The sequence below is a fragment of the Acinetobacter sp. TY2 genome (assembly GCF_046269225.1).
GTDB lineage: Bacteria > Pseudomonadota > Gammaproteobacteria > Pseudomonadales > Moraxellaceae > Acinetobacter.
Map to the genome: position 1 here is coordinate 1 of NZ_JBJZOR010000024.1, position 50337 is coordinate 50337.

The following is a 50337-nucleotide window of genomic DNA, read 5'->3' on the forward strand; positions in this document are numbered from 1 at the left end:
CCAGAAGCCATTGTTGATCAAAAAACTGATGATGGTGTGGCAACCGTACATCATCCAAGTAAAGCGCAAGAAGTGAAGCGTTTGGAAAATCCAAATAATTTCTAAGAATTAAAATCATTGAAAGATAAAAAAGCCAAATTGTAACCAGATTTTAATTTGGCTTTTTTATAAATAATTATAATTATATTTCATTTAAGATAATGTATTGAAATAAACTTCGTTAGCAGCTTTGAAAGTGTTGACGTGTAAAGGTACGAGCGTTTCCAATTTTTGATAACCACCAGCAAGCACAAACATAATGGGAATATTGTATTTTTTCGCAAGTTTAAACACCATTAAATCTCGTTCATAGAGCATTTCAGTTGTAAACCATTTAGAGCCACAACGGTCATTTTGATGACAATCCATTCCTGCTTGGTAAATAATGAGATCAGCTTGCCAATCAATGGCATGTTCAAAACCTTCCACAATCGCTTCTGAGTATTGATCGAAATTGCCTTTTTGATTGTGAATCGGACGGGTTGTGCTACGTTCATTGGTCGTACAACCAAAAGCTAAACCATAAATACTAAAATTATAGAGGTTTTTCATGGTCAGTGAATATTCGGCTGTACCATTACCGCCATGTTGATCGCAATCGAGAATAAAGATTTTTTTATGCGGGAATTGTTTAGCGATTAAAGCTAAACCATTAAACGTACAATAGGCATTGCCGTGGGCATAGACGGCATGATGAAATCCTTGAGCGATATTCGCTGAAATACCATTTTTGAGTGCCAAACTCGTTGCCAATAATTGACCTGCTTGAATGGATAAAATGGCTTCCCGAAATTGTGGTGACCAATTTTTAAAACCTTGCATAGTCGCAAGTGGGCGTTTTCCTGTTAAAAATGCGCGAACATAAGCTGGATCATGAATTGAGTATAAAATACGTGGATCAATACTTTCAGGGTCGACCAAATCAGCTAGTTGATCTTGTTCAAGTACTTCGGCAACAGCAGTGAGCTTTTCCATGCTATTTGTGTGCGTAGTCGCATAATACCGTGAGGAATAACATGCTTTCAGCATAAGAGGGCACCTACATTAAATTTGTTCTTCAGCAATTTTCGTTAACTGTTCTAGCAGCGTTGTACCTGGGCTAAAAAGCCCATTATCAACTTGTTGTTTATAATGTGCATTGAATGCTCTTGCACGATTTTCTGGAGAAATAGACAGAGTAGTTAATCTTAAGAACCAAAAACCATCGACTTCAGAAATGGGTATAATATAACCTTTATAATGTTTATTTGCATTTTTGTGAAGTAGTTCCTTATTGTATTGTACTGAAAAAAGGCTACCAGATGGAATTCGAATCCCATTCATCATGACAGGAACGAGATTAATGCATGAATGATCATCACCCATTTTGAGTTTTTCCATCAAAATAGGTCGATTATTATCATCAGTAAAAATATTGATTAACCCTTGACGTAATAGACGACCATGTGCAATTTTTAAGAAAAAATTTTCCGCCATTGGGCAGGAACCAACTTTGGGTTTTTCATTTAAATTCTTAAGTTCAAGTAAACCAGTTTCTTTTTGTGTTTTTCTTAAAATAATATCTTCTAAAAAGTTACACAGTAATTTGCTTTCTTCAAACTCAACACATTGATGAATATTATTCAAATCTTGTTGAAACTTAAACTCTTTTTGCAGAGCGTCAGTGAAAAAATCTTGCTTCGGATATGTATTTAGAAAATTGATCACATTGGCTTGTAAATGTAGATTGCGCCAACCATTTAATTCTAAGTCATATGATTTTGCTGAGGATGTTATCGTTCTTAGTGCACGAGTATCATAATCTTGAAACATACGAAAATCTTTAAAATCAGTTTCTTCACGTTCCTGATTGATAAATTCAGCAATCACACGAGTTGCTTGTGTGAAACCACATCCGCGCCTTTCAGTTTGATGACTGAAGTGTTCGTTGAGCATTTCTGTTAAATTATTAGAAAGTGGAATAAGTTTATTTTTAAAACACGTTAAAATTTCATGATTTGTGATTTGTTGTGACATCCCTTTATCCCCATAATTTTTTAGATTTTTATTGTTCATCTTTGAAAAATAATTATAGTGAATTAACATCAAAAATAAAGTATTTTTCAATAATATCAAAGGATATATTGAATTTGCATAAATATATGTGAAATAAGAAAAGCGATAAAAATTAAAGATGTAAGGATATTCTTGTGTTAAGCCGAATGAGCAAATTGGATGAGTGTATTGGCGTAGGTTTTAAAGGTAAGACGTATAATTTTGCGAATTTTTTAATATCAGAAATGATGAAGGCAACATTAAAAAAGTTTTAAACGATAAGAAATTGTTTTTTATGATGAAAAATATATAAGAGAATATGATTTGTTAAATCATTTTTATATATGAAAAAATATATAAATGAAAAATGTGATATATTTAACATTATTTAATAAAACCATGTGAAATGGCGAAAACAATGACACTGAAATATTTAGAACAAATTGAATTTAAAAGAAAACTAGTTGAGTGGATTGAACAGAGATTCACAAACAATAATACGTTTAAAACATTATTTATTTCACTCGGCAATGCTGAAACTCGTTGCAAGGTTTGGTCAACAACTGATGTGGATTTAACCAAAGTAATAAAAAGAGCAATGGTTTATATTGATAAATCATTTTCAAAAAGTAATGCGAGTATTGAATACATTAAACTTGATCTTGTTCAAAATATAAAAGAAAAGGAATGGGGGGATGTTGTTACAGAAATTGAAAATCAAGTACATAATAATCATTTTCGTAAAGGGATTAGCTTTGATGCGCAGTTTGGAATTTGCTTACTTGAACAAGAAATATATGGAAGATCCGTAATTCGTGGAGTTATTTATAATGAGCCTAATTTTATTGACGAAAAAAATTTAAAAACGACTCTAGATAAAAAATATGGAAAATTAACTGAAAAATTTGATTTTAAAAAAATAAAAAAAGTTTACTTATTTGATACTCAATCTGCTATTTACGAAAAGCAGCAGTTTATTGAGCTTCAAACAGGTGGTTGCCAAAATGGTGTACGTTATATTGATGAAAATAATAATAAAGATCATATTATCCAAATGATTGAAAAAAATGCAGCATTTCTACATGATCAAATTAAGGATAATGGTCGCTTTATTTATGGGTACTTTCCTGCATATAACCGTGAAATTAAAAGTTATAATACAGTACGCCATTGTACTTCTTTATATGCACTTATTGAGACATTTGAGATAAATAAGCAAGAACAATACTGGTTTAAAATTCATCAATCGATAGATTATGCTTTAACGCATTTTTATAAAGAGCCACAATTGGGTACAGCATACATGATCGATGGGTTAGATGATGAACCTGAGATTAAGTTGGGTTCTAATGCTGCCGCTATTTTAATGCTGACAAAATATCAAGAAATTACACAAGATAATCGTTATCAAAAATATGCTGAATCACTTGCAAAAGGTATTCAGACGATGATTGATGAGCAAGGTGAAACGACTCATATTTTGAATTATCCATCATTAGAAATAAAAGATAAATTTCGAATCGTGTATTACGATGGTGAAGCAGCATTAGCATTGTTACGACTGTATCAAATCAATAAGAATACAGTTTTATTGGATACGGTTAAATTGATGTTTGAACATTTTATTTTGAAAAATTATGATAAATATCATGATCATTGGTTAAGTTATTGTACCAATGAGCTGACAAAAATATGTCCTGAAGAAAAATATTTTCAATTTGGTTTAAACAATTATTTAAAACATATGGATTTTATACGTAATCGTCAAACTGTATATGCGACACTCTTAGAAATGATGATGTCTGCTTATAAAATGCTAGTACGTATGGAAGAGCAGGGTTTTACTGAGTTATTGAAGTCAGCAAAATTTGAAGAATTAAAAGAGTTAATTCAATTACGCGTTGAATTTCAGAGAAATGGTTTCTTCTATCCAGAAGTTGCAATGTATATGCAAAAACCTAAAAATATATTACATGGCTTTTATGTTCGGCATGATCGTTTACGTACACGTATAGATGATCAAGAGCATAACTTGTCGGGTTATGTGGCGTATATTAATTATTTTGATATTTAAAATAAAATTAATTAAGGAAATGAAAATGATTTTTGGTATTTTAAAGCCGAATAGAGCTGTAACAGAAGTTGAACGTATATTTATTAATGTTGCACATGAACATGGACATGAAGCTTATATTTTTACGGCCGCTGATGTTGACTTTGAAAATAAAAAAATAAAAGGTATTACTTTAGAAAAAAATGAAATAATCAAAGGTTTTTTTGACTTTCCTGTAGTTATTCAAAATAGGCTTGCTGTAAAAAAAGAAGATGTAGCTATATATAATAAACTTTCTGAAATAATACCATTTACAAATCACCGTATAGGAACAAAGCAGCAAGTTTATGACAGAATGAAACGAGTAGATAATTTTAAAAAATATTTACTACAAGTAATTAATATCACAACATTAGAACATTTTATTGAATTTATTACATTACATAAAAAAATTATTGCTAAGCCAGGAGCAAGTAATCAGGGCAAAGGAATATATACTATTGAATTACAAGAACAAGGGTATTTAGTTAAACATTTGTCTGAAGAAAAAAATATTAAAAATGAAGGTATTGAGAGTTTTTTTAATGATATCTTGAAAAAAGGTAAAAGTTTTAATTTTAGTCCATATTTTTTAAGTGAAACAAATTTAGGACATGGGACAGTCTTTAGAATGCATATAACTCGTGGTCAAAATGGGCAATGGCAGTTAATTAAAATATTTCCGTATGTTAATTTAAGCAAAGCATCAGATATTACAAATGGTATGCAAGGTGCATTAATTACGACAAGAGAACAACTTTTTTTAGAGCAGTTTTATCCTAAATGTTTTAAGGAAATTAATGAAGAATTAAAAAACTTATTCAAAGTATTTACTAACCAATTTCAAAAACTTTATGCATGGCGTCTTGATTCGCTTGGTTTAGATTTAGGGATTTCACAAGATGGTGAAGTTATGATCTATGAAGTGAATTCTGGCCCTGGTATTGGTTTTATGGCTTATCCGGTGGCTTGTGCTCAAGTGAAATACTATGAATGGTTAGCTGTTAATGCAAAATTACCATTCTTGAATAATTTTCTTCCTCTTAATTTGAAAGATGAAAAGTCCTTATGAGCAGATCATGGGCTGTGATATGCGGCAATATTCGTGATGAATTAAATTTTAAACTTACGTTTCAAAAATTATTACCGTTACTAAAAGATAAAAAAATGATCATATTTTATTGTCTATTTGGAAAATGCAACGTTACAAGGTACTAGTTTTTATTATCATATGGATAGAATCCAGCAAAATCCCGTTGGCTAAAAATCAACGGGATTTTTCATAATATTATTTAACCGTACTCAAAAAATCTAAATACGGTTTAACCAACAATTGTTCTTGTTCCAATAATGGCATATGACCTACACCTTTTAAGATAATTGGGTCTTTTGCATTTTTGAGTAAGCCTTTTAGTTCTGTAGCAGCTTCAACGTTAATAATTTGATCCTTTTCACCCCATGCAATTAGTACAGGTTGATCAATACTACGTGCAGCTAAAGCAAAGGTATCCGGCGTATAGACTTTTGACATCAAAATTAATTGTTCAACCAATTTACTGGTATTGGCAGATTGAGAAATCATTAATTTTTCCTGAGAGTCTTTCAATTCTTTAGGAATAAATGGGGGTATATTGGTGGCAATTTTAAGTAAACGATCTAAATCGCCTGGCTTTGAAACAATCATATTACGTAAAGACGTTGGGTCTTTTAAATAAGGTGTATTTGCTGATTTAAAAACACCAGCACTATCGATTAAAAACAAAGACTTACTATCAACGGGGTATTGTGCGGCATACAGAAGAGCAATTGAGCCGCCCATTGAATGACCTGCAACATGTAAGCCATTTTCAATTTTAGCGGCTTCTGCAAAACGGCGCAGTTTTTCAGTCATATTCGGAATAGAATAATCAAAGTCTGCAGTAACTTTACTGTCACCTTGTCCAGGTAAATCTGGAATAATGACATGATAATAAGGCGTTAAATAGCGTGCTAAACGATTCCAATTGTCTCGACTACCAGCAAGACCATGTACAAGCATAAGCGTTGGTTTACCAACTTGACCACCTTCACTATAAGCCCAATCAATGTCAGCTACTTTTAAGCGTTTACTTTGTAAACCAGCCCAAGTACGCTCTTGTTGTAAAACACTTTGGATATCAATAGTCGCAGAAGCTGCGTGTGTTTGGTTGATTAGGCTGATGCTACCTACAGTTCCCATGCTTAAAGCAATGGAAAGAATAAGTTTTTTGAATGTCCGTTTCATGCTAATTACTCTTGTTGTTTTTAATATGTGTTTTATTAAGTTAGTAGAAAATGATTCTAATTGCATTCGCTTGAATTTAATTTTAACCTAAATATTATGCCAATGCAGATGAGATTCAAAGATGTCGAATGAACTTGCACAAATGATTTTAGCTGTAGTTAGCCAAATTCCAAAAGGTAAAGTTGCAAGTTATGGACAAATTGCAAAATTGGCAGGCTTGCCAAAACATGCACGATTGGTTGGACGAGTTTTAGGACAGATTGAGGATAGGACAGCTATTCCTTGGCATCGTGTGATCAATTCACAAGGGAAAATGAGTACAACTCAACTAACTGAACATGGTGATCATCTTCAACAGATCTTATTGCTCAGCGAGGGTGTTGTTGTAATCAATGGTCGAGTAAATTTAAAGCAGTTTGCTTGGTTACCTTAAATACTTTTTATTTATGCTCAGAATTTAGTAAAAATAATACGTGATCCAAATAGAATGAAAATACTTAAGATCACGTTTTGATTAAGCTGATTTTTTGATGATCATGACAGGCACTGTTAATTCTGTTACAAGTTTTTGTGCAACACTACCTAAAATAAACTTTTGAAAGCCTGAACGACCATTCGAGCTTAAAATCACTAAATCAATATTGAGTGTATCAATGGCTTTAGTGATAGTTTTATGAATGCTTTCACCTTCAAGAATCTGTGTCTGAACATCCACACCAGCATCTACAAACTTTTGTTTGGCTGTATTGAGATTATCTTCAATAAATTTACGGGCACGTTCAATCAGCATATTACTTTGCTGACCTGATAGGTACTCGGCAGCAATATAGGGATCAAGTGTCATGACTTCTGCAACAATCACTTTACTGTTAAATGCTTTTGCAAATTCAACAACATGAGGAATAACGGATAGTGAAGTTTCGGAGCCATCAATCGGTACAAGAATTGTTTGATAAGTCATGGATATTCTCCTAATTTGAATGTAAATAATTTTTATACAGTTCTGTTCTAAAACTGTTTATACATTCATCATAACTTGAATATGATAAGAATAAAACCACGTAAATTTATCGGGATTTATTTATTTTATTAATAGAAATAACAAATAAAATTAGTTACTTGAATTTATTTGTAGAATGATTATTTAAATTTTTAATTCAATTTGTGATGAGTAATACATTTTTATGATGTGTTAAATTATATGGCGTGTATGTTGGTTCGAAAAGTCGAAAAGCTCTAATCTAAATTTTTTAGAAGATTGGTACGAGTATTTAAATATATAAATAAATTATTTATATCCTCCGTTTGCAACACATCCCGCATCTTCAAAAACTGCTTTTCATCCATCTCATAAAGTTTGAGAGAAAGCAGTTTTTCTATATCTTCATCAGAAAAACGATACTTAATCACTTTGGCAGGAACGCCACCAACGACAGCATAAGGCGGAACATTTTGTGTGACTACTGCACCTGTAGCAACTACAGCACCTTCACCTAGTGTTACACCTTGCATGATCATGGCGCGGCTGCCAATCCAACAGCCATCAGCAATGATTGTATCGCCTGCGGGGACAAAACTACGCGTATCAAAAGGAAAAGTAGAAATCCAGTCTGGGCGATGTAACTGATTACCGCCCATCATAATTACACATTCAGCACCGAAACAGACGAAATTTCCAATATAAAGCTGATCAATCGGTTTCTCTGTGGTTGCAGGTTTATCATGCAGATAGCGCACAACACAACGCTCAAATCCTTGATCCCAATAAGCAGAATAATAAGAATAATTTCCTTTAATGTGAATATTTGGATTTTTCACTGTTTTGGAAATAAACTCAAATTCACACCAATGTTTCACTGGTGAATTAATTGAATCAGTCATATAAAGCGCGATAGGAGGAGAGTATGCTTATTTTATATGACTGTGCTCAAAAGTCTAAACAATCTGTAAATGAATTAAATGAGTTGCTTGCGTATGACGAATCTGATCAGCACGTTGATGAAAATAACGTTTAGTAATCTCTGTCCCAGATAAATCTTCCAAAACGACATAACCCATTTTTTCAACGGTTTGGTGTAAATGTTCCGATGTAAAAGTACCGATTAAAGGCTCTTTTAAAAAACGTGTAAATTGTGCAATTGCAAAACTACCGATTCGTTCAATCCCCTGCAACTGCTTATAATCAATCGAATAATCCATCACAACTTCACTGTTTGAGTGTGCGATAGAGGCAATATTTTGTAAAGTTGCCAATGTCGTTTCGGGTTTTAAATAGTGTGTAGTGCCTAACCACGAGAAGAATGCGGGCATTTTGCTGTCATATGAGCTACGCAGAAGGGCATCAGATAATTTTTCTTTTTCAAAATCAATACTGACAAATTCAACATTACTTGGAATTGTGCCTAGTTTTTTTAATTTATGAATTTTGATTTTTTGTGTGTCAGGATGATCAACTTCAAATATCTTTAATTCAGGATATTGTTCAGCCATGCGTAATACAAAAGAATCCAATCCTGCGCCGACTAAAATATATTGTAAAATTTCTCTTCTATCCAATGCTTCCAATAGCCAATCTTCTGCATATATTGAGCGCCCAACGACCTGAGCCGTGAGTCTACCTAGAGATTGGTTGAGTGGGGCAGAATTTAAAAATTTACAAAAAATAGGATTAGACAATAATTTGCGCCAACGGCCATTGGTCATTTCAAAAGCATAAGGGTCTGAAAAAACAGGATTTGAGCTATTTTGATGATGATTAGCACGTAATGCGGCTGCGGCTTCTGCTGTGCGGCTGATTCGTCCTGCTTTCATATTCGTCCTAGATTGTTGTTATTGGTAAAGACTTTAATGCAATGTAGAAATTTAACAATGACTGATATGATATAAAAAAATGCATTTTATGGTCATATAAAAAACAAAACCCCTCAAAAGAGGGGCTGAAATTGGAATTTTTATGCTTAAATATTAAAGATATTCAACTTTCACAATTTCGTATTCGACTTCACCATTTGGTGTTTGAATTTTTGCTTCATCGCCTTCACTTTTGCTTAAAAGACCACGCGCAATGGGTGAATTCACTGAGATTTTATTGATTTTAAAATCTGCCTCATCATCACCAACAATCTTATAAGTCTTTTGTTCTTCGGTGTCTAAGTTTTCGATCGTCACAGTCACACCAAAAACCACACGGCCATTTTGCTCAAGTGTTTTCACATCAATTTCTTGAACTGCACCGAGTTTGCCTTCAATGTCTTGGATGCGACCTTCACAGAAACCTTGTTGCTCACGAGCAGCATGGTATTCAGCATTTTCTTTCAAATCCCCATGTTCACGTGCTTCTGCAATGGCAGCAATAATACGTGGACGATCAACACTTTTAAGTTGCTGTAATTCTTTCTCTAGGGCAATTTTGCCTTCAGGAGTCATAGGATAACGTTTCATAGTTGTCCCTCAAGTTTTGGTATTTTAAAAAATACAGGTTTATAAATGAAAAAAAGCCCGCCACCGAGAGGTAGCGGGACTTCTCGGTAAACGAATTAACCTACAGTTTGTAAATCTTGCAAACGATAAACATCCATTGGTAATTTAATCGCTAAAGCTTGGCAAACTGCATCGGCACCATTCAAAGTCGTTGTATGGTAAACCTTGCCTTGAAGTGCAGAACGGCGGATTGAGAATGAATCCTGTTGCGCTTGTTTGCCTTCAGTTGTATTGATAATGAGGTGAATTTCGCCATTTTTCAAGCGGTCCACGATGTTTGGACGACCTTCAGTGACTTTATTTACACGTTCACATTCAATACCAGCTTCTTGGATAATATCAAAAGTACCACCAGTCGCAAGAATTTTAAAGCCAAAACCTGCAAGTTGTTTCGCAATACCTACAGCACGAGGCTTATCTGAATCACGAACAGAAATAAATGCGTGTTTTACTTCACCTTCTGTTGGAAGACCTGGTAAACGCTCGTTTGCACCTAAAACAGCTTTGTAGAATGCTTCACCAAAAGTTTTACCCACACCCATCACTTCGCCTGTAGATTTCATCTCAGGGCCAAGAATTGGGTCAACACCAGGGAACTTATTGAAAGGGAATACTGCTTCTTTTACTGAGAAATATGTCGGGATAATTTCTTTCGTGAATCCTTGAGATTCTAAAGATTGACCCGCCATACAACGTGCAGCAACTTTCGCTAATGATTCACCGATACATTTAGAAACGAACGGTACAGTACGTGATGCACGTGGATTCACTTCTAAGATGTAAACGTCAGTGCCTTTTACAGCAAACTGTACGTTCATCAAACCAATTACGCCAAGCTCTTTCGCCATAGCAATGGTTTGACGACGCATATCATCCTGTACTTCTTGAGATAAAGAGTACGGAGGAATAGAACATGCTGAGTCACCTGAGTGAATGCCTGCTTGTTCGATATGCTGCATGATGCCGCCGATCACAACGTCTTTACCGTCAGATACGCAGTCTACGTCAACTTCAATTGCATCATCTAAGAAACGGTCAAGAAGAACAGGTGCTTCATTTGATGCTTGAACCGCATCACGTAAGTAGCGTTTAAGTTCATCATCGTTGTATACGATTTCCATCGCACGACCACCAAGAACGTATGATGGACGTACCACAAGTGGATAGCCAACTTTCGCTGCTTCAGCCATACCTTCTTCAGCAGATTTAACAATGCTGTTGTTTGGTTGACGAAGTTGCAGACGTTGAATCATTTGTTGGAAACGTTCACGATCTTCTGCACGGTCAATTGCATCAGGTGATGTACCGATAATTGGAGCACCAGCTTCTTCTAAAGCACGAGCCAATTTTAAAGGTGTTTGACCGCCGTACTGCACGATAATGCCTTTAGGCTTCTCGATGCGTACAATTTCCAATACATCTTCAAGTGTAATCGGTTCGAAGTACAAACGATCAGAAGTGTCATAATCGGTAGAAACAGTTTCAGGGTTACAGTTCACCATGATTGTTTCGTAGCCGTCTTCACGCATTGCAAGTGCCGCGTGTACACAACAGTAATCGAACTCGATACCTTGACCAATACGGTTAGGACCGCCACCGATCACCATGATCTTGTCTTTAGTCGATGGATTTGCTTCACATTCATCATCGTAAGTTGAATACATATACGCTGTGTCAGATTCGAATTCAGCAGCACACGTATCAACACGTTTGTAAACAGGGGTAACACCCAAGTTCCAACGATGTTTACGGAATTGTTTTTGTGAAATACCCATCAAGTCTGCAATACGAAGATCAGACAAACCTTTACGTTTGAACGAACGGATGTTGTCCGCATTCAAATCACCAAAACCTAGAGTTTTGATTTGTTCTTCAGATTTAATGATGTCTTCGATTTGAATCAAGAACCAACGGTCAATGTTTGTTGCAGTAAACACTTCATCTAGAGTGAAACCGTGACGGAATGCATCTGCAACGTACCAAATACGCTCAGCACCCGGAACACGGAGTTCTTGAAGAATTTTTTCGCGTGCTCCTTCAGTACCCACAGCGATCTTTTCGTCAAAACCAGATACACCGACTTCAAGACCACGAAGTGCTTTTTGTACAGATTCTTGGAAGTTACGACCAATCGCCATTACTTCACCGACAGATTTCATCTGAGTCGTCAAAGTTGCGTCAGCTTGCGGGAATTTCTCGAAGTTAAAACGAGGAATTTTCGTTACAACATAGTCAATTGCAGGTTCGAATGACGCAGGTGTTGTACCGCCAGTGATGTCATTTTTCAATTCATCAAGGGTATAACCAACAGCCAATTTCGCAGCAATTTTCGCAATTGGGAAACCCGTTGCTTTAGATGCAAGTGCAGATGAACGTGATACACGTGGGTTCATCTCGATCACAACCATACGACCGGTATTTGGACAAATACCGAACTGTACGTTTGAACCGCCTGTTTCTACACCAATTTCACGAAGTACTGCTAAAGATGCATTACGAAGTAATTGGAATTCTTTATCTGTCAATGTTTGTGCAGGAGCAACAGTGATTGAATCACCTGTATGCACGCCCATTGGGTCAAAGTTTTCAATGGTACATACAATGATGCAGTTGTCGTTTTTGTCACGAACAACTTCCATTTCGTACTCTTTCCAACCAATTAAAGATTCATCAATCAATAACTGTTTAGTCGGAGAAAGATCGAATCCACGTTCACAGATTTCAATGAATTCTTCTTTATTGTAAGCAATACCGCCACCTGAACCACCCATGGTGAATGATGGACGGATAATCACAGGGAAGCCGAAACGTGCTTGAATTTCTAAAGCTTCTTCCATTGATTCTGCAATATCAGCTTTTGGACATTCAAGACCAATTTTACGCATTGCGATATCGAACAGTTTGCGATCTTCAGCTTTTTCAATCGCTTCTTTGCTCGCACCGATCAATTCAACATTGAATTTTTCTAAAATGCCGTTTGCATCAAGTGCAAGCGCACAGTTCAATGCTGTTTGACCACCCATTGTTGGAAGAACAGCATCAGGGCGTTCTTTCTCAATGATGGCTGCAACAGTCTGCCACGTAATCGGTTCGATATACGTTGCATCAGCCATTGTAGGGTCGGTCATAATGGTCGCTGGGTTAGAGTTCACCAAAATAACACGATAGCCTTCTTCACGAAGGGCTTTACATGCTTGAGCACCTGAGTAATCGAACTCACATGCCTGACCGATGACAATCGGACCTGCACCTATAATTAAGATGCTTTTAATATCTGTACGTTTAGCCATGATCGCTTCCTTAATTACTTCTTAGATGCTTCGATAAGTTCGATGAAATGATCGAACAACGGTGCGCAGTCATGTGGACCAGGGCTTGCTTCAGGGTGACCTTGGAAGCTGAACGCAGGTTTGTCTGTACGATGAATCCCTTGAAGAGTTTGATCGAACAATGATTTGTGCGTAGCTTTCAAGTTTGCAGGTAATGTTTCTGCATCCACTGCGAAGCCATGGTTTTGAGAAGTAATCATCACTGTACCAGTTTCAATATTCTGTACAGGATGGTTTGCACCGTGGTGACCGTGAGGCATTTTCACAGTTTTAGCACCAGATGCTAGGGCAAGAATTTGGTGACCCAAGCAAATACCAAATACAGGTACATTGCGAGCATCTTCAACGATTGTTTTCACCGCTTCAATTGCATAGTCACATGCTGCTGGATCGCCAGGGCCATTAGACAAGAACACGCCATCTGGATTGAGTGCCAATACATCAGCAGCAGGGGTTTGTGCAGGTACAACAGTCAACTTACAACCGCGGTCTGCAAGCATACGTAAGATGTTGGTTTTGACACCATAATCGTATGCAACAACATGGAACTTCACTTCAGGTTGGGAGAAACCTTGACCTAAAGTCCAAGAGCCTTCAGTCCATTCAAAACCGTCAGGATCACAACATTCTTTAGCAAGGTCTAAACCATTTAAGCCACCGAATGCACGTGCTTTTGCAATTGCTTCTTCTTCAGTGATATTTTCACCTGCCAAGATGCAACCATTTTGAGCACCTTTATCACGTAAAATACGCGTTAATTTACGTGTATCAATATCAGCAATCGCAACGACATTATGTTGTTGTAAATATTCGCCTAAAGATTGCGTGGCACGGAAATTACTATGAAGGAGGGGGAGGTCACGAATGATTAAACCATTCGCCCATACTTTATGAATGCGACCAGACTCAACGTCTTCGTCATTACAACCAGTATTACCAATATGAGGATAAGTTAAAGTTACAAGTTGCTGTGCATAACTCGGATCAGTCAAGATTTCTTGATAACCAGTCATGGCAGTATTAAAAACGACTTCACCAGTCGTACTTCCCGTAGCGCCGATCGATGTACCTTTAAAAACGGTACCGTCAGCTAGGGCTAAAATTGCTGGGGTGCTCAAACCAAAGCTCCTGAACTAAAACCACAAAAATAGGGCTGTAAAAAAGCGAGTAGACGAAAAAAAAGGAAGGTTCATTAAATCCTACCCTCCTCATGTCTGCTCGCTTGTAACTTAACACGGCATTATACGCAGTAAACCTTAATAAGTCCATTGTATTTCTATTGAAAATACGAGATAAAACCCTTGCTATTTATCTTTAACTGTTTTCTATAACTAAGTGTATAAAATGTAAGAATTTAAGAATTGTTAGACAAATCAAAATCTAAAATTTATCTAATCGGGATATGCTAAAGGCTCATATCACAGGGGAAATAATATGAGTATCTCAAAAGAAAAGGTCGGTCAGGCTGTTGTCGAAGCAAAAGAAGTCGTGGCTGAAAAAGTAACAAAAGACGTTGTTGCAATCAAAGAAGTTGTGCTTGAAACTGCGGAAAATTTAGAAAAACTTGGTAAAGAAACACAACAAAAAGTAGTGGGTGTTGTGAACGAAACTCAAGCGAATTTAAAAGTTGAAGCAGAACAACTAAGTGAACAAGTGCAAAATGTGGTTCAGGAAGTGATTCAAGAGCCAGTGCAAGAGATTAAACGAGATGCATCACAGCGTTTAGAGATCATCAAAAAGCAATTTTCAACATCAAAAAGTGATTTGTTTGAGTTCGCTCAATTTTTGAAAGCAGAATGTGGTGTGTTGGTCAAAGAATTGACTGAGGTGACTCAAGAAATTCGTGAAGATGTTGTACAAATTTCTTTAAAACATAAAGAAAATTTAGTTGAAACATTAAAGCGTTCTAAAGCCAATACATTAGATGTTTGGAATAAAGTAACTGCAAAATAATGATTGACGAATACAAAATAAAAAAGTGGGGTCAATGACCTCACTTTTTTATTTCTAAGTATGCACAAAACAAATTGTATATTAGAAGGTATGTAACCAATCACGCTTGTTATGAAAATCGGCTTGTTGACCACTATGCTGCATCGCATAAAATTGATCACCTTGTGTGGTTTTTAACACAGCAGACAAACCAATATACACATCAGTCCATTTTAACTTATGTGTCAGCATAAACTCAGTTAAATCTACGCTGACATTTAAACCGTAATGCGTTCTTTTTAGTTGATTCAGCTCAATGTCGTAGGCAGGTTTAGGCGGCATGTCTTCAGGGTAGCGATACTCTTCAAACTGATAAGCCTGCCATGCTTGGGAAGGGGAGAGATTAACTTCCCGATAAGCGTCATCGCCCTGAATACCAATAAAGATTTCATAGCAGGTTTGTTCCCATAAAAAATCTTGTCGAGGGTTGGACGCAACCATTTCAGGATAAATCATAAATTGATTTGGATCGCGTAACCAAAAACCGACATTTAATGTAAATGGGGTTGCCTGCTCAATTGCACCGACTAAGGAAATGCTTTGAAAGCGGCGGTCAAATGCATTGAGTTCATAACTTGCCATAATCGATCGTCAGCTCAGCAATTAGTTAGAAAGATTTGCGTGACGAACAAGATTAGACAATTTCGCATTTTGTTTTGCTGCTTTTTTATAAAGCAATGCAATTTTACCAATAGTTTGCACAACTTCAGCCGTTGTTTTGTTGGCAATCTCAGCAATCATTGCTGTACGTGCTTCACGATCTTCAGCTGAAATTTTAACTTTAATCAGTTCGTGATCTGCAAGAGCACGGTTAATTTCTTCAACGACATTTTCAGTCAAGCCTTGTCCACCTGTCATTACAACAGGATTAAGCGCATGACCAATTTGACGTAAACGTTTGCGTTCTTGTATAGATAGAGCCGCCATATTAAAGATAACCTAATTTTAAAAACGACTTAGTATAACAAAAGCCATATCACTGCGCTGTAAATTCTGTATAAATAATCGATTAAGATGATTTGGAAAAACGTATAGATTAGGATGCATTTATATACATATGCATACTGCAATGCGTATATTTTTCACGTACAATCAAGCGTTGACATCAATTATATTTTAGAGAGATATGGCTACACGCATTACCAACCAGAAGTTATCCAAAAGTAGTCGTGTGTGGATGAGAGAACACCTCGATGACCACTTTGTAAAGAAAGCACAAAAGGAAGGTTACCGTGCTCGGGCAGCTTATAAACTGTTAGAAATGCAGGAAAAATATAAAATCATTAAGCCTGGAATGACCGTTGTGGATTTGGGTGCTGCACCTGGAAGTTGGTCGCAAATTGCTGGTAAATTGGTCGGTGATAAAGGTTTAGTGGTTGCTTCTGATATTTTAGAGATGGATGCATTACCCGATGTAACTTTCCTTCAAGGTGATTTTCGTGATGAAGAAGTCTTCGAAAAATTGTTAAATATTTTAGATGGACGGGTTGTAGACGTTGTAATTTCAGATATGGCCCCCAATACATCAGGTAATAAGGCTGTTGATCAACCACGTCAGATCTACCTTTGTGAGTTAGCACTCGATTTTGCAAATAAAGTGTTATCACCAAAAGGTCAGTTTGTCGTTAAAGTCTTTCAGGGCACAGGTTTTGATGAGTTCCGAAAACAGGTTGTCGATAGTTTTACTGTGTTGAAGACAGCAAAACCTGCAGCTTCACGCGCACGTTCTAAAGAAGTTTTTTTAATTGGACAAGGCCGTAAGAAGATTTCTCCATAAAGTTTACTTGCCAAGTAGCTAAAAATTGTGCATTTTGTACCTTTTTATACTTTATTGCGAAATTCATTACTCGCTTTTTGTTAAGGATCTTTCGCTTCTGAAAGATCAAATTAGATTGATATGGGAATAAAGCTTTGAGCGATCTCTTCAAAAATGCCGTACTGTGGCTTGTTATTCTTGGTGTGCTGATATTAATTTTCAGCAACATTAGCGACCGTAACAAACCTGATGCTATGAATTATTCACAATTTGTAGCAGAGGTAAATGCGGGTCAAGTTAAGCAAGTAACAATTGACGGTCTGCAAATCAGCGGTGAAAAAACCAATGGTACTAAGTTTGAAAGTGTTCGCCCTGCGGTAGAAGACCCTCAGCTTATGCCAAGTCTACAAAAAAATAATGTGGTTATTGAGGGTACAGCACCTCAACGTCAAAGCGTGTTGATGCAATTATTAATTGCAAGTTTCCCTGTACTTTTAATTATTTTATTGTTCATGTTCTTTATGCGTAACATGGGCGGTGGTGCAGGCGGTAAAAATGGGCCAATGAGCTTTGGTAAATCAAAAGCAAAATTGCTTTCTGATGATCAAATCAAAATTACCTTTGCTGATGTTGCTGGTGCTGACGAAGCGAAACAAGAAGTTGTTGAAATTGTCGATTTCTTGAAAGATCCTTCTCGCTTTAAACGTTTAGGTGCAACGATTCCTCGTGGTGTCTTGATGGTTGGTCCTCCTGGTACGGGTAAAACGTTGCTTGCTAAAGCCATTGCAGGCGAAGCGAAAGTTCCGTTCTTTAGTATTTCTGGTTCTGACTTTGTTGAAATGTTTGTGGGTGTGGGTGCGTCCCGTGTTCGTGATATGTTTGAGCAAGCGAAACGTCATGCGCCATGTATCATTTTTATCGATGAGATTGATGCAGTCGGTCGTCACCGTGGTTCAGGTACAGGTGGTGGTCACGATGAGCGTGAGCAAACCCTAAACCAAATGCTTGTAGAGATGGATGGTTTTGAGGGTAATGAAGGTATTATCGTTATTGCTGCAACAAACCGTGCAGATGTACTCGATAAAGCATTACTTCGTCCAGGTCGTTTTGACCGTCAAGTGATGGTGGGTTTACCTGATATTAAGGGCCGTGAGCAAATTTTAAATGTGCATCTTAAAAAGTTACCTTCGGTAACGGGTGTGGATGTAAAAGTGCTTGCACGTGGTACACCTGGCTTCTCGGGTGCGCAGTTGGCAAATCTTGTAAACGAAGCGGCATTGTTTGCTGCACGTCGTAATAAGAACACTGTCGATATGCATGACTTTGAAGATGCGAAAGATAAAATTTACATGGGGCCTGAGCGTAAGTCGATGGTTATTCGTGAAGAAGAGCGTCGTAATACGGCTTACCATGAGTCTGGACATGCGATTGTTGCAGAAGTGCTTCCGGGTACAGACCCTGTGCATAAAGTAACGATCATGCCACGTGGTTGGGCATTGGGTGTGACTTGGCAGCTACCTGAACAAGATCAGATCAGCAACTATCGTGACAAAATGTTGAATGAAATTTCAATCTTGTTTGGTGGTCGTATTGCTGAAGAAATCTTTATGGGACAAATGTCTACAGGTGCATCAAACGACTTTGAGCGTGCGACTAAACTTGCTCGTGCAATGGTGACAAAATACGGTATGTCTGAAAAGATGGGCGTCATGGTTTACGAAGAAGAAAACCAAAATGGTTTCTTTGGTAACATGGGTAACCGTACAATTTCTGAAGCAACGCAACAACAAGTTGATCAGGAAGTGCGTCGCATTTTAGATGAGCAGTATAAAGTCGCTTGGAATATTCTTGAAAGTCACAAAGATATTGCTCATACCATGGTGAAAGCCTTGATGGAATGGGAAACGATTGATCGTGATCAAATTCGTGACATTATGGAAGGTCGTGAACCACAACCACCAAAAGTTTATATTGCTGAAAATCCAGTGGCAGATGTGATTCCTACCGATGGTCCATCTACACCACCACCATTACCAGCAAGCTAATGAGTAAAAAGTAGATAAAGTAAAAAGAGTCCTGTAAAGGGCTCTTTTTTTTTTGCCAATTTTTTGCTAAAAATTTATTGTTTTGAAAAAGATCTAATATGTCAAAAGCAGAATTGGGTAAAATACGATAATTGATGAATGCTGGATGAATGATGCAACTTAAGCCATTAGCTCAAAAAACGTTGAAATGTGGGCAACTTACGCTTGATTTATCACAACCCCATATTATGGGGATTTTGAATGTTACTCCTGATTCATTTAGTGATGGGGGGCAGTATAACGAGGTGGCACAAGCTATTGCTCATGCTAAGCAAATGATTGCAGATGGTGCAACAGTGATTGATGTGGGTGGCGAGTCTACACGTCCAGGAGCATCCGCTGTGGCTATTGAGGAAGAAATTCGCCGTGTTGTACCTGTGGTTACGGAGGTTGCAAAATTAAATGTTGTGATTTCGATTGATACCTCAGCCCCTGAGGTGATGCGTGCAGCGGTTCAAGCGGGTGCCCACATTTGGAATGATGTTCGAGCATTGTCTAGACCTAATGCACTGCAAACAGCGGCAGAATTGGATATTCCTGTGATAATTATGCATATGCGCGGTGAGCCGACCACTATGAATAATTTGGATCAATATGACAACGTTACACAAGATGTAATAATTGAATTGCAGCAGCGTGTAAATGATGCTTTACACGCAGGTGTGCGTTCAGAAAATATCATGATTGATCCGGGCTTTGGTTTTGCGAAGAATGCACAACAAAATTTACAGTTGTTAAATGAATTTTATCGTTTAACGGAACTGGGCTATCCGATTCTTTCAGCATTGTCACGGAAACGTTTTATTGGTGAAGCATTGGGTGGAGTTGATGCAGGAGAGCGTGCTGTGGGCTCTGTTACCGCACATTTACTGACTATTCAGCAGGGTGCGTGTATGGTGCGAGCGCATGATGTAAAAGCTATGCATGATGCCGTTTTGGTTTGGAAAGCTATGCAGAATGCAGTCTAAGGGTAAGTGGTATCTAGGAAAAGCTTAAAAAAAAAGTTTAAATTCATCTCTGTGGTTTTTTTGTATACACAGAGATGATTGGATACGAGAATAATATACAACTATGTGGTTTATTACAGAAAAACCATAAATCTATGTCAACCAAATAAAGTGTTTTATTCTAATCGTTATAATATAACAAAATGCTAAAATGTGCTTCAACGTGGATATATCTGAAATCTACATCTGAGAAATCACACTCGAAGCATCTAATAATTTAAATTTTCATGCATTTTTCTGTATAAAGTCTTAATAGTAACCTATAGGTGTCAAAATGAAAAATCAACAATTAAAAAATACCCCATCCTGTAAAGCGGTACTGGCATTGTCAATTACAGCAGTATTGCTGACTGCATGTAGCAAAGAACTAATGGTATCAAGTGATATGGCTGAAAGCTCTGCTAATGTTGCAAGTGTAGAAGCTATTACAGTGAATTCGACAGCTAAAATGGTTTCGCCTGCTCCATCACCGAGTATCTACGGGACTGAGGGGAATACTGAAAAGTATCAAAAAACTGAAACAAATTCGGTGAAAAGTGTAGGGCAAGCACCTATTTCTACTTTTAGTATTGATGTAGATACTGGAAGTTATACAAATGTGCGACGTTTCTTAAATGAAGGAAATTTACCGCCTAAAGATGCTGTGCGTATTGAGGAAATGGTAAATTATTTTGATTACCAATATCCAAATCCAATAGGGATACATCCATTTTCAGTCAATATTGAAACTGTAGATTCTCCTTGGCAAGCCAATGCAAAAGTCATTCGTATTGGTATTAAAGCAAAAGATATTGATTCAAAACAATTACCACCTGCCAATTTGGTTTTTTTGGTTGATGTTTCGGGCAGTATGAGTGACAACAATAAATTGGCATTGGTGAAAAAGACTCTGAAGCTTTTAACCGAGCAATTACGTTCGCAAGATCAAGTCACACTTATCACCTATGCCGATGGTGAGAAAATGATTCTTGAGCCAACATCTGGATCAAATAAATCAAAAATTCTTGCCGCAATTGATACTTTAGAAGCGGGCGGTGCAACGGCGGGTGAGCAAGCCATTCAAATGGCATATAAATCTGCACAAAAATCATTTGTGAAAAATGGCATTAACCGTATTTTACTGGCAACAGATGGTGATTTTAATGTGGGGGTTACCGATTTTGACACCTTGAAAAATATGGTGGCTGAAAAGCGTAAATCTGGAATTTCTTTGAGTACTTTTGGTTATGGCTCAGGAAATTATGATGAACAGTTAATGGAGCAATTGGCGGATGCAGGTGATGGTAACTACAGCTATATCGATAATGAAAAAGAAGCTAAGAAAGTCCTACAGCGTCAATTGAGTTCTACGCTTGCCACGGTGGCACAAGATGTCAAAATTCAGGTGGAATTTAATCCTGCAACGGTGAAGGAATATCGCTTGATTGGATATGAAAACCGCATGTTGAAAAATGAAGACTTCAATAATGATAAGGTTGATGCTGGTGATATTGGTGCAGGGCATACGGTGACTGCACTATATGAAATTATTCCTGTTGGGCAAAAAGGTTGGTTATCCGATTCTCGTTATGCTAATGCTACAGCATTGGGTAAAAATGCCAAAGAATATGCTTTCGTCAATTTACGTTATAAACAGCCAGGGCAAAGTCAGAGTATTTTACTCAGTCAGCCAATTGCTGTGGGTTCGAAGGCGTTGAATCAAGCCAGCGCAGATACACGTTTTGCGCTTGCAGTCGCTGCTTATGGACAGCAGTTACGTAGTCCTGAGTATAATGCTGCAATGCAATGGAATGATATTATTGATTTGGCACAATCGGCGCAAAAACAAGATGCTTTTGGTTTGCGAGCGGAGTTTGTTGATTTGATCAAGAAAGCTAAAAAACTAAGCTCAAATCAGCCAATACAGAAAACTATAAATAAGAGCCAATAAATGTAGATCGTGCAGATGAACTTGGTGTTTTGTATACTTTATGTTATATAATCACCCATTCATGTGCTGATATTTTTATCTGGACTGTTATGTTTAGTGATTTACTCCTCCCAATGTTTGATGATGAATATTATCCAGATATTCTAGTTGCTGAAGTTAGGCAGCATATTGAGCAATTTGCAAAACGACTTGCAAAAAAATCATGTTCTGAAACAGAAGTTTATCTTCTTGCGGGGCAGGCTGTTGTTGAAATTAATGAGATGAAACCACAGTTTGAAGATCTTGATTCTTCACTCGATGATACTGCTGCTGATTATATTGCTGAAGCAATGATGATGGTGGTACAAGATCAGGGTTATATGGAAATTGAAATGGAAGAACTTGTATCTAATAGAGAGTGGTAATGCTTTTTGTAGATGTGGGTTGTTTCAAAAATAAATGCCTTTGATTAAGCTGAAAATTTTTTTAATTTTTTTAATTTTAAAATTTTGAATGTGAAGATTGAAGGTATTTTTTTGCCTGTAATTAAGTGATTCATTATTTTTATTAAATTTTAGGCATAAAAAAACTAGCAAAAAGCTAGTTATTTTATTGCACCATTTTAAGAAGTATTAAAATGGTGCCCGAGGCCAGACTCGAACTGGCACGCTTTGTGGGCGGGGGATTTTAAATCCCCTGTGTCTACCGATTTCACCACTCGGGCATGAGCGCAATAATAAAGGAGTGATTTTATCTTGGCAAGATGCAATGCTTCGATTTGTTGTATTTTCAATCAAATGATACGTTAAAAGTTTAAAATATCAGCATTTTAATGAGAATTACTTTATTTAAAGCATGTGGTCGACATATTCATCAAGGTCGACAAACTTGTAAGACTGCGACATTTTATTTTCATATTTAAGCAGTTTGAGGTGTAGATCTAAGTCTTTGACTAATTTTTGCTGTAAGGCTTCATATTGATCTGTATCTTTTTTGCTTAATGTTAAGCGAATTTTGGTTTTAATGACTTGTTTATATGACCAAAAACAGACTCTGCGTATTTGTTGTAAGTTGTAATAGTCAATATTTGATGCAGACTCACGAAACATATTTTCTTTATAAAATTTGATAAAGCCAAAACTCAAGGCAAAGAAAAATAATAGACCTTGTAAGAGGCTACTGTCTAAATAAGCAATATTGAGCGTTTGTAGTACGATCAGTACGGCAAGTTTCATTGGGGTGTTGCTGAGTTGCTGGTATAGGTGTGTTGAGCTATGTTTCATCTGTTTAATGATTAGAGGAACGGTAAACATGAGGAATAACATAATGCACAAGATAGCTATGCCAAAAGTTTGTGTTTGATCAAAACGAGGAAATGAAGATTCAACTAAACTGCCTAATGCAAAAGCAGTACTGACAAAAATCATCATTGCCAAAATCCAAGGAATAAACTCTTTTAATTCATCGAGTAGACCTTTGGCTTTAAGTTGACCATACAATAGAAAATTTCTTTTAAATGCCTGAGGGTACTGTTGTTCCAGTTGTTGCAGGTATTGTGTTGCTTGCTGGGTCTTGATCATAAGGCTCTTTACAGAATAAAACGGCAGACGCTGAATGTTCAGTATCTTTTCCTTGAATGTGAGTATTGTAAAGCAAATTTGAAATCATGTAGAGGGTAAGCATGGATCTAGTCAATTGCATCACAATGATTGGAGGGTTCTTTTAGTACTTCTGCGTATTGATTATTAAATGAATATTTCATTGCTGGAGTGGATTGAGTATTTTGTTCGGGAGGATTTTTACTCAAAGTGTATGTTTTAATGGTGAGTTTTTTGGCTTGATAAAAGGCTTGTTTAAATTTCTCAAATTTTTTTGATTTGGTGTCTTTAAAGGGATTGGTAAAAATCTATTGGTCTAAAACAAATTCCATGCGTTGATCATCGTCAATCATTGAGCTAAATGCATCGACACCATTAGCATCTTTAATTAAAAAGAACGGTTTTTCATTCGGATTTACGCAATTTAAATTTAAGCGAATATTTTCACCCTGCATATTGAAATTAAAGTTAATGGCAGAATTTGGCGGGGGGCTCACTTGAGAATAGATTGATCCAATGATTTTTGTTGAGATAAGGTTTTAAGTCTGTATTTTCATTCATATTTGGATAGTTTTTTGCTAAATCTGCTCTGACTGCTCGATAAAGTGGATGAGGTTTCTGATAAGTTTGGTTGTGGTGGATTTTGCAGGTGATTTGAAATATTGCTTTGACATGCACTGAGTATTATTGTGCTGAGGGTGGAAAGAGCGCTGATAATAGTTGTATTTTTATTCATATTATAAATTTTAGGTATAAAAAAACTAGCATAAAGCTAGTTGTTTTATTGCACCATTTTAAGAAGTATTAAAATGGTGCCCGAGGCCAGACTCGAACTGGCACGCTTTGTGGGCGGGGGATTTTAAATCCCCTGTGTCTACCGATTTCACCACTCGGGCTTTACAAGATATGGAGGTAGGAGCCGGAATCGAACCGGCATTTACGGAGTTGCAGTCCGCTGCATCACCATTCTGCCATCCCACCATCTCTTGGTGATGCGTATATTAGCAACCTTTGAAAAAAAAACAATACTACAATTCATGCATATGCACATAAAACCAACATATAGAATAAAATTGTTCAAATAATCATGTATTATTTGCAAAATTGATTCATATCTACTTTGGAGATGTGCCGTGGCATTAGTTTTAGATGGTCGCGCATTAGCGAAACAAATTGAAGCAGACTTGTTAACCCGTGTTGAAGCGATAAAAGAGAAAACAGGTCGTACCCCAATTTTAGCGACTATTTTAGTCGGTGATGATGGTGCATCTGCCACTTATGTACGTATGAAAGGGAATGCATGCCGTCGTGTTGGTATGGATTCTATAAAAGTTGAGTTAGGTGCTGAAACCACAACTGAACAATTGTTGGCTGAAATTGAAAAATTAAATGCTAATCCTGATGTACACGGTATTTTATTACAGCATCCTGTACCTGCTCAAATTGATGAACGTGCATGTTTTGATGCCATTTCACTTGCAAAAGATGTCGACGGCGTAACATGCCTCGGTTTTGGTCGTATGGCGATGGGTGAAGCAGCTTATGGTTCTGCAACACCTGCAGGCATCATGACCATTTTAAAAGAAAACAACATTGAAATTGCAGGTAAACATGCAGTTGTTGTCGGTCGTTCTGCAATTTTAGGTAAACCAATGGCGGCTATGTTATTGGAAGCCAATGCAACCGTAACGATCTGCCATTCACGTACGCAAAACTTAGCTGATTTTGTAAAACAAGCAGACATTATTGTCGGTGCAGTCGGTAAAGCTGAACTCATTCAGAAAGATTGGATTAAACAAGGCGCTGTTGTTGTCGATGCAGGATTCCATCCACGTGATGGTGGTGGTGTAGGTGATATTCAACTTGTCGGTATTGAAGAAGTTGCTTCTGCTTATACGCCTGTTCCAGGTGGTGTGGGACCAATGACGATTACAACTTTGATTCGTCAAACTGTGGAAGCTGCTGAAAAGGCTTTGGGTTAATAGAATTCCTCCCCTTGCAAAGCAATACTTCTCATCTTTGAAAAAAAGGGAGGGGTTGCATATTTTCAATTTGCAGTGGGTTCCCCTCTTTTTAAAGAGGGGTTAGGGGAGATTAAATGATTTATTATGAATTAAAAGAAATCATATGAGCTGCACTTTTCAACTGCCTAAAGCCCCAAAAAAACTACTTAATGCATTGCATGAAGTAATTCCAAACTGTGAATTGCTTGCACAGCAATTGCCTGAAACGCCAATTTCTTTATGGCTCATTCCGCCTGTATTTTCGACTGATCGCTTAGATGATGAAGTGATTCGCCGTATTTGGAATGAAACACCGTATTGGATTTTTTGCTGGGCTTCAGGTCTAGCAATGGCACAGTGGTTGCTTGCTGAACCTCATCATGTGAAAGATAAAGTTGTTTTGGACTTTGGTGCAGGGTCAGGTGTTGTCGCGATTGCAGCGAAAATGGCAGGGGCAAAACGCGTTATTTGTTGTGATATCGACAAAGTAAGTTTAGATGCATGTCGTGAAAATGCATTGCTGAATGATGTTGAGCTTGAATATTTGGATGATTTGTACCATTTAGAGCGAACAGCAGAGCAAATTGATGTGTTATTGGCTGCCGATGTTTTATATGATCAATGTAATCGTTTTTTCTTAGATGAATTTTTAAAATTTGCACCCGAAGTTTGGGTTGCCGATAGTCGTGTGAAAAATTTTAGTCATCCAAAATATCAAAAGTTGGAAGAGCGTAGTGCAACGACTTGGCCTGACTTAGATGAATCAAAAGAATTTCGTAACGTGAGTTTTTATAAGACGCTTTAAAGCGTCTTATTTTTTATAATCAATTTTTAAATTTTAAGAACAGGTATACCGAACGACATGTAGAGTACTTGGACGAGTTTCTAAAGCTTGGCGTGTCGCATAATCTTCACTGTTGTTTAAGCTTGGCGTATTTGAAAGTCCGAAAGAAGTACGACTATGACCCAATTGAACACCTGTTTTATCATCTGAATTGATCTGTGGGTTAATAATTTCAGTACTGCTTAAAACAGCAAGTTTATAGGTCTTATTTTCACCAAGAACTTTTTTACAAGCACGTTGTAATTTATCGACATCTAAGTCACGATCTGCACGACCAGACAATGTATAGACCAATGTTGCTTGATTGTCAGTTTTACTTTCAATTTGATAACCCGTTGTTCCATTAAACGAACGCGGTGCGGTCTGACACGCTGTTAGCATTAAAATAGTCATTGCAAATGCTGTTGCTTTAATTATTTTCATCTGTGATGTTCTCTTAAGGGAATGTACTATGTGCAGTATGGCATAAAATAGCGTTGAACAAACTTGCTATAAAGATAAAAAATGAAGATATGAGCATTGTTATGTTCTTTTTTGTATATAAATAAGTTTTAAATATTAGGTAAATCATGTGTTTATAGAATTGATGTTTAAGTTGATACAAAAACAGCGCTTAATTTGAGCGCTGTTTTTGTATCTAAAAATATCGTTCTACGATTAGTCATCTGTAATAAGACTATGTTTTTTAGTATCTTTCATAAAGACATAGGTGATTAAAGAAAGACCAATCATAAAGGTGATGTAGTAAAAGAAATAATTTTCATGACCCGCATTTTTAAAGCTTAGAGCAACCAACTCTGCAGTACCACCAAACACGGTGTTGGCAAGTGCATAAGGCAAAGCAACGCCTAATGCACGAATATGTGGTGGGAATAACTCAGCTTTTACTACGGCATTGATGGCAGTATAACCAGTGACAATGACCATACCACTCATACACAACATAAACGCAGTGGTTGGATTGGTTGTAGAACCTAAGCCATTGAAAATAGGAATGGTAAATAGCACACCTAAGACACCAAAAGTGATCATAATCGGTTTACGACCAATCTTATCTGACAATGCACCAACAGCAGGTTGAATGAGCATAAAGACAAAAATTGCGGCTGTGGTAATTTCAGTAGCAGTGGTTTTTTCAAAACCTGAGGTATTGACCAAGTATTTTTGTAAGTACGTGGTGAATGTATTGAATGCTAAAGTACCACCCGCAGTCAGCATAATGACCGTAAATGCCTGTTTAGGATATTTGGTAAATAACGCTAAAGCCCCAGATTTTTCACCCCCATTTTTGGCTTGCTCTTGAGCCTTTTTCGAAGATTCTGTTTCAACCAAACCACGACGAATCCAAAATACTACAATAGCCAATAAAGCACCAATGAAGAAAGGAATACGCCATCCCCATTCACCCAAAGCTTGTTCGGAAAGGTTGCGTTGTAAAATAATCAGTACGCAAAGCGCAAGTAATTGACCTGCAATGAGGGTGACATATTGGAAGCTTGAGAAGAAACCACGATGATTTTTTCCTGCCATTTCTGTCAAATATGTTGCACTTGAGCCGTATTCACCGCCAACACTTAAACCTTGAATTAGTCGGGCGAACAATAAAATTGCAGGGGCAAGCATACCGACAGAATCATAAGTTGGTGCGCAGGCGATCATCAATGAACCGATGCACATTAATGATACGGAAACGGTTAAGCCCGCTTTACGACCTTTACGATCAGCATAAATGCCCATTACCCATGCGCCAATTGGGCGCATTAAAAAACCTAGTGCAAAGACAGCTGCTGCTTGTAATAATTTAACTGTGCTGTCGCCATCAGGGAAAAAACGTGGGGCAAAATATAAGGTAAATGCGGCATACACATACCAATCGTACCATTCAACGAGGTTTCCTGCAGAACCTCCCAAAATAGATTTAACTCGAGTTTTACGATCAAGGGGTGGGGTTTGGCTTTCGGAGGATATATTTTTAGAAGATGCATTAGACATCACAGTTCTCCAAATAATTTAGGCAAAACGCATGCATACATTTCAATAAATGCTATTGAAAAAATGTGAGATCATGTGCTGTGGAAGAAAGGAAATTGAAAGAAACAAAACATTACAAAGTACTTATACGCTTGGGTTTTGTATGCTTTTATTAGACTTTGGTCGTAAGTTGATGTTGTTTTATGCATTAAAAAAGTGCAAAAAATATTTTTTTATCTTATTTTGAGTCTAATAACATATCAGCATGCCTGTTGATAGAAAATAAGTATTTGTAATAAAAATAAAAAAATGAATAAATAAAATATTTAGTTTTGAAATACATCTATTTTTGAGTGCGATTAAAATAAAGACATTTACTTCAATATCAATAGAGGATTGGTTATAAATACAGCATATTTTCTCATGAAGAGTTGGAAAAGTGCTAAGTTGATTTGAGTAGTCATAAATTATTTGATGTGTGCTTTGATCTTTTTATAGTTGAATGGCTAGAAGTGGTTTATAGTTTTTAGATTAATTATTGATCGAAAGATCAATACTTTGAAGCTGTATCGGTATTGTGGAAAAGTCATTTAAAGTTTTTATGGTGGAATTCAAAATTATCAACGTATTGATAAAACTTTGAATATATAAAATGAATATTTTAATTTGGTTGTTGGTCATGTTTTTAAATTGTTTAATGATTAGATAAAATCAGAAATATTTATCTATATCAAACAAAATATAAGGGCAAAGAACAAGAAAAATTAAAACAAACGGGTGAGGAATAAAATATGCAAGAACTTCACGAATATTCAAAATGTTATGACCTTGTCGTGATTGGAGGAGGAATTAATGGCATTGGTATTGCAAATGATGCTGCGGGGCGAGGATTATCAGTTTTCGTCTGTGAAAAAGATGATCTTGCTTCACATACCTCATCGGCAAGTAGTAAGCTCATTCATGGCGGTTTGCGCTATTTGGAACATAAAGAATTTCGTTTGGTACGTGAAGCATTAGCAGAAAGAGAAGTTCTGTTAAATAAAGCACCGCACATCATCCGTCCTCTACGTTTTATTATGCCTCATCGTCCACATTTACGTCCTGCATGGCTTATTCGAACAGGGCTATTTTTTTATGATCATTTGGGTAAAAGAGAAAAATTAGCAGGCTCAAATTTAGTGACTTTTGATGGTTTAGATAGTCCATTGCATCCCGATATTCAACGTGGTTTTGAATATTCAGATTGTGCAGTAGATGATGCACGATTAGTCGTGCTGAATGCCATACAAGCAAGAGAGCATGGTGCAAAAATCATGACTCAAACCCAATGTATTTCTGCTGTGCAAATTGAAGGCTTATGGCATGTGACGCTTGAAAATGAACATGGTGTTTTTCAGGTTAAAGCCAAAGTTCTAGTCAATGCTGCTGGGCCTTGGGTGGCACAATTTATCCGTAAAAATTTAAATTTGAAATCACCTTATGGTATCCGTTTGATTCAAGGTAGCCATATTATCGTACCGAAATTATATGAGGGTGAGAAAGCCTTTATTTTGCAAAATGATGATCAGCGAATTGTTTTTACTATTCCGTATTTACAACGGTTTACCCTTATTGGCACGACAGATTGGGAATATACAGGTGATCCGAATCATGTTGAGATCAGTGCTGAGGAACGGGCTTATTTACTTGATGTCTGTAATGATCATTTTAAACAGCAACTGACTGAAGCTGATATTGTCAGTACCTTCTCTGGTGTGCGTCCATTGTGTGATGATGAGTCGGATAATCCATCTGCGGTCACCCGTGACTATACTTTGGCATTGAGTGCTGAAAGTACTGCGCATGCACCATTATTGTCGGTCTTTGGTGGGAAATTAACGACTTATCGTAAATTGGCAGAAGCTACTATGGATCAGCTCAAACCATTTTTTAACAGTATGAAAAAGGAATGGACAGCCACGGCATTGTTACCTGGTGCTGAGCATTTTAATTCTATAGATGAGCTGAAAGATCAAATTCAACAGCAAATTAAAGGTATTGGTGAAGCGACAGCAGAACGTTGGGCACATGCCTACGGCACTCGTACGATGCATTTTTTGCAACATAGCAATTCAATTCATGAATTAGGACAAGACTTTGGGCATGGTCTATTTGCACAAGAAGTTGATTATTTAGTGGATCAAGAGTGGGCGATCACAAGTGAGGATATTTTAAAACGCCGAAGTAAGCTGTATTTGGATTTTAATCAAGATGAGATACAAATTTTAGAAATGTATTTACACGTATTACATGAGCGCCGTTTACGTCAAAACGTGGCATAAGCTTTTTGATGGATTAGTAAAATCAAAAAAGGCGCTTTATGCGCCATTTTTGAATGAATTAGATTCAGTTTAAATCTTATTCATGTTCATTATGTTGTGGAGCAGGATAACGGAAACCTTTGGTTTTATAACCCAAATACATAATACCGAACATTGCCCACCATAGACCCCATTTCAAGGCAGTTTCTTCAATCTCAAGCCACATTGCAAAGATACTAAAGAAGCCAAGTAATGGAATAATAATGAAGTTAATGATGTCTTTGATATTTTTGGTACGCCCATCACGCAATGCATAACGAGAAATCACCGACAAGTTTACGAATGTAAACGCAGTTAAAGCACCAAAACTGATCATTGAAATCACAATATCAAGATCCATGAAGCCCGCAGTTAAAGCAACGGCACCCACAATCAAAATATTGTAAGAAGGAGTAAAGTTTTTAGGACTGATATGACCGAAGATCTTTTTATTGATTACGCCATCACGACCCATCACATACATTAAACGTGATACACCCGCATGTGCAGAAATACCAGAAGCCATCACCGTCACAATTGCAAAATACAGAACGACTGTCTTAAATGCTGCGCCACCCACTGCAAGAAGAATATCGGGTTGTGTTGCAGCAATATCTTCAAAGTAAGTTTTTGGATCATTCGGGAAGTAAATCTGCATGAAGTATGTGCTGATAATGAAGATTACACCTGCAAGTAATGCCGTCATAAAAATGGCACGTGGCAGCGTTTTCTCAGTATCTTTGGTTTCTTCAGCAAGCGAACTCAGTGAGTCAAATCCTGTAAATGAGAAGCATAATAATGTTGCACCTGTAACGAGTGCACCAATAGATGTCATTTCATTCCAAAATGGTTCAAGACTCCACAATTGATACTTAGCATCGACCAATGAACCATCCGCATTGACACCACTTGAAAGCAGTTGATAAACCATCCAAACAAAGTAGGCGATAACAGCCAACTGAACAAAGACGATTAAACTGTTAAAGTTAGCAACAAAACGCGCACCACGTAAGTTTACAGCAGTCATGATTGCAGTGAGTGCAATAACCCAAACCCAATGATTTACTTCAGGAAAGAGTGCTTCTAGATAGATCACTGCCAAGATGATATTTACCATTGGAGACAGTAAATAGTCTAACCACGAAGACCAACCCACCATGAAACCGACGTTTGGATGGATGGATTTTTGTGCATACGTGTATGATGAACCCGACGATGGATATCGACGAATCATGTGTCCATAACTGATAGATGTAAGTAAAATTGCCACTAAAGCAATAATATAAGACGTTGGAACGTGAAAGTGACTCTCTTCTGATACAAGACCAAAAGTGTCAAATAGCGTCATTGGTTGGATATATGCCAAACCAATAATAATGATGTGCCAGAAGCCAAGTGTTTTTTGCAATTTAGCTGTCGATTGAGTCCCAGTGTTAATTGTCAACGGCGTTGTCCTCTTAATCGTTGATCAAGGATCAGTCATTTTTAAGGATCGTTTGAGACGAACGATCCCCCCTACGAATAAAACAAAAGTGCGCCAATCTACTTCAAAAAGCCACCCTTGTCAGTAACTTTGTTGGTTTTTTTAGCAGAAATTGTGCCACTTTGATTGAAAAGTGAGTGACCAACTATTCTGCATGATAAAAGCCCGATATTTATGTAAATATCAGGCTCCTTTAAAACTATATTGGATTATTTTTAAGCAATTACCAAGCTTTTTCCAAGATTGATTTTAAATCTTTGAATGTTGCTTCTTTTGGATTGTAAATAATAGAGCCATCGTTGAGGGCTTTATCTGCAACTTCATCAAGTTGTTCTTTTGAAATTTTACCTGTTTCACTAAGTGTACGTGGCAATTTAGTGAGTGCATATAAACGATCACGCATAGTATTGAGTGTTGCAATCACTTTATCGGCACGTTGGTTCGCAGGTGTTTGTGCGTAAATATCGGGACCAGCAAGTGGCAATAATAATTCTGCAATTTTATCGCCATTCACATCTTTATTGTATTCAAGTACGTAAGGTAAGAATAGATTCATGCATAAGCCATGGGGTAAATGGGCAACTGAACCTAAAGCGTGTCCAAGTGAATGTACAATACCGACCATTGAGTTTGAAAATGCAATACCTGCCATTGTAGATGCTTGTGCAAGTTCTAAACGACCATGTGCATCGGTTGGATTGTCTAAAACATTGAATAGGCTATTGCTGACTTTTTTCACAGCCGCCGTTGCATAAGCATCTGAAATTGGATTGGCTGCCATGCAGGTATAGGCTTCAACAGCATGCGTCATTGCATCCATCGCAGTCATTGCCGTTAAATGTGGTGGCAAGGTTTGTGTCATACGTGGATCTAAGATGGCTGCATTTGGCATTAAATAGTTCGATGCAAATGCCAATTTCACATGTTTCTGATTATCTGAAACGACAGCCACCATGGTGACTTCTGAGCCTGTGCCTGAAGTAGTTGGAATAACAAAGAATGGTTTAAGCGGATGAGGTAAGTTGTGTGCACCTGAATATTTCGTCAGGTCATCACCACCTTCAGTCACCAAAATATTGGTTGCTTTGGCCGTATCAATGACTGAACCACCACCCACAGCTATAATCGCATCGCAGTTATTTGTACGGTACGCTTGCGCCGCAGCACGAACGGTTTCTAAACTTGAGTCAGGTGGTACATCATCAAAGACAAAACCAACCTCAACATCGGTTGATTCAAATGCGGCTTCAAGTGGCACTAGTAGGTTATTTATACGCACACCTTTGTCTGTAATAATCATTGGGCGTTTTGCGCCAAGTGAAGATAATTCAAAAGGAATGTGTTCAAGTGCAGCATGGCCTGCAATCACTTTGACGGGGCAAAAAAATTCGTAATATGGTTTAGCCATGTGTTAAGCACTCCCTTTAATATATGACTGTGCAACTTTAAGATAAATATTTGCAGCACCTGACAGTTTTTCTTTTAACGATAATTCACGTGGATATTCTTTAACTGCTAACTCTGCAACCAATTTTGGCAAAATTAGTGCTTCCATTTTATTGAGGCAACGTACTAAACGAATGGCATAAGAGAGATCACCATCGGCAATCATACGGTCATTGGCAAATGCTTGAGAGGTACTTTCTTGGAATGAAAACACCAAAAACGCATGATGTAAATGTTTAAACGTGATGGTTAAATCAGGTTTTTCATCTAAGTTTTTAACCAATTCTAATTGGTGTTGTTCATTGACACGGGCAATAAATTTTGACCCGTTTGGATAAACTTTCATAGACAAGGTTAAGCCGATTGGAAATTTTGAAACTTCATGTTTAATTTCATCATCGACTTGGCTTGCCATCACCAAGCCTCTGCCAATCACGTCCATCATGAGTTTGACATAATTTTGTTCCAAAGCAGGCTTTACAGATTTGGTTGAAATCACTCGCGTATCCCTTCTGCAAATTGTATTTATGTTTTTAGAGTAATTACTCTATTTTATTTTTCTTGAAAAAGAAAGTCTTTTAATGAGAAATGACTTGGACGTCATTAAAGTAACCACTCTGCTGAAAATATTCAATGATATCTGCACATAACTCATTGAAGTCAGGGTGATTCTCAATTAAATCTTGTATTCTGACCATTTCAAGTCCTGCATAACCACAAGGGTTAATGGTATGAAAACCATGCAAATCACAATCGATATTTAATGCCAAACCGTGATAACTACGACCTTTACGAATTTTGAAACCAAGTGAACCAATTTTACGTTCATTGACATAAACGCCTGGTGCATCGGGTTTGGCATAGGCTTCAATGCTATATTTTTTCAGCAAATCAATCATCAATTGTTCAGCATAGCTGACAAGTGTGCGTACGTTCCATTTCAGACGGTTCAAATCAAACATGAAATATATGACCATTTGCCCTGGACCATGCCACGTGACTTGCCCACCACGATCGCTTTGTACCACAGGAATATCGCTTGGTATCAAAATATGTTCAGGCTTTCCTGCTTGCCCCTGTGTGAGTACCTCGTGATGTTGTAAGATCCATAATTGATCAGGAGATTTTTCATCACGCTGTTCAGTATAGCTTTTCATTTCCTGAAAGCGTTCGCTATAAGGGGTTAAGTCGTGATAATGACGAATAATTAACTGTGGTTTTATAACAACATCATTCACAGATCGACATCTCTAAAATGGAAGAATAGTTTTTATTATAAATAAATTTACGTCAAATAGGGGATTGGCAAGTACAGTGAAAAATATCTTTTATATGTTTATCAGATTTGTAACAGTTAGGCATTGCGCTGATCTGGTAAATTTGCCAATAAGTCTTTTTTCGATGCTATATGCATTACTTAAATATAGGAATGGGATTCAGTTGCTGTTTTAATTTTCTTAACTTTCAAATCTATTTATAAACGTAAAAAACACGCTATATAGCGTGTTTTTTATTTCTAAATTATAAAGCAGTTTTAATATGCTCACATGCTGCAAGATCTGCATAAAGTTGATGAACTTGCTCAAGCTCTATAAAGCGTAATTGTGCAGTAATAGAGTCATATTTACCTGTGCGTGATGCCTGAACTTTCAAAGTTTCAGCATCAAAATCAGGGAAGTGTTTAACCAAAATTTCGATGACTGAGACACGCAGTTGCTCGCCTGCATCACCAATGAGTTTAATCGGGTAGTCCATAGGAAAAACCCAAAGATCTTCACGAAGTTCACGAGATGGTGTACGGTCTAACATAGTCATGAGTGACAGCCTTTCTATTTAACATGAGCCCAAAGGCTGATGTTTATTATTTCATACCATATAAAATGGGGACTGAGTATTTAACTTCAAGCCCCCATCAGTATGCTGATGAGAAATATAATCCTATCAGCAAGATTAATAATTATTATAAAGCAGTTTTAATATGCTCACATGCTGCAAGGTCTGCATAAAGTTGATGAACTTGCTCAAGCTCTATAAAGCGTAATTGTGCAGTAATAGAGTCATATTTACCTGTGCGTGATGCCTGAACTTTCAAAGTTTCAGCATCAAAATCAGGGAAGTGTTTAACCAAAATTTCGATGACTGAGACACGAAGTTGCTCACCTGCATCACCAATGAGTTTAATTGGATAGTCCATAGGGAACACCCAAAGATGTTCTTGGAGTTCACGAGACGGTGCACGATTAGTCATATCAGTCATGGGAAACCTCTTTATTAAAAATACCTGCTAAGTGCAGGTATTTTGAGTTATTTGCTACATGCTTATAATATGGGGTATGACACCCCATATTCAAGCTTTCACTGTCCTAAGAATGATTTAGTCATTCTCAAGGAATGAACGTAAATGTTCTGAACGTGAAGGATGGCGTAATTTACGTAAGGCTTTCGCTTCGATCTGACGAATACGCTCACGTGTTACATCAAACTGCTTACCGACTTCTTCCAATGTGTGATCCGTTGGCATATCAATACCAAAACGCATTTTTAAGACTTTCGCTTCACGTTCAGTTAAGTTTTCTAAAACTTCACGTGTTGCTTCTTTTAAGCCTTCTGATGTTGCTGCATCAATTGGAGAGGTAATATTACCATCTTCAATGAAGTCACCCAGATGCGAATCTTCATCATCACCAATTGGCGTTTCCATCGAAATCGGTTCTTTGGCAATTTTTAATACTTTACGAACTTTCACTTCGTCCATTTCTAGACGTTCGCCTAATTCTTCAGGTGTTGGTTCACGACCCATTTCTTGAAGAAGTTGACGTGACACACGGTTGATTTTATTGATTGTTTCAATCATGTGTACCGGAATACGAATCGTACGTGCTTGATCGGCAATTGAACGTGTAATCGCCTGACGAATCCACCATGTCGCATAAGTCGAGAATTTATAACCACGACGGTATTCAAACTTATCTACAGCTTTCATTAAGCCGATGTTGCCTTCCTGAATTAAATCGAGGAATTGTAAGCCACGGTTGGTGTATTTTTTCGCAATCGAAATTACAAGACGTAAGTTAGCTTCAACCATTTCTTTTTTTGCACGGCGAGCTTTGGCTTCACCAATCGCCATACGTTTAGAAATGTCTTTGATATCTCGAACGTTTAAAGAAAGCTCTTTTTCAATATCGGCAATTTGCTGTTGGAATGCAGTGATATCTGGACGAACTTTTTCTAAATAACCACGCATTTCTGTTGGTGCTTTCGCAATTTGCTCATCTAACCATGCAAAATTTGATTCTTGACCTGGGAATGATGTACGGAATTGCGTACGATCCATACGACCACGACGTACAGCATAGCGCATTACTTCACGTTCAGAGGTACGAATTTGTTCATGTGTACCACGAATCATTTCTGAAATAATGTCAAAAAGACGTGGGGTGAATTTAAACATCATGAACACAGTTGCCAATGCTTCCATTGCAACTTTGCCTTCTTCGCTGTTACGACCGTGTTTTGCAATCGTTTCTTTTGACGTTTGCCAAACTGCCGTTAATTCATCAAAACGTGCTTTTGCAATTTCAGGATCAGGACCAGATTCACCTTCAGATTCGTCATCACTTTCAGACTCTTCTTCTTCTTCATCGTCATCTAGTTTTACATCTTTAGTTGGCTTTTTCGCAGCATCTTCTTCTTCATCGACTTCTTCAGACTCTTCTTCCAATACTTCTGGAATAACTTCATCTGATTCTGGATCTAAATAACCTGAAAGAATGTCGGCAAGACGGCGTTCACCCGCTTCATATTCTTTATATTCATTTAAAACGACTTCAACCGCATTTGGCCAATATGAAATTGAATGAAGAACGTCACGAATTCCTTCTTCAATGCGTTTTGCAATACTAATTTCGCCTTCACGGGTTAACAGTTCAACTGTACCCATTTCACGCATATACATACGGACAGGGTCAGTAGTACGACCTGGTTCACTTTCTACTGAAGCCAATACTGCAGCAGCTTCTTCTTCAGCAACTTCATCGGTTGCTTCGCTGCCACCTTCAAACATTGTATCGTCAGTTTCAGGCGCACGTTCATGAACCGGAATACCCACGTCTTGAATCATCTGAATGATGTCTTCAATCTGTTCGCTTTCAGTGATTGAGTCCGGCAGATGATCGTTAACCTCAGCGTAGGTTAAGTAACCTTGTTCTTTGCCTCGGCTAATCAGCGCCGCTACTTGTGAAGTAGGGGATTGCATATCGCTCATCTTTGCTCTCTTCTCGTTGAATTTATGGCGGTAAACGTACATTTGTTGTACGCATGACGAATCAAATGTGAATAAACCACCATTTCATCAAAAAGTACGCAACTTGTTTTGATAAAATTAGGTTATTCAAATTCTGTAATAAATAATGGGGAGTGATGTTGTTATTTTCAAGATCAGCCCATGCGTGTTTTTTAATCTGTAGCGTGAGAATTCACAACAAAACAGAAAAACGCAGGGTGGATTATATCATTGCATAAAATAAGGCTTTTTAAAAGCCTAAAAAATCAATTTAAATGTAAAAAAACAAATAAAACTTGACAAGTTTTCAGAACAAAGATAAATAGCGCCTAGACCCATTCAAATTTTTTCCTTATGAGGTAGTTTTAGTGTCTTCTACAGATTTTGAACTAGATGATAACTACGGTGGAGATGATGATGCTGGCTTTGAAGAAACATCAAGTAAAATCACAGCGAAAGAATCTCTTGAAAAGCGTCGTTTAATAGACGATTTGCTTACACAACGCCGTTTAGATCGTGAACTGAAAGATTATGACTATGATCTAGATGATGATGACGATTTCGATGACGAAGATTAAAAATACATTGGGCATAGTGTCGGAAAATGCTATGCTTAAACTCGATACAAATTTATTGGAAACAAAATGAGTGCTTTAGATTTAGACCTACTACGCGACTATTTAGATGGCGACCAAAATGAGTTTGGTCTAGATTTCGCAGCGACACATGGTTTTTTAAGTGCTACTGCTGTTGGTCCTCATTTTGAAAAATGGCTTGATGAGCTATTTGACAATAATCAAAAGAAAGTTCCAGCAGAAATCATTGCACAAGTGAAAGCATGGTTAGAAGCACTTCGTCAAAATTTAGCCAATGAAGAAGGCATCGCATTTCCTTTTGAAATTGAAGAAGCTGATGTTGAATCAAGCCTTGGTGATTGGAGCGTTGGTTTTGTTGATGCCATGTTCTTAAATGAAGATGCTTGGTTTTCACCAGAACATGAAGAACAAGTGGTTGATTTAACTTTACCAATGATGGTTTTCAGTGGTGTGGATGATGAAGATCCACAAATGGAATCTTTCCGCCGTAATGGTCAGTTGATGGATGAAATTGCTGAAGAAATTCCAGAAAACCTCAATGAAATTTATTTAATGTTCCATACGCCTGCATAATTTTATGATTGATAAAATTTTCACGTCTATATGAATATTGTGTAATAAAAAACACCTCATTTGAGGTGTTTTTTATTAAGTCCATCTAAGCATTTTCGGGCGAACCATCCATAACTAAAATAAAATACTGCAAATTCAATTAATGTAATAAATGCAATCGCAATCAACCAAATCCACATTGGAACTTGTTTGGCAATATCAATAAAAACCTTCGTTGTTCCTGTCTCAATATTCATTAATAAGAAGAAAACAGCAAAGACGATAAAAGTACAAGCAATAGAGCCCCAAATGAGTTGTATTCTTTCATCGTCACAAGGGAGGCGTTTTTCACGATTGACAAAATGCCATGCAGTGAAAAAACCACTAAGAATGAGTGTAGATACAATACTAGAGCTTCCTGAACTAAGCGCAGCGGTAAGTAAACCGATGAGAAAAGTGGAAACAATATAAATTCCAGTAAAGACAAGTAAATAATATTTCATTGCATCATTTCCCCAAATATATGCGAATTATTTATTTCAATATAAAACATCATTTTATTAAGATTGGAATCCTTTCTATGTAAAAAATGTGAATTTTATTGCTCAGTATTTATTTTTCTTTTGCCATTTTTTGTGGAAAAACCAAAGTGCGATGATAAGCAAAATGATAATAATCACATGACCGACTCGACTAAAAATAAGATGCATCAACTCAGGATTATTACCAAAGTAAAAACCAACACATGCTAAAAAAGTCGTCCAAATAATGGTACCCAATGCGCTATACAACATAAATTTCCAAAAGGGCATACGGCTCATGCCTGCTGGAATACTGATGAGTGAACGTACAGCTGGAATCATTCGTCCAAAAAAAACAATCCGATGTCCATATTTTTCAAACCAATCGAGTGCAGTTTGTACATCTTGGCGTTTGATAAATAAATATTTACCATATCGATCAACCCAATGAAAGAGTCGATCATGTGGGATTATGCGTCCAATACCATATAAAACCGCTGCTGCAATAAGGGAACCTAGACAACCAGCAATAATGACACCACTGAGTAATAACTTTCCCTGTGATGCTGTAAATCCCGCAGAGGGCATAATAATTTCAGATGGAATGGGAGGGAAAACATTATCGAGAAACATCAGTAGGGCAATACCGAAATAGCCCAATTGTTCCATAATGGCAATTATCCATTGAGTCATGTAATTTATTTCTCAAATATTTAAACTATCGTAGTTTTGAATTACAGATACTTACAGTATGATTTTGTATCTTTTAGATAAATAAGAAAATAGTTAAAATATTGCACAAACTCAATATGTTTTAAACTTTATATAAGGTCGAATAAATGGAGCAAAATAGTTGAGAAATAAAGCCCTAAACCAAACATGAAATGTGTACTTATACTTTTTAACCGTGCAGACCTTGGAAAAGGGGTTTGGCTTGCTGCTATTCCGAAACCTAAACAGGGTTGCATTAAAAAGAATGGGAATATGACTGTGGAAGTCCCAAAAAGTAATGCTGGAAATAGTTCAGGTGATATCAACCAATTTGTGCTGACAATCATGATAAATAGCGCACTAAACATTATCCCAATAACATAATGACTGAACCAGCCGATATATTTTTCAAAACGAACATTCGGACTTTGCATGATTTTATGATGTACAAATTGTCCATGTGAAATACCGACTAGCCAACGTCCAATAAATTGATAGTTTAATGAGGGTATATTGAAATAGCGTTGTAAGATAAAAGCATAGAAATCGATAAAAATGGTTGCACTCATTCCGATAAAAAGTACATGAAGAAGATACTCTTTCATAATTTAATCAACCTGGATTATAGTGTGAGTGAGTTTAATAGTTGAAGTTAACTTCAAGTCAATATGAAAGAACTAAGTATTTCTCAAGTTGTACGGCAGACGAAAATTCCGAGTTCAACAATTCGTTATTATGAAAGAATTGGGTTAATACATTCGATTGGTCGAAACGGGTTACAACGAATTTTTAATGAGCAAGTGATTGATCAATTGTTGTTAATTTCACTTGGGAAACAGGCAGGTTTTTGTTTAACTGATATTCAAATAATGTTGCAAAATAAGCTTATGCCTATCGATAAAGATAGACTTGAGCAACGTGCATGTGAGATTGATCAGCATATTGAACATTTAGAAACACTCAGGCAGGGATTACGTCATGTTGTAAATTGTTCGTTTGAAAATCCATTAAATTGTGCAAAGTTTCAAAAAATATTACATCATTCTAAGCCAGTATCCGTGGTAAAAAAGCAGAATAAAAAAGCCAAACTTTAAGTTTGGCTTTATATTGATTAATGAAATAAAATTATAAACGTTTACGTTTTGCCGCTAAAATTTGTGATTGGCGCATACGGAAACCGTCTTTTTGTTTTTCAGTTGTTTTATCGATGCAGTATTTGCAAGATACGCCATGCTCATAGCTTAGTTGATCAACTTCTTCTGGGAGTAAAGGCCATCCACATGCGTGACATTTAATATTTGCGCCTTCTTCCATACCGTGCGTGACTGCAGTACGACCATCAAAAACGAAGCATTCACCTTCCCACATACTCTCATCAGCAGGAGTTTCTTCTAAATACTTCAAAATTCCGCCTTTGAGGTGGTAAACCTCATTGAAGCCTTCTTGAAGAAGTAGTGATGTAGATTTTTCACAGCGAATACCACCTGTACAGAACATCGCAATTTTTTTATCTTTATGCTGTTCAAGTTGGTTCTTTACATAATCAGGAAATTCACGGAAAGTTTCAGTTTGAGGATCGATCGCACCTTTGAATGTTCCTGCTTTAAACTCATAATCGTTACGTGTATCGACTAGAATCACGTCATCACGTGCAATCAGATCATTCCACTCTTTTGGATCAAGATAATGTCCAACAAGATCGCGTGGTTTAACTTCAACGCCTAAAGTTACAATTTCTGACTTCAATTTAATTTTCATTTTACGGAAAGGTTTTTCAACACTTTCAGATTCTTTATATTCCATTGCAACGAAGCCTTCATCAAGTAAAAACTGATGAATCTCATCGATTGCTTTACGGTCGCCTGCAACCGTGCCGTTAATTCCTTCTCCTGCTACAATAAGAGTACCGCATAGGTTGATGGTTTTTACCAAGTCTAAAAGACGTTGTTGAAGATCTGCAGGATCTTGAACTTCTTTGAATTGATAAAGTGCTGCAACAACCCAACCAGAGGTCGCTTGCTGTTCTACAGGTGCAAGCTGTTCTACAGTAGCGTTCATGGATACTCCAAATGTATTAAGATAAGTTAAAATTTCAGGCGCATATTTTAGCGCGTATTTTTGAAATAAGCGAGAATTCCATAACTTAAATATGGTTTTATTGAGGATGTTACTTTGAGTCAAGATAGAAGGATTCCTTCTTTAACCCCTTGTGCAGGACGTTGTTCAACTGTATTTGGTGATGCTGTTTGTCGGGGTTGCCGACGTTTTAACCATGAAGTGATTCAGTGGAATACTTACAACGAAGCACAGCGCTTAGCGGTGTGGAAGCGTTTAGATGCACAGCTTGATCAGATTTTAGTGCCGATGTTACCACATGCAAATGTACAGCATATTGAAGGCTTTATCCGTAGTAAGCGCATTCGTGTACTTGATAATGCAAGTCGTGGACGGAAGTTTTATCATGCTTTGAAACTTTGTGAAAAAAATAAAAATCTTGCTCATGATAGCGGTTTGGGGATTCATAGTGATCAAGTTAAACCACTTTGGACAGAGTTTGAGCGCCGTGTACTCGCATTAGCGACAGCAAGTTATGATTTTGCATGGTTACGTGCAGATGGAATTAGTCAAAACTTGTTGCAAATAATTGATGATGAATGATATGGATGTTTTGAGTTAATGAATATTTCAGAATATGCACTGTACTGTCTTGCTGTTGTGGTGATGATTGCAACACCTGGCCCTGTGATGTTATTGGTGGCAAGTGCAGGTTTAAAGAGTGGTTTTTCTAAAGCTTTACAGACAATTTTTGGGACTAACTTTGCCTCTTTAGTTTTGATTGGTCTTTCAATTCTGATTTTGAAAGGTTTTTTACAGATTGGGGAGCAATGGTTCGCCTTAGTAAAAGCTTTAGGATGCTTGTATATTTTGTATTTAGGTATACAAATTATTCGTGAGGTGATGCTTGAGCAACCAGTAGCACTCAATACAAACTCATCGCTCACTGGTGGGTTTAAACAAGGTTTCTTAGTGGGAATATCAAACCCGAAAGATATTATTTTCTTTGCTGCATTTTTCCCACAATTTGTAGGTATTACATCAAATTTAAATTTAAGTTTGAGTATTTTAACCTTAAGTTGGATCATCCTTGATTTCTTAACACTTTCATTGGTATATCTATCATTTAAGCGTTTATCAGGTTCAAAGATTTATTCTAAAATCTTAGGATGTTGTGGTTTGATTTTAGTTTTAATTGCAATATATGGAATATCTACAGTTTTTTCGGTATTTTTGAATTAAGATAAGTTTATAATTTAACGTAGAATGATTTGAAATTCGAGTGTTGAGAAATAGAATATCTACCCCGTATTTTTTAAACTGCAACAATAACAAACAGAACAGATTGGATATTAAAAAGTCCAATATAAAATAAAGGTGTGTAATGAGCATTGATCCTAAAGAAATAGAAACGGTTTTACTTTTAACAGCCGAAGATCGTTACGAATTTTTCCTCGACCAAGTATCTGAAAATGGCATCCTGTGGGCGCTTTGTCATGAAACACAAGGTTGGCCAACATTTCAAGATGATGAGCAGGGATATACTTTATTTCCTCTATGGTCAGATGAAGTTTTTGCACAACAATGTGCGGTAGGTGAATGGGAGGGTTTTGCACCAAAGTCATTTACTATTCAACAGTTTATAGATGAGTTAGCAGCACAATTAGAATCGGGGAATTTGATGGTTTCTATTTTCAAAAAGCCAGATGATTCAGGATTTATTATTCCGCCACATCCATTGCTCACGATTTTTCAATCTTTTGTAGTTCTCAACAAATCTTAAGTCGATTTAATTTTTATCACTTAAATATGATTGATACAAAAAGCCACTGAATGATTCGGTGGCTTTTTGCTGGTCTCTGTATAAATCATACAGAGACTATTTTGAGTTATTGTAGTATTTAAACATTGTGCTGTACGCGATACTGCACAAGTTCCTCAATGGTGATGAGGGTTAAAGCATGTGTTTGGGCATAAGACAACACTTGAATACCTGAAGCCATGCTGCCATCAGGGTTGGTCACTTCACATAACACACCTGCGGGCTTTAAGCCTGCTAAGCGTGCAAGGTCAATTGAACCTTCTGTATGCCCACGACGAGTAAGCACACCACCATCACGCCCACGTAAAGGAAAAACATGCCCAGGACGGTTGAGATCACTTGCAATCGCACCATCTTTAATTGCGGCACGAATGGTTGTTGTACGGTCTTTGGCAGACACACCTGTCGTTACACCTTGGGCAGCTTCAATAGTAATGGTAAATGCGGTTTTGAATTGACTTGAGTTGTCTTCAACCATGGGTGGAAGTTCAAGATGATTTGCCAATTCGTCAGTCAAAGTTAAACAAACAATACCTGATCCATCACGAATCATACGTGCCATGGTTTCGACATTCATTGTTTCAGCTGCAACAATGAGGTCAGCTTCATTTTCACGGTCAAAATCATCCATGACCAAGACAGGTTTGCCTTGGCGCATGTCTTCTAAAGCTTGTCGAATACGTTGCTCAGCAGGAGGTAGTGCTGAAAAGAAAATTTCGGGTTGAATTAAACTAGACATTGAAACGCTCTCGTAAAAAATAGATACGGTTGAACATTTCAGGACATGAGAAATAGTGGCGTTACGAAACAGCATTATACTGCAAGTATAATGTGTTGAATGTGACGTCGTCTTCTTTCATCCGGACTATACCGTCGGCTCTGGAGTTTAACCAGATCTGCAATAACTTCAATATTGAGGTTATTGCTCGTGGGCTTGTTATTACAAAAAAACTGTCAGATAACTTACCACCGGTGGGGAATTACACCCCGCCCTGAAGCGATGTACAATCATTATAGACCGTTTTATAGTCTATATATGTTTTTAATTTAGAATGATCAGTAATATAGATAGAACAAACTGTGCTAAAGCGCAGTTTATAAAAATATTGAATAATAAAGACGAGGTATCGGTATTGATCAGGACTCAGCAGAGTGTATTTTCATGGCAAAATCATAAATTTGTACAGCATTTACAGATCTTTGGTTTTATTTTAATCGCGGTCAGTGTTTTATATCTTGTGGCTGCAAATTGGTTTATGTTGCCTCAATTTGTGCAGTTAGCGGTTCCACAAATTCTATTGCTATTAAGTGCGATGACTAGTGTTTTTCTGGTAAAAAATGATTCTTTAATCCAGTGTTTACATGCTATTTGTGGCTTGATGATCGGGCTGAGTATGGCAGTCATTGGACAGATTTATCAAACAGGTGCAGATAGTTATTTGCTGTTTTTAAGCTGGTCTGTGCTGCTATTGCCTTGGTTGTATCGTTCCAATATCGGCATCTTTTTCTTGTTGTGCATTGTGAGTCAGATCGCTTTATTCTTATTCTTTATTCAAACCTTTTGGGGTGATGAATCTCCTCAAATTTTTTTACTGTCTATCCATTTTTTAGCTCTGTTACAGTTTTTATTCTGTCTTAAATATTACCCAAAAATAAGATATTTATTCATCGTTGGGTTCGCCATGCTTTCGGTGTGGTCTATGGTGATGTACTTATATGTGGATAAAGAATTAATCTATTTTATTTGTTCATTTGCTTTATTGAGCATCGCATTTATTTATTTTTATAAAAAAAATGATCAATTATGTAGTGTACTGGCTGCTGTCGCTTTAGGTGTTACATTCACTTTAATGATTGTGGAATGGCTTGGTGATTTATTTAGACAATCAGAAGTGATGGGATTGTTGATTATTGCTATGATTATTTTCGCATGGTTTGCACTGATTACTTTTTTACTGATTAAATTTATTCCACACAGCCGTTTCAATAACATTCCTTTGGCTGTTGGCGCATGGATTTCTGGGGTTGTACTGGCTTCATTGATGTTGACATTTTGGGGGAGTTTTTCCTTAATTATGGGCATTGTTTTTGTGGCGTTTGCAGCCTATATGCTTAAAGCAAAGCAAAATTTATTTTTAAGACAGCTTGCTTACTGTTTATTTATCGCAGGGCAGGTCGCTATCCTATTTCATACTTATGATTTAACTGAGAAAGTCTATCCGCTGTTATTGATTCAAATCATTGGATTAATCATTTCATATTGGGTCAGAACCCACTGGTTTTTTATTGTCATTCAGTTATCTGCGCTCTATGCTGTAGGTGTTGCCATGATCTGGCAGGATAATTCAGCCCATTTCTGGATGGGACAGATTGAAAATTTTGCTTATTTGATTCTGCTTAATTATGTTTTCTATATGAGTCTGTTGTGGATTCAAAAGATTCAACCGCAACAATATCAAAGAAGTTTGATGCTTACTAATCTAGCTATCACTATTTTTGCCGCCGTTTTTTATGCTGTTTTAGGTAAAAGTGAATTCGCTGATATTCAGCTTATTTCTATACTAACATTTGGTCTTCCTATTTTGTGGTATGTGTTCTTTTTATTTTTACATATTCGAAATCAGTTCAATCTTTTAGCGCAATGCATTCTAGCGGTCTTTGGCGCAGTCCTGATTTATTATGGCTATTTTGAAATATTTATTGTTCTGGCTGTACTGTCTTGGGCTTTAATGAAAAATGATAAATTCATCTCTGCTTGCGCATTATTGACCTTAACAGCTATTTTATGGTGCTTATATTATTCACTGGAAGTAACCTTTTTGGTGAAAAGTTTGAGTATTTTTATTTCAGGTATCATGCTGTTATTGCTCAGCTTGTGTTTAATGACTTTTAAAAATCAGGCGGGGATTGAAAAATGAAAAGAATCATTCCTTTAGTCATCGCCATTTTGAGTGTTGCATTTTTTGTGGGACTGATTCTGAAAAATGAGCAGCATTTAAAACAAAGTGACAGTATTTATATACGACTTGCACCTGTAGATCCACGTTCTTTGATTCAAGGAGATTATATGGCGCTTAATTATGATTTGGGCTTCTGGGGGCTTCCTGAGCAAAATAATCAGGCAGATATACCGTTGAATGATACCGTGATTAAAAATAAGTCTTCGGTTGTAGCTTATGTTGCATTGGATGCACAGCGCCGTGTGGTGAAAACCAGTTTTGATCCACGATTATTGGAAATGTATCCATCAACTAGCCATCGTATTGTGCTTAAAAATCCAGATAACCGTCTAGATAGGCTCTATCCTGCATCGAACAGTTTTTTGTTTGCTGAAGGTTTAGCTAAATGCTATGAGGCAGCTCAATATGCTGAGTTTAAAGTGGATCAGCAGGGTAATGCTATTCTTGCATCTTTACGTGGTAGGGACTTAAATACTTTAGGTTGTGAGAATCATAAGAAGTGGTGGAGTGGCGAAAAGGCTAGGTCTTAATTGTAAAAAAACCCGCATTAAGCAGGTTTTTTAAATCTTGGGTACTGAATTAAGCCACTTGAACAGGAATACAGTTCGCTGTGTGATTTACAGTATTATCTGGATTAGCATAAACAAGACGTGGTTTATGCGCATCAGCTTCTGCATTGGTAAAATCACCAAAAGTTGCAATGATCATTAGATCACCTACGTCAGCTTGCAATGCAGCGCCACCGTTTACAGAAATAATGCCTGAACCTTCTTCACCACGAATGGCATAAGTTGTAAAACGCTTACCATTGGTTACGTTCCACATGTGAATTTCTTCGTATTCACGAATACCAGCTAAATCAAGCAAAATGCCATCAATTGCACAAGAACCTTCATAATGCAATTCAGCTTGTGTCACAACACAACGGTGGATTTTTGCTTTTAATAAACGAGATAGCATGATTTGCGTCTCCAGATAAGCCCTTACGATTGTTATTTTGTCGTTAATTAACAATTTTTAACAGGCGGGTGCATTTGAAAGCGCATTTTGCTCTTAAAAAAGTTACTCTGCAAGAAAAATTGTTTAACAACATGATTAAATAGAATCAATTATGGTTTGTATGCATTGATTTTATTCATTGCTTGTTGAATCTCACCATTAACCAGAAGTTTAGTACAACCCAATGTATGATGAATCGCATCATCCATAAGTTTTTGTTCTGATGATGGTGCACGTCCAAGCACATGCCCAGATACTTTCTCTTTAGAACCAGGATGACCGATTCCAATACGCAAACGATGAAAATTAGAACCAATATGAGGAACGATGTCACGCAGACCGTTATGACCGCCATGACCACCACCTGTTTTAAGGCGAATGATTCCTGGATTCATATCGAGTTCATCATGTGCGATGAGAATTTCTTCAGGCTTGATTTGATAGAATTTTGCGAAGGGGACAACACTTTGACCAACAAGGTTCATAAATGTTGTAGGTAACAGTAGACGAACGTCTTGACCTTCGATATTACCACGACCACTGATTCCTTTATATTTTGAATCAGTTTTTAGGTTGATGCCATATTGTTCTGCAAGGCGTTCTACGAACCAGAAGCCTGCATTATGGCGAGTCTGGGCATATTCCGAACCCGGATTACCCAGACCAACAATTAGTGAAATTTTACTCACTCATTTACACCATTGAACACTTATGCGCGTTTAAAGTCAGCGTGCATAGGTGTGTTTTTAGCAGGGTGACGTTGTAAAGCTTGGATTTTAACGCTTTCAACTTTACCATCGATGTTGATTTCGATTACTTCTTCAAAAAATTCTTTGCTTTCAAGTGCTTTAACAAGTTGACGAAGTGTTAGAGTCACAGCTACAGGTTCAGCAGCACCACCATAGATGATTGCTGGAACTTGTTCTTGAAGACGAAGGCGGCGGCTCGAACCTTTCCCTTGAACTGCTTCTTCACGTGCTACTGCATTTAATACGAAGTTTGCCATGATAGACATCCTAATTTAAGTTAATTGACTGAACTCTCGACCAGTCCAGTGATAGAAAGCCCTATCTTCAAGATAGGGCTTCGAAAATTTCGCGCTAATTATAGATAAGAATCGAACATTGCGCTAATAGATTCTTCGTTGTTAATACGACGAATTGTTTCAGCAACCATGCTGGCAACTGAAACTTGGCGAATCTTACCAAGTTTAAGAGCTTCTTCTGAAAGAGGAATGGTGTCTGTTACAACCAATTCATCAATCACAGAATTTTTCAGATTTTCAAGGGCTTTGCCTGAAAGTACTGGGTGAGTTGCATAGGCAACTACTTTACGAGCACCGAAAGTTTTCAATGCATCAGCAGCTTTACACAACGTACCTGCGGTATCGACCATATCATCGACAATCACACAATCACGGTCACGTACATCACCAATCAAATGCATCACTTGTGATTCATTTGCTTTTTGACGGCGTTTATCGATGATTGCAAGATCGATGTCACCCATTTGTTTTGCAACAGCACGTGCACGAACAACACCGCCAACGTCAGGTGAAACCACCATCAAGTTGTGATGTTGTTGTTGACGTAAGTCAGCAAGCAAAGCAGGTGTACCGTAGATGTTATCTACAGGAATATCGAAGAAACCTTGGATTTGGTCAGCGTGCAAGTCGATCATCACAACACGGTCAATTCCCACCGTTGTTAGCATATCTGCAACAACTTTAGCGGTAATAGGTACACGAGTTGAACGAGGACGGCGGTCTTGACGCGCATAACCGAAGTAAGGAATCACAGCAGTAATACGACCAGCACTTGCACGACGCAATGCATCAGCCATTACCAAAACTTCCATTAGGTTGTCATTGGTAGGGGCACAAGTTGGCTGAACGATGAATACGTCTTTACCACGCACATTTTCAGTAATTTCGACAGTGATTTCACCATCAGAAAATTTACCTACAGCAGCAGCTCCCAAAGGGATGTGCAAGTGGCTAACGACTTTTTGGGCGAATTGTGGATGCGCAGACCCACTAAAAACGACAAGATTGGGCATGAAGCACCCTTGGCGGTTGGCAGATTTTAAAAATAGATGGCAGGGGCGGCTGGATTCGAACCAACGGATGCCGAGATCAAAACCCGGTGCCTTACCACTTGGCGACGCCCCT

General features: G+C 37.3%; 52 protein-coding genes, 4 tRNA genes and 1 riboswitch. Of the genes, 21 read left to right on the top strand and 35 right to left on the bottom strand.

All coding sequences use genetic code 11. The annotated features are described in order from the left end of the window. On the top strand, window positions 1–105 hold a 105-nt coding region (locus tag ACK1JC_RS13390), incomplete at its 5' end, for a hypothetical protein (RefSeq protein ID WP_409512420.1). 87 nt (window positions 106–192) lie between these two features. Here the strand turns inward: ACK1JC_RS13390 and ACK1JC_RS13395 are convergent. Both ACK1JC_RS13395 and ACK1JC_RS13400 read right to left on the bottom strand, forming a co-directional pair. After that, the gene (locus ACK1JC_RS13395; protein WP_409512373.1) at window positions 193–1068 is read right to left on the bottom strand and encodes a histone deacetylase; all 876 of its coding nucleotides are present in this window, start codon (window positions 1066–1068) and stop codon (window positions 193–195) included. A 15-nt stretch (window positions 1069–1083) separates the two neighbouring features. Continuing rightward, the gene (locus tag ACK1JC_RS13400; protein ID WP_409512374.1) at window positions 1084–2055 is read right to left on the bottom strand and encodes a hypothetical protein; all 972 of its coding nucleotides are present in this window, start codon (window positions 2053–2055) and stop codon (window positions 1084–1086) included. 436 nt (window positions 2056–2491) lie between these two features. Between ACK1JC_RS13400 and ACK1JC_RS13405 the strand changes: the two genes are divergently transcribed. Then, a complete protein-coding gene (locus ACK1JC_RS13405; RefSeq protein WP_409512375.1) occupies window positions 2492–4147 on the top strand; it encodes a poly alpha-glucosyltransferase in 1656 nt (551 codons plus the stop codon). A gap of 25 nt (window positions 4148–4172) precedes the next feature. Further along, window positions 4173–5237: a YheC/YheD family protein gene (locus tag ACK1JC_RS13410; RefSeq protein WP_409512376.1), complete on the top strand. Its 1065-nt coding sequence runs from the start codon at window positions 4173–4175 to the stop codon at window positions 5235–5237. A 216-nt stretch (window positions 5238–5453) separates the two neighbouring features. On the opposite strand, the gene ACK1JC_RS13415 is transcribed toward ACK1JC_RS13410, so the two are convergent. Continuing rightward, complete coding sequence (locus ACK1JC_RS13415; RefSeq protein ID WP_409512377.1) at window positions 5454–6428, bottom strand: alpha/beta fold hydrolase; 975 nt, start codon at window positions 6426–6428, stop codon at window positions 5454–5456. A 121-nt stretch (window positions 6429–6549) separates the two neighbouring features. Between ACK1JC_RS13415 and ACK1JC_RS13420 the strand changes: the two genes are divergently transcribed. Next, window positions 6550–6861 carry an MGMT family protein gene (locus ACK1JC_RS13420; RefSeq protein ID WP_409512378.1) on the top strand — a complete coding sequence of 104 codons (312 nt, stop codon included), beginning with the start codon at window positions 6550–6552 and terminating at the stop codon, window positions 6859–6861. 81 nt (window positions 6862–6942) lie between these two features. On the opposite strand, the gene ACK1JC_RS13425 is transcribed toward ACK1JC_RS13420, so the two are convergent. The 6 genes from ACK1JC_RS13425 to carA form a co-directional block, all read right to left on the bottom strand. After that, window positions 6943–7389 (bottom strand): universal stress protein, encoded by a 447-nt coding sequence (locus ACK1JC_RS13425; protein ID WP_409512379.1) that lies wholly within the window; start codon window positions 7387–7389, stop codon window positions 6943–6945. A 275-nt stretch (window positions 7390–7664) separates the two neighbouring features. Then, entirely contained in the window at window positions 7665–8309 is a 645-nt protein-coding gene (locus ACK1JC_RS13430; RefSeq protein ID WP_409512380.1) for a CatB-related O-acetyltransferase, read from the bottom strand. A 54-nt stretch (window positions 8310–8363) separates the two neighbouring features. Next, window positions 8364–9239 (bottom strand): class I SAM-dependent methyltransferase, encoded by an 876-nt coding sequence (locus tag ACK1JC_RS13435; RefSeq protein ID WP_409512381.1) that lies wholly within the window; start codon window positions 9237–9239, stop codon window positions 8364–8366. A 153-nt stretch (window positions 9240–9392) separates the two neighbouring features. Then, window positions 9393–9869 (bottom strand): transcription elongation factor GreA, encoded by a 477-nt coding sequence (gene greA / locus ACK1JC_RS13440; RefSeq protein WP_409512382.1) that lies wholly within the window; start codon window positions 9867–9869, stop codon window positions 9393–9395. A gap of 95 nt (window positions 9870–9964) precedes the next feature. Next, window positions 9965–13198, bottom strand: a complete 3234-nt coding sequence (gene carB / locus ACK1JC_RS13445) for a carbamoyl-phosphate synthase large subunit (protein WP_409512383.1) — start codon at window positions 13196–13198, stop codon at window positions 9965–9967. Between the two features lie 14 nt (window positions 13199–13212). Then, window positions 13213–14355, bottom strand: coding sequence for a glutamine-hydrolyzing carbamoyl-phosphate synthase small subunit (gene carA / locus ACK1JC_RS13450; RefSeq protein WP_409512384.1), 1143 nt, complete (start codon window positions 14353–14355; stop codon window positions 13213–13215). Between the two features lie 316 nt (window positions 14356–14671). Between carA and ACK1JC_RS13455 the strand changes: the two genes are divergently transcribed. Continuing rightward, window positions 14672–15190 (top strand): hypothetical protein, encoded by a 519-nt coding sequence (locus tag ACK1JC_RS13455; RefSeq protein ID WP_409512385.1) that lies wholly within the window; start codon window positions 14672–14674, stop codon window positions 15188–15190. A gap of 81 nt (window positions 15191–15271) precedes the next feature. Here ACK1JC_RS13455 and ACK1JC_RS13460 read toward each other — a convergent pair whose 3' ends face one another. After that, window positions 15272–15811 (bottom strand): DOMON-like domain-containing protein, encoded by a 540-nt coding sequence (locus ACK1JC_RS13460; protein WP_409512386.1) that lies wholly within the window; start codon window positions 15809–15811, stop codon window positions 15272–15274. Between the two features lie 21 nt (window positions 15812–15832). Next, a complete protein-coding gene (gene yhbY, locus ACK1JC_RS13465; protein WP_409512387.1) occupies window positions 15833–16156 on the bottom strand; it encodes a ribosome assembly RNA-binding protein YhbY in 324 nt (107 codons plus the stop codon). A gap of 199 nt (window positions 16157–16355) precedes the next feature. Between yhbY and rlmE the strand changes: the two genes are divergently transcribed. The 5 genes from rlmE to ACK1JC_RS13490 all read left to right on the top strand — a co-directional run bounded on the left by rlmE (window position 16356) and on the right by ACK1JC_RS13490 (window position 22410). Next, the gene (gene rlmE, locus ACK1JC_RS13470) at window positions 16356–17006 is read left to right on the top strand and encodes a 23S rRNA (uridine(2552)-2'-O)-methyltransferase RlmE (protein ID WP_409512388.1); all 651 of its coding nucleotides are present in this window, start codon (window positions 16356–16358) and stop codon (window positions 17004–17006) included. A gap of 134 nt (window positions 17007–17140) precedes the next feature. After that, window positions 17141–19030 (top strand): ATP-dependent zinc metalloprotease FtsH, encoded by a 1890-nt coding sequence (ftsH, locus tag ACK1JC_RS13475; protein WP_409512389.1) that lies wholly within the window; start codon window positions 17141–17143, stop codon window positions 19028–19030. Window positions 19031–19182: 152 nt separating this feature from the next. Continuing rightward, on the top strand, window positions 19183–20037 hold the full coding sequence (gene folP, locus ACK1JC_RS13480; protein ID WP_409512390.1) for a dihydropteroate synthase: 855 nt from the start codon (window positions 19183–19185) through the stop codon (window positions 20035–20037). A 313-nt stretch (window positions 20038–20350) separates the two neighbouring features. Further along, the gene (locus tag ACK1JC_RS13485) at window positions 20351–22006 is read left to right on the top strand and encodes a vWA domain-containing protein (protein WP_409512391.1); all 1656 of its coding nucleotides are present in this window, start codon (window positions 20351–20353) and stop codon (window positions 22004–22006) included. 89 nt (window positions 22007–22095) lie between these two features. After that, the gene (locus ACK1JC_RS13490) at window positions 22096–22410 is read left to right on the top strand and encodes a DUF5713 family protein (RefSeq protein WP_409512392.1); all 315 of its coding nucleotides are present in this window, start codon (window positions 22096–22098) and stop codon (window positions 22408–22410) included. 213 nt (window positions 22411–22623) lie between these two features. Here the strand turns inward: ACK1JC_RS13490 and ACK1JC_RS13495 are convergent. The 5 genes from ACK1JC_RS13495 to ACK1JC_RS13515 all read right to left on the bottom strand — a co-directional run bounded on the left by ACK1JC_RS13495 (window position 22624) and on the right by ACK1JC_RS13515 (window position 24564). Beyond that, a tRNA-Leu gene (locus ACK1JC_RS13495) sits at window positions 22624–22709 on the bottom strand. Between the two features lie 124 nt (window positions 22710–22833). Further along, window positions 22834–23565, bottom strand: coding sequence for a hypothetical protein (locus ACK1JC_RS13500; RefSeq protein ID WP_409512393.1), 732 nt, complete (start codon window positions 23563–23565; stop codon window positions 22834–22836). Between the two features lie 326 nt (window positions 23566–23891). Further along, window positions 23892–24080, bottom strand: coding sequence for a hypothetical protein (locus ACK1JC_RS13505; RefSeq protein ID WP_409512394.1), 189 nt, complete (start codon window positions 24078–24080; stop codon window positions 23892–23894). A gap of 313 nt (window positions 24081–24393) precedes the next feature. Beyond that, window positions 24394–24479, bottom strand: a tRNA-Leu gene (locus ACK1JC_RS13510). An 11-nt stretch (window positions 24480–24490) separates the two neighbouring features. Next, window positions 24491–24564 (bottom strand) — tRNA-Cys (locus ACK1JC_RS13515). A gap of 152 nt (window positions 24565–24716) precedes the next feature. Here ACK1JC_RS13515 and folD point away from each other — a divergent pair. Further along, window positions 24717–25565 carry a bifunctional methylenetetrahydrofolate dehydrogenase/methenyltetrahydrofolate cyclohydrolase FolD gene (gene folD / locus ACK1JC_RS13520; protein ID WP_409512395.1) on the top strand — a complete coding sequence of 283 codons (849 nt, stop codon included), beginning with the start codon at window positions 24717–24719 and terminating at the stop codon, window positions 25563–25565. A gap of 145 nt (window positions 25566–25710) precedes the next feature. Then, window positions 25711–26391 (top strand): class I SAM-dependent methyltransferase, encoded by a 681-nt coding sequence (locus ACK1JC_RS13525; RefSeq protein WP_409512396.1) that lies wholly within the window; start codon window positions 25711–25713, stop codon window positions 26389–26391. 33 nt (window positions 26392–26424) lie between these two features. On the opposite strand, the gene ACK1JC_RS13530 is transcribed toward ACK1JC_RS13525, so the two are convergent. Next, window positions 26425–26853: a hypothetical protein gene (locus ACK1JC_RS13530; protein ID WP_409512397.1), complete on the bottom strand. Its 429-nt coding sequence runs from the start codon at window positions 26851–26853 to the stop codon at window positions 26425–26427. Between the two features lie 234 nt (window positions 26854–27087). Continuing rightward, entirely contained in the window at window positions 27088–28422 is a 1335-nt protein-coding gene (locus ACK1JC_RS13535; protein ID WP_409512398.1) for an MFS transporter, read from the bottom strand. Between the two features lie 770 nt (window positions 28423–29192). Here ACK1JC_RS13535 and glpD point away from each other — a divergent pair. Then, window positions 29193–30722: a glycerol-3-phosphate dehydrogenase gene (glpD, locus tag ACK1JC_RS13540; RefSeq protein ID WP_409512399.1), complete on the top strand. Its 1530-nt coding sequence runs from the start codon at window positions 29193–29195 to the stop codon at window positions 30720–30722. Window positions 30723–30798: 76 nt separating this feature from the next. On the opposite strand, the gene ACK1JC_RS13545 is transcribed toward glpD, so the two are convergent. The 7 genes from ACK1JC_RS13545 to rpoD form a co-directional block, all read right to left on the bottom strand. Beyond that, a complete protein-coding gene (locus ACK1JC_RS13545) occupies window positions 30799–32184 on the bottom strand; it encodes an APC family permease (RefSeq protein ID WP_409512400.1) in 1386 nt (461 codons plus the stop codon). 262 nt (window positions 32185–32446) lie between these two features. Continuing rightward, window positions 32447–33631: an iron-containing alcohol dehydrogenase gene (locus ACK1JC_RS13550; RefSeq protein ID WP_409512401.1), complete on the bottom strand. Its 1185-nt coding sequence runs from the start codon at window positions 33629–33631 to the stop codon at window positions 32447–32449. A gap of 3 nt (window positions 33632–33634) precedes the next feature. Next, complete coding sequence (locus tag ACK1JC_RS13555) at window positions 33635–34168, bottom strand: hypothetical protein (RefSeq protein WP_409512402.1); 534 nt, start codon at window positions 34166–34168, stop codon at window positions 33635–33637. Between the two features lie 79 nt (window positions 34169–34247). Next, window positions 34248–34907 carry a lipoyl(octanoyl) transferase LipB gene (gene lipB / locus ACK1JC_RS13560; protein WP_409512403.1) on the bottom strand — a complete coding sequence of 220 codons (660 nt, stop codon included), beginning with the start codon at window positions 34905–34907 and terminating at the stop codon, window positions 34248–34250. A 283-nt stretch (window positions 34908–35190) separates the two neighbouring features. Then, window positions 35191–35478: a YbeD family protein gene (locus tag ACK1JC_RS13565; protein ID WP_409512421.1), complete on the bottom strand. Its 288-nt coding sequence runs from the start codon at window positions 35476–35478 to the stop codon at window positions 35191–35193. Window positions 35479–35629: 151 nt separating this feature from the next. Further along, on the bottom strand, window positions 35630–35917 hold the full coding sequence (locus ACK1JC_RS13570; RefSeq protein WP_409512422.1) for a YbeD family protein: 288 nt from the start codon (window positions 35915–35917) through the stop codon (window positions 35630–35632). Window positions 35918–36043: 126 nt separating this feature from the next. Beyond that, window positions 36044–37975, bottom strand: a complete 1932-nt coding sequence (gene rpoD / locus ACK1JC_RS13575; protein ID WP_409512404.1) for an RNA polymerase sigma factor RpoD — start codon at window positions 37973–37975, stop codon at window positions 36044–36046. A 344-nt stretch (window positions 37976–38319) separates the two neighbouring features. On the opposite strand from rpoD, the gene ACK1JC_RS13580 reads away from it, so the two are divergent. Together ACK1JC_RS13580 and ACK1JC_RS13585 are read left to right on the top strand one after the other, a co-directional pair. Next, window positions 38320–38529, top strand: coding sequence for a PA3496 family putative envelope integrity protein (locus ACK1JC_RS13580; RefSeq protein WP_409512405.1), 210 nt, complete (start codon window positions 38320–38322; stop codon window positions 38527–38529). 66 nt (window positions 38530–38595) lie between these two features. Continuing rightward, window positions 38596–39120 (top strand): YecA family protein, encoded by a 525-nt coding sequence (locus ACK1JC_RS13585; protein WP_409512406.1) that lies wholly within the window; start codon window positions 38596–38598, stop codon window positions 39118–39120. Window positions 39121–39176: 56 nt separating this feature from the next. Here ACK1JC_RS13585 and ACK1JC_RS13590 read toward each other — a convergent pair whose 3' ends face one another. From ACK1JC_RS13590 to ACK1JC_RS13600, 3 genes are all read right to left on the bottom strand, one after another. After that, window positions 39177–39602: an ABZJ_00895 family protein gene (locus ACK1JC_RS13590; RefSeq protein WP_409512407.1), complete on the bottom strand. Its 426-nt coding sequence runs from the start codon at window positions 39600–39602 to the stop codon at window positions 39177–39179. Window positions 39603–39704: 102 nt separating this feature from the next. Beyond that, window positions 39705–40313, bottom strand: coding sequence for a DedA family protein (locus ACK1JC_RS13595; protein WP_409512408.1), 609 nt, complete (start codon window positions 40311–40313; stop codon window positions 39705–39707). A gap of 128 nt (window positions 40314–40441) precedes the next feature. Further along, window positions 40442–40936 (bottom strand): DUF2938 domain-containing protein, encoded by a 495-nt coding sequence (locus tag ACK1JC_RS13600; RefSeq protein ID WP_409512409.1) that lies wholly within the window; start codon window positions 40934–40936, stop codon window positions 40442–40444. 63 nt (window positions 40937–40999) lie between these two features. Between ACK1JC_RS13600 and ACK1JC_RS13605 the strand changes: the two genes are divergently transcribed. Then, window positions 41000–41425: a helix-turn-helix domain-containing protein gene (locus tag ACK1JC_RS13605; protein ID WP_409512410.1), complete on the top strand. Its 426-nt coding sequence runs from the start codon at window positions 41000–41002 to the stop codon at window positions 41423–41425. Between the two features lie 31 nt (window positions 41426–41456). On the opposite strand, the gene ACK1JC_RS13610 is transcribed toward ACK1JC_RS13605, so the two are convergent. After that, entirely contained in the window at window positions 41457–42389 is a 933-nt protein-coding gene (locus tag ACK1JC_RS13610; protein WP_409512411.1) for a rhodanese-related sulfurtransferase, read from the bottom strand. A 114-nt stretch (window positions 42390–42503) separates the two neighbouring features. Here ACK1JC_RS13610 and ACK1JC_RS13615 point away from each other — a divergent pair, with 114 nt between their 5' ends. From ACK1JC_RS13615 to ACK1JC_RS13625, 3 genes are all read left to right on the top strand, one after another. Next, window positions 42504–42989, top strand: coding sequence for a DUF1289 domain-containing protein (locus ACK1JC_RS13615; protein ID WP_409512412.1), 486 nt, complete (start codon window positions 42504–42506; stop codon window positions 42987–42989). Between the two features lie 18 nt (window positions 42990–43007). Beyond that, complete coding sequence (locus ACK1JC_RS13620; RefSeq protein ID WP_409512413.1) at window positions 43008–43628, top strand: LysE family translocator; 621 nt, start codon at window positions 43008–43010, stop codon at window positions 43626–43628. 142 nt (window positions 43629–43770) lie between these two features. Beyond that, a complete protein-coding gene (locus ACK1JC_RS13625) occupies window positions 43771–44169 on the top strand; it encodes a DUF2750 domain-containing protein (RefSeq protein WP_409512414.1) in 399 nt (132 codons plus the stop codon). A gap of 118 nt (window positions 44170–44287) precedes the next feature. Here the strand turns inward: ACK1JC_RS13625 and ribB are convergent, their stop codons facing one another. Continuing rightward, window positions 44288–44947 (bottom strand): 3,4-dihydroxy-2-butanone-4-phosphate synthase, encoded by a 660-nt coding sequence (gene ribB / locus ACK1JC_RS13630; RefSeq protein WP_409512415.1) that lies wholly within the window; start codon window positions 44945–44947, stop codon window positions 44288–44290. Window positions 44948–45052: 105 nt separating this feature from the next. Next, a riboswitch (FMN riboswitch) is annotated at window positions 45053–45211 on the bottom strand. Window positions 45212–45341: 130 nt separating this feature from the next. Here ribB and ACK1JC_RS13635 point away from each other — a divergent pair. Together ACK1JC_RS13635 and ACK1JC_RS13640 are read left to right on the top strand one after the other, a co-directional pair. Continuing rightward, window positions 45342–47126 carry a DUF2157 domain-containing protein gene (locus ACK1JC_RS13635; protein ID WP_409512416.1) on the top strand — a complete coding sequence of 595 codons (1785 nt, stop codon included), beginning with the start codon at window positions 45342–45344 and terminating at the stop codon, window positions 47124–47126. Next, the gene (locus tag ACK1JC_RS13640) at window positions 47123–47698 is read left to right on the top strand and encodes a GDYXXLXY domain-containing protein (protein ID WP_409512417.1); all 576 of its coding nucleotides are present in this window, start codon (window positions 47123–47125) and stop codon (window positions 47696–47698) included. Before ACK1JC_RS13635 ends, ACK1JC_RS13640 begins: the two co-directional genes overlap by 4 nt. Window positions 47699–47747: 49 nt before the next feature. On the opposite strand, the gene panD is transcribed toward ACK1JC_RS13640, so the two are convergent. From panD to ACK1JC_RS13665, 5 genes are all read right to left on the bottom strand, one after another. Then, window positions 47748–48128 carry an aspartate 1-decarboxylase gene (gene panD, locus ACK1JC_RS13645; RefSeq protein WP_004722504.1) on the bottom strand — a complete coding sequence of 127 codons (381 nt, stop codon included), beginning with the start codon at window positions 48126–48128 and terminating at the stop codon, window positions 47748–47750. Between the two features lie 149 nt (window positions 48129–48277). Then, window positions 48278–48856, bottom strand: coding sequence for an aminoacyl-tRNA hydrolase (gene pth / locus ACK1JC_RS13650; RefSeq protein ID WP_409512418.1), 579 nt, complete (start codon window positions 48854–48856; stop codon window positions 48278–48280). A 20-nt stretch (window positions 48857–48876) separates the two neighbouring features. Further along, entirely contained in the window at window positions 48877–49173 is a 297-nt protein-coding gene (rplY, locus tag ACK1JC_RS13655) for a 50S ribosomal protein L25 (RefSeq protein WP_409512419.1), read from the bottom strand. A gap of 98 nt (window positions 49174–49271) precedes the next feature. After that, a complete protein-coding gene (locus ACK1JC_RS13660) occupies window positions 49272–50225 on the bottom strand; it encodes a ribose-phosphate pyrophosphokinase (RefSeq protein ID WP_409512423.1) in 954 nt (317 codons plus the stop codon). A 37-nt stretch (window positions 50226–50262) separates the two neighbouring features. Then, window positions 50263–50337: transfer RNA gene (locus ACK1JC_RS13665), tRNA-Gln, on the bottom strand.

Bases quoted from the DNA above. Each gene is read 5' to 3' on its own strand.
- ACK1JC_RS13620 (WP_409512413.1), top strand. From the start codon at position 43,008: ATGAATATTTCAGAATATGCACTGTACTGTCTTGCTGTTGTGGTGATG.
- carB (WP_409512383.1), bottom strand. From the start codon at position 13,198: ATGGCTAAACGTACAGATATTAAAAGCATCTTAATTATAGGTGCAGGT.
- ACK1JC_RS13525 (WP_409512396.1), top strand. From the start codon at position 25,711: ATGAGCTGCACTTTTCAACTGCCTAAAGCCCCAAAAAAACTACTTAAT.
- ACK1JC_RS13420 (WP_409512378.1), top strand. From the start codon at position 6,550: ATGTCGAATGAACTTGCACAAATGATTTTAGCTGTAGTTAGCCAAATT.
- ACK1JC_RS13565 (WP_409512421.1), bottom strand. From the start codon at position 35,478: ATGTTAGACCGTACACCATCTCGTGAACTTCGTGAAGATCTTTGGGTT.
- ACK1JC_RS13570 (WP_409512422.1), bottom strand. From the start codon at position 35,917: ATGACTAATCGTGCACCGTCTCGTGAACTCCAAGAACATCTTTGGGTG.
- ACK1JC_RS13640 (WP_409512417.1), top strand. From the start codon at position 47,123: ATGAAAAGAATCATTCCTTTAGTCATCGCCATTTTGAGTGTTGCATTT.
- ACK1JC_RS13535 (WP_409512398.1), bottom strand. From the start codon at position 28,422: ATGTCTAATGCATCTTCTAAAAATATATCCTCCGAAAGCCAAACCCCA.
- ACK1JC_RS13460 (WP_409512386.1), bottom strand. From the start codon at position 15,811: ATGGCAAGTTATGAACTCAATGCATTTGACCGCCGCTTTCAAAGCATT.
- ACK1JC_RS13500 (WP_409512393.1), bottom strand. From the start codon at position 23,565: ATGATCAAGACCCAGCAAGCAACACAATACCTGCAACAACTGGAACAA.
- ACK1JC_RS13435 (WP_409512381.1), bottom strand. From the start codon at position 9,239: ATGAAAGCAGGACGAATCAGCCGCACAGCAGAAGCCGCAGCCGCATTA.
- ACK1JC_RS13605 (WP_409512410.1), top strand. From the start codon at position 41,000: ATGAAAGAACTAAGTATTTCTCAAGTTGTACGGCAGACGAAAATTCCG.
- folP (WP_409512390.1), top strand. From the start codon at position 19,183: ATGCAACTTAAGCCATTAGCTCAAAAAACGTTGAAATGTGGGCAACTT.
- rpoD (WP_409512404.1), bottom strand. From the start codon at position 37,975: ATGTACGTTTACCGCCATAAATTCAACGAGAAGAGAGCAAAGATGAGC.
- rplY (WP_409512419.1), bottom strand. From the start codon at position 49,173: ATGGCAAACTTCGTATTAAATGCAGTAGCACGTGAAGAAGCAGTTCAA.
- yhbY (WP_409512387.1), bottom strand. From the start codon at position 16,156: ATGGCGGCTCTATCTATACAAGAACGCAAACGTTTACGTCAAATTGGT.
- ACK1JC_RS13400 (WP_409512374.1), bottom strand. From the start codon at position 2,055: ATGTCACAACAAATCACAAATCATGAAATTTTAACGTGTTTTAAAAAT.
- rlmE (WP_409512388.1), top strand. From the start codon at position 16,356: ATGGCTACACGCATTACCAACCAGAAGTTATCCAAAAGTAGTCGTGTG.
- ACK1JC_RS13530 (WP_409512397.1), bottom strand. From the start codon at position 26,853: ATGAAAATAATTAAAGCAACAGCATTTGCAATGACTATTTTAATGCTA.
- glpD (WP_409512399.1), top strand. From the start codon at position 29,193: ATGCAAGAACTTCACGAATATTCAAAATGTTATGACCTTGTCGTGATT.
- ACK1JC_RS13600 (WP_409512409.1), bottom strand. From the start codon at position 40,936: ATGAAAGAGTATCTTCTTCATGTACTTTTTATCGGAATGAGTGCAACC.
- ACK1JC_RS13405 (WP_409512375.1), top strand. From the start codon at position 2,492: ATGACACTGAAATATTTAGAACAAATTGAATTTAAAAGAAAACTAGTT.
- ACK1JC_RS13610 (WP_409512411.1), bottom strand. From the start codon at position 42,389: ATGAACGCTACTGTAGAACAGCTTGCACCTGTAGAACAGCAAGCGACC.
- panD (WP_004722504.1), bottom strand. From the start codon at position 48,128: ATGCTATCTCGTTTATTAAAAGCAAAAATCCACCGTTGTGTTGTGACA.
- ACK1JC_RS13490 (WP_409512392.1), top strand. From the start codon at position 22,096: ATGTTTAGTGATTTACTCCTCCCAATGTTTGATGATGAATATTATCCA.
- ACK1JC_RS13550 (WP_409512401.1), bottom strand. From the start codon at position 33,631: ATGGCTAAACCATATTACGAATTTTTTTGCCCCGTCAAAGTGATTGCA.
- ACK1JC_RS13425 (WP_409512379.1), bottom strand. From the start codon at position 7,389: ATGACTTATCAAACAATTCTTGTACCGATTGATGGCTCCGAAACTTCA.
- ACK1JC_RS13395 (WP_409512373.1), bottom strand. From the start codon at position 1,068: ATGCTGAAAGCATGTTATTCCTCACGGTATTATGCGACTACGCACACA.
- ACK1JC_RS13590 (WP_409512407.1), bottom strand. From the start codon at position 39,602: ATGAAATATTATTTACTTGTCTTTACTGGAATTTATATTGTTTCCACT.
- ACK1JC_RS13430 (WP_409512380.1), bottom strand. From the start codon at position 8,309: ATGACTGATTCAATTAATTCACCAGTGAAACATTGGTGTGAATTTGAG.
- ACK1JC_RS13625 (WP_409512414.1), top strand. From the start codon at position 43,771: ATGAGCATTGATCCTAAAGAAATAGAAACGGTTTTACTTTTAACAGCC.
- ACK1JC_RS13455 (WP_409512385.1), top strand. From the start codon at position 14,672: ATGAGTATCTCAAAAGAAAAGGTCGGTCAGGCTGTTGTCGAAGCAAAA.
- ACK1JC_RS13410 (WP_409512376.1), top strand. From the start codon at position 4,173: ATGATTTTTGGTATTTTAAAGCCGAATAGAGCTGTAACAGAAGTTGAA.
- ACK1JC_RS13585 (WP_409512406.1), top strand. From the start codon at position 38,596: ATGAGTGCTTTAGATTTAGACCTACTACGCGACTATTTAGATGGCGAC.
- ribB (WP_409512415.1), bottom strand. From the start codon at position 44,947: ATGTCTAGTTTAATTCAACCCGAAATTTTCTTTTCAGCACTACCTCCT.
- ACK1JC_RS13660 (WP_409512423.1), bottom strand. From the start codon at position 50,225: ATGCCCAATCTTGTCGTTTTTAGTGGGTCTGCGCATCCACAATTCGCC.
- ACK1JC_RS13485 (WP_409512391.1), top strand. From the start codon at position 20,351: ATGAAAAATCAACAATTAAAAAATACCCCATCCTGTAAAGCGGTACTG.
- greA (WP_409512382.1), bottom strand. From the start codon at position 9,869: ATGAAACGTTATCCTATGACTCCTGAAGGCAAAATTGCCCTAGAGAAA.
- ACK1JC_RS13595 (WP_409512408.1), bottom strand. From the start codon at position 40,313: ATGACTCAATGGATAATTGCCATTATGGAACAATTGGGCTATTTCGGT.
- ACK1JC_RS13415 (WP_409512377.1), bottom strand. From the start codon at position 6,428: ATGAAACGGACATTCAAAAAACTTATTCTTTCCATTGCTTTAAGCATG.